We start from the raw sequence: 50,917 nt of genomic DNA on the forward strand, positions 1-50,917 counted from the left end.
CCCAGCGGAACGAATGCCCACAACGGGCGGGGCGAAGGCCCACAACGCGGGGGCGGGGCCGCAACGGGCGGGGCGCAGGCGCGGGGGTGGGTACCGCCCTGCGGGTCGAGGCCCCCGTGGGTGGGGGGCGCGGTCCGCAGGGGGTGGGCCGGGTCAGGGGTGGGTGCGGCGGCGGCGATGGGCGGCGGCGGCCACGAGGGCGAGGGCCGCGATCACGCCGGCCGCCGCTGCCGCCGTGGCGGGCGCGGGACGGGACGCGGCGGGAGCCTGGGGCGCGTAGCCGCCGGCCGCGCCGCGGTGGGCGTACGAGGAGCCGGGGAGCTTGTCGGCGTAGGCGCGGGCGACCCGGTCCCGGTAGGCGACGAGTGTCGTGCCGTTGCGGCCGACGGCCCGTATCGCGTCCTCGTCGAGGGGCAGGACCTTCGTGCCCTTCTGGACGTACCACGCGTCGATCTGGGGCTCGCGGAAGACGAGGCCGCCGGGGAGGAGGCGTCCGCCCTGTTCCGCGTAGCGGATCTCGTCGTCGCCGGTGGCGATGTTGACCACCTGCCAGCCGGCCGGTTGGCGGACCGTCCAGAGGGAGGCTTTCCGACCGTCGGACGCCACGGCCCGGCTGGCGTGGAACTCGACGCGGGCGACGGGCGCTCCCGGCTTTCCGGCGACGAAGTCCGGGGAGAGGATCCGTACCGGCACGGACGCGCCGTCGACGTGCGGGGCGGCGGCGGTGCGGGCGAGGGCGCCGTCGCGGGCGAAGAACCGGGACAGGGTGTCCAGGGTCCGCGGCGCGGAGGCGGCCTGCTCGGGTGTCGGCGCGGGCGGCAGGGTGTCGGTGGCGGACTGGGCGGGCGGCAGGGTGTCGGCGGTGGCCGGGAGGGTTCCGAGGGTGATGAGGGCGGCGGTGAGGAGGCCGGTGGCCGTGGCGCGTGCGGTCATCGTGGTCACGCCCCGATCCGGTAGAGCGAGTGGGTCCAGGAGAACGAGTTGTTGTTCACGTACCAGGCGTGTGAGGCCCAGTTGTAGCGGTCGCTGGAGGGCCAGGGGTCGCCCCAGTAGACCCAGCTGTTCGCGTCGTCGTAGCCGTAGATCACGTGCATGTGGCCACCGCCGCTGGACCACTGGATGCGGGTCTCGACGGGCCGGTTGGCGTTGATCTCGGTCTGGACGGTCGAGTAGCGCAGCCAGCCGTCGACGTACGAGCCGGGGTTGATGCCGGCCCAGCTGAGACCGGTCTGGACGTTGCCGAGCGTGGCCTGCGAGTTGGGGCAGTCGTAGCCCTGCTGGCGGTTGAAGGCGGCGTTGCAGAACTGGTTCTGGCTGTAGTTCCGGCCGAACCAGGTGGCGATGGTGTTGCCGCCGGCGGCCCAGCACCAGTTGGTCTTCTGCTGGGCCTGCATGGTGATGTTCAGCCTCTTGGAGGCGAGGGCGGCGTCCTCGCCGGCGGGTGCGGCGGCGGCCGGGGTGGTGGGGACGAGGAAGAGGGCGGCTGCGGCGAGTGCCGCGAGGGACAGTTTTCTGCTGCGCATCGCGTTCCTCCCAAGCGGGGGGTGTGGGGATGTGGGGGGTGGAGGAGCGCGTCCGGACGCTGGTCAGGAGCATCTTCCGTTGTCCGGAACGGGTCAACACGCTTCAATGCGGGGTGACATCGGACTGTGAACGGTGTGACCCGGGTGTGAACGGACGCCCTCGGCCCACCTGCCCGCCCACCCCACGCGGCGCGACGGTCCGCACCCCCACCGTGAATGTTCACCGAGGAGTCCTCGTGAGCCACACCGAGGCCGATCTGGCGCAGCTGCTGCACACCGGCCCCTTCCATCTGGCGCTGCGCACCGCGTTCGCGGTGCGCGGCCTGCCGCTCCAGCGGGTCCAGCACCATCTCGCGCACCGGGGCGTCAAGGTCGGGGTGACGAGTCTGAGCTACTGGCAGCAGGGTGCCCGCCGCCCGCAGCGGCCGGAGTCCCTGAAGGCCGTCCGCGCCCTGGAGGAGGTGCTCCAGTTGCCGGGGAACTCGCTGCTGCGGCTCCTGACGGAGGACGCGGCCGCCCGGTCCGAGGGGGAGCGTCCGGCGACCCGCTCGTACCGCTCACTGGTGGAGGCGTCCGGCTCGGTGGAGGAGCTGCTCGCGGAGCTGGACGTGCCGACGGACGGTGGGCTGCACACGGTGGGGCACCACGAGCGGGTACGGATCGGGGCGGGGCGGGAGCTGGTCGGCCGGGAGTCGCAGCACGTGGTGCGGGCGCACCGGAACGGCGTCGACCGCTACCTCGCCATCCACCACGGGGATCCGGGCTGCGACCCGTCCCGGGTGGCGGTGCGGGCGGTGGAGAACTGCCGCGCCGGGCGGGTGCGGTGGCATGCCGGGTCGGGCGTGCTGGTCGCGGAGCTGCTCTTCGACGCGCGGCTGCGGGCCGGGGACACGTACCTCTTCTCGTACGGCTTCGAGGACGGTACGGCGGGTCCGAGCGGGGAGTACGTGCGCGGCTTCAGCTTCGCGGGCGGGCAGTACGCGCTCCAGGTCCGCTTCGACGAGGCCGCGCTTCCGGTGCGCTGCCGGAGGTTCGCGCAGGCTTCGGCGGGTGCGCCGCGCGGGGGCCGGGCGGAGCTGACGCTGAGCGGCCGGCACCGCACGGTGCACCTCGTGGAGCAGGGCGTGCGCCCGGGGATCCTGGGGATCGACTGGGACTGGGCGTGAGCCTCCGGCTCAGGCCTCGGGGCCGGCGACCAGCGTGCCGTTCTCGACGCGGATGGGGACCTCGGGGAGGGGGACGGTGGCCGGGCCGCGGAGTGCCTTGCCGGTCGTCACGTCGAAGCGGCTGCCGTGGCACGGGCAGTTGCCCTCGTTCTCCTCGACCTTGTCGAGGACGCAGCCCGCGTGGGTGCACTGGGCGCTGAACGCCTTGTACTGGCCCTTGGCCGGGCAGCTCACCACCAGCCGCTGCTCGCGGTAGAGCTTGGCCCCGCCGACCGGGACCTCGTCCGGGGCGCCGAGCGGGACCGGCGCGGTCGGCGTCGGGACCTCGGCGTGGCCGAGCTTGGACTCGGTGGAGCAGGCGGCGACTCCCAGCCCGGCGGCACCGGCGAGAGCCGCGCCCTTCAGTACGGTGCGGCGGCTGGACTGGCCGGACATGAGCGCTCCACGGTGAGATCGGGGACAAGACACCCCAGGGGTGACCGAACCGACGATACCGGCGCCCTCCCCCACCCCGACGGCCGCCCCTGACCTGGCCGCGGATCCCGCTCGTCACGGTGCGGCGTACGGCAGGGCCCCCGGGCGGGGGCCCTGCCGGGACGTCACGCCTTGCGGGCCCGGGGCGTCGCCTTCTTGGCGGTGGCCTTGGTGGCCGTCGCCTTGGTGGCCGCGGCCTTGGTGGCGGTCTTCTTCGCCGGGGCGGCCTTCTTGGCGGGGGCCTTCTTGGCCGCCGCCTTCTTGGTGCCGCGGGCCGCCGGGATGGTGACGCCGGCGTCGCTGATCCGGTCGGCGCCGAGGATCTCGCGGAGGAACTTGCCGGTGTGGCTCTCCGGGACGGAGGCGACCTCCTCCGGCGTGCCCTCGGCGATGACCAGACCACCGCCGCTGCCGCCCTCGGGGCCCATGTCGACGACCCAGTCCGCGGTCTTGATGACATCGAGGTTGTGCTCGATGACGATCACCGAGTTGCCCTTGTCGACCAGGCCGGACAGGACCTTGATCAGCTTCGAGATGTCCTCGAAGTGCAGACCGGTGGTCGGCTCGTCCAGGACGTAGACCGTGCGGCCCGTCGAGCGCTTCTGGAGCTCGGAGGCGAGCTTGACGCGCTGCGCCTCGCCGCCGGAGAGCGTCGGCGCCGACTGTCCGAGGCGGACGTACCCGAGGCCGACCTCGGTGAGCGTGCGCAGGTGCCGGGCGATGGTGGGGACGGCCTCGAAGAAGCCGAGGGCCTCCTCGATCGGCATGTCCAGGACCTCGGCGATGGACTTGCCCTTGTAGTGGACCTCCAGGGTCTCCCGGTTGTACCGGTCGCCGTGGCAGACCTCGCACGGGACGTAGACGTCCGGGAGGAAGTTCATCTCGATCTTGATCGTGCCGTCGCCGGAGCAGTTCTCGCAGCGGCCGCCCTTGACGTTGAAGGAGAACCGGCCGGGCAGGTAGCCCCTGACCTTGGCCTCCATCGTCTCGGCGAAGAGCTTGCGGACGTGGTCGAAGACGCCGGTGTAGGTCGCGGGGTTCGACCGCGGGGTGCGGCCGATCGGCGACTGGTCGACGTGCACGACCTTGTCGACGAGGTCGTCGCCGTCCACGCGCGTGTGCCGTCCGGGCACCGACTTGGCGCCGTTGAGCTCGCGCGCCAGGTGGGTGTACAGGATGTCGTTGACCAGGGTCGACTTGCCGGAGCCGGAGACTCCGGTGACGGCCGTGAGGACGCCCAGCGGGAAGGAGACGTCGATGTCCCGCAGGTTGTTCTCGCGGGCCCCGTGCACGGTCAGCCGGCGTCCGGGGTCCACGGGGCGGCGGATCTCCGGGGTGGCGATCGCCCTGCGGCCGGACAGGTACTGCCCGGTCATCGACTCCTCGTTGGCGAGGAGCTCCTTCAGGGAGCCGGAGTGGACGACCTTGCCGCCGTGCTCGCCGGCGCCGGGGCCGATGTCGACGACCCAGTCCGCGACCTTGATGGTGTCCTCGTCGTGCTCGACGACGATGAGCGTGTTGCCCATGTCGCGGAGCCGGACCAGGGTCTCGATGAGCCGGTGGTTGTCGCGCTGGTGGAGACCGATGGACGGCTCGTCGAGCACGTACAGCACGCCGACCAGGCCGGAGCCGATCTGGGTGGCGAGCCGGATGCGCTGGGCCTCGCCGCCGGAGAGGGTGCCCGCGGCCCGGTTGAGCGAGAGGTAGTCGAGGCCGACGTCGACGAGGAAGCGCAGCCGCTCGTTGACCTCCTTGAGGACCCGCTCGGCGATCTTCTTGTCGCGGTCGTTGAGCGTCAGCCGGGCCAGGAACTCGGCGCAGTCGCTGATGGACATCGCGGAGACCTCGGCGATGGACCGGTCCATGACCGTGACCGCGAGGACGATCGGCTTGAGGCGGCTGCCCTCACAGGTGGGGCAGGGCACCTCGCGCATGTAGCCCTCGAAGCGCTCGCGGCTCGAGTCGCTCTCGGCCTCGGTGTGGCGCCGCTTGACGAAGGAGACGGCGCCCTCGAAGGCGGGCGTGGTGTAGGCCCGCTCGCGGCCGTACCGGTTGCGGTAGCGGACCTCGACCTGGGTCTTGTGGCCGTGCATCAGGGCCTTCTTGGCGCGCTGCGGCAGTCCCGCGTACGGGATGTCCGTGCGGAAGCCGAGGGCCTGCGAGAGGCCGCCGATGAGCCGGCCGAAGTACTCCTTGGTGTGGCCGTGCGACCAGGGGTGGATGGCGCCCTCGTCGAGGGACTTGTCCTCGTCGGGGACGACCAGCTCGGGGTCGACCTCCATGCGGGTGCCGATGCCGGTGCAGTCGGGGCAGGCGCCGAAGGGCGAGTTGAAGGAGAAGGAGCGGGGCTCCAGCTCCTCGAAGGACAGGTCGTCGTACGGGCAGTACAGGTGCTCCGAGTACATCCGCTCGCGCTCGGGGTCGTCCTCGGGGAGGTCGACGAAGTCGAGCACGACCATGCCGCCGGAGAGTCCGAGCGCGGTCTCCACGGAGTCGGTGAGCCGGCGCTTGGCGCTGTCCTTCACGGTGAGGCGGTCGACGACCACCTCGATCGTGTGCTTCTCCTGCTTCTTCAGCGTCGGCGGCTCGCTGAGCTGGATCGTCCGCCCGTCGACCCGGGCACGGCTGTAGCCCTTGGTCTGGAGGTCGGCGAAGAGGTCGACGAACTCGCCCTTCCGCTCGCGCACGAGCGGCGAGAGGACCTGGAAGCGGCTGCCCTCGGGCAGTTCCAGGACCTTGTCGACGATGGCCTGCGGCGACTGGCGCGAGATCGGGCGGCGGCACTCGGGACAGTGCGGCTTGCCGATACGGGCGAAGAGCAGCCGGAGGTAGTCGTAGACCTCGGTGATGGTGCCGACCGTCGAGCGCGGGTTGCGCGAGGTCGACTTCTGGTCGATGGAGACGGCGGGCGACAGACCTTCGATGAAGTCGACGTCCGGCTTGTCCATCTGGCCGAGGAACTGCCGGGCGTACGAGGAGAGCGACTCGACGTACCGGCGCTGCCCCTCGGCGAAGATCGTGTCGAACGCGAGGGAGGACTTGCCCGATCCCGAGAGCCCGGTGAAGACGATGAGGGAGTCACGCGGGAGGTCGAGCGAGACGTTCTTGAGGTTGTGCTCGCGAGCGCCACGGACGATGAGACGGTCGGCCACGCCGGTCCGCACCTTTCTTGAGAGAGCGGATGTGCCTGACACACCCAACAACCAAGGATGCCGGATGCTTCCGTCGAGCCTATAGCACGCACATTCGATTTCCGGCCGCTCGGAGACCGCTTCACCCGAACGAGTGGCGGCTCCGGGCCGCGGAGCCCCCGCCGACCTGGCCGGACCGGTACGGCACCCCCTAGGGTCGGCGCCATGATCGACCACGAACTCGACCTTGCCTCCGTCCGCGAAGCGACCGACCGGCTGATCGCCGACGTCGCCTCATGGGACAACGCCGCGGCGGCCGAGCCGTCACGGCTTCCCGGCTGGACCCGCGGCCACGTCCTCGCCCACCTCGCCCGTAACGCCGACGCTCTGGTCAACGTCCTCCAGGGCCTGCCCATGTACACGGACGCCGCGACCCGCGACGCCGACATCGAGCGCGACTCCGCCCGCCCCCTCGACGTCCACCTCGCCGACCTGCGCGAGTCCGCCGACCGCTTCCAGGCCGTGGGCGCCGAGCCCGCCGACTGGACCCGCACGGTCGAGCTCCGCAACGGCGTCACCGACAGCGCCTCCCGGATCCCCTTCCGCCGCTGGGTGGAGGTCGCCCTGCACCACGTCGACCTGGGCGTCGGCTACGAGCTGGAGGACCTGCCGGAGGAGTTCGTGCTGCGGGAGATCGACTTCCTGGCGGACCGGTTCGCGGGCCACGAGGACGTGCCGTCGACCGCCGTCCGCGCCGACGAGGGCCGCATCTGGACTCAGGGCGGAGGACTGCGGGAAGGCGGCATCTGGACGACCGGCGGGGGCGCCGAGGGAGCTCCCGTGGCCGTCTCCGGCCCCGCGCCCGAGCTCCTCGGCTGGCTCGCCGGCCGCCGTGACGGCTCCGCCCTGAAGGTCGAGGGAGGCTCTCTGCCCGCGCTTCCGGCGCTGTAGCCGCCACCGTCATCCCCCGGAGCTAGTCTGAGGCCATGACGTACAGCGGAGTGGTGAAGGTCGGCGGTCCTGCGGACGTGCACGAGCTGACGGACCTGATGATCTCGAAGGTCTCGGTCGGCCCGATGGACAACAACGCGTATCTGCTGCGCTGCCGGGCGACCGGCGAGCAGCTGCTGATCGACGCGGCGAACGACGCGGACACGCTCCTCACGCTGATCGGTGACGACGGCATCACCGCCGTCGTCACCACCCACCGGCACGGCGACCACTGGCAGGCGCTCGCCCGGGTGGTCGCGGCGACCGGAGCCCGGACCTACGCGGGCGCGTACGACGCGGAGGGCATCCCGGTCGCGACCGACGTGCCCGTCGAGGACGGCGACACGATCCGGGTGGGCCGGGTCGAGCTGACCGCCCGTCGGCTGGTCGGGCACACGCCGGGCTCCATCGCCCTCGTGTACGACGACCCGCACGGCCACCCCCACGTCTTCACCGGCGACTGCCTCTTCCCCGGCGGCGTGGGCAACACCTGGAAGGACCCGGAGGCCTTCACGAGCCTGATCCACGACGTGGAGACCAAGCTCTTCGCGGTCCTGCCGGACGAGTCCTGGATCTACCCGGGCCACGGCAAGGACACCACGCTCGGTGACGAGCGTCCGCACCTCGCGGAGTGGCGCGAGCGCGGCTGGTGACGACCGGCGCGCGGCCGCCGAGCTGCGCGCCTCCGCACGCCCCCGTAACCCGGACGGCGGCGGGGTAGTTGGCGCGACATGCGCCACAGTCACCCTCCGTCGCCGCCCGCCTCCCCCGCCGTACCGGATCCCCCGGCACCCCCGGCGCCCTCGATGGGGCGGCTCGCCGCGGCCTCGCTCGTCGGCACCGCCATCGAGTTCTTCGACTTCTTCGTCTACGGGACCGCGGCGGCCCTCGTCCTGGGACCGCTCTTCTTCCCGACCTTCTCCCCGCTCGCCGGGACCCTGGCGGCCTTCGGCACCTTCGCCGCCGGCTTCCTGGCCAGGCCACTGGGTTCGGTCCTCTTCGGCCACGTCGGCGACCGGTACGGCCGCCGGCCGGTCCTCTTCGCCTCGCTGCTCCTCACGGGCTGCGCCACGGTCGCGGTCGGCTGCGTCCCCACGTACGCGACGCTCGGCATCGCCGCACCCGTACTGCTGCTGGTCCTCCGCTTCCTCCAGGGCCTGGGACTGGGCGGCGAGTGGGGCGGGGCGGTCCTGCTGACCGCCGAGCACGCCCCGGCGCACCGGCGGGCGCTGTGGTCGAGCTTCCCGCAGGTCGGTCCTGCGATCGGCTTCCTCCTCGCCAACGGGGTGATGCTGGCGCTCACGGCCGGACTGAGCGAGGCGGATTTCCGCGCCTGGGGCTGGCGGGTGCCGTTCTGGGCCGCCGGCGTGCTCGCGGCGGCCGGGCTGCTGCTGCGCTCCTCGCTGGCGGAGACGCCGCAGTTCGAGGAGATGTCCGCGTCCGGGCGGCGCGCGAGCGCCCCGCTGGCCGAGGTCGCGCGCGACCACTGGCGGCTCGTACTGCTGACCGCCGGGGCGCTCGCGGTCGGGTACGCGGTCTTCTACGCGGTCTCCACCTGGGCGCTGGCCTACGGCACCGAGCGGCTCGGGGTGAGCAGCACGGTGATGCTGACCTGTGTGATGGCGGCGGTGGCGATCAAGGGAGCGGCCACCCCGTTCGTGGCGCTGCTCGCCGACCGCTGGGGCCGCCGCCCGCTGTGCCTGGCGGGGTGCGCGGGCTCGGCGCTCTGGATGTTCCCGATGGTGGCGCTGCTGCACACCGCGCAGCCGCTCCTGATGTTCCTCGGCTTCCTGGGCTCGCTGCTCGCCTTCATCACGATGTTCGCGGTGGTCGCCGCGTACCTGCCGGAGCTGTACGAGCCCCGGGTCCGCTGTACGGGCGCCGCCGTCGGCTACAACCTCGCCGGCGTCCTCGGCGGGGCACTCACGCCCATCGTCGCCACGGCGCTCTCCGACGGCGGCTCCGGCCCGCCCTGGGGCGTGGCGGCCTATCTGACGCTGGTGGCCCTGGTCAGCCTGGCCTGCTTCGCCCTGCTGCCGGAGACCCTGCCGGGGCGGGCGGGGACGCGGGCGGCGGAGGAGGCCGCGGCCGTCTGACGGGCGCGCTCGTCCGGAACACGGCGACGGCCGGCCGCGGGACGCTGTCCCGGGGCCGGCCGTCGCCGTGTGTGCCGCGTCAGGCGCCGACGCTGTCCTTCTCGGCGCCGTCGGCGTCGGCCACGCTCTCGGCGGCCTCGCGCTCAGCCTGCTTCTTGGAGGCGATCAGGCTGGTGATCGTGGTGACGACCAGGACGCCGCCGATGACCGCGAGCGAGACCGGGATGGAGATCTCGGGGACGTGGACCCCGGACTCGTGCAGGGCGTGCAGCACCAGCTTGACGCCGATGAAGCCGAGGATCACCGACAGGCCGTAGCTGAGGTGGACCAGCTTCTTGAGCAGGCCGCCGATCAGGAAGTACAGCTGCCGCAGACCCATGAGGGCGAAGGCGTTGGCGGTGAAGACGATGTACGGGTCCTGGGTGAGGCCGAAGATCGCCGGGATGGAGTCGAGGGCGAAGAGGATGTCGGTGGTGCCGATGGCGAGCATGACGACCATCAGCGGGGTCAGCACCCGCTTGCCGTTGTTGACGATGAAGAGCTTGGTGCCGTGGTAGCGGTCGGCGACGCCGAACTTCTTCTCGACCGTCTTGAGGAGACGGTTCTCCTCCCACTCCTCCTCGTCCTCGTCGGCACGCGCCTCCTGGATGAGCTTCCAGGCGGTGTAGATCAGGAACGCGCCGAAGATGTAGAAGACCCAGGAGAAGCTCGCGATGATCGCGGCGCCCGCGGCGATGAAGATCGTGCGGAGCACCAGGGCGATCACCACACCGACGAGCAGCACGCGCTGCTGGAGGTGGGAGGGGACCGCGAACTTCGCCATGATCAGGACGAAGACGAAGAGGTTGTCGACGCTGAGCGACTTCTCGGTGATGTAGCCGGCGAAGAACTCGCCGGCCGCCTGGCTGTTGCCGAAGAACAGCAGGCCGAGGCCGAAGAGTCCGGCCAGCACGATCCAGACGATCGTCCAGATTCCGGCTTCCTTGACCGACACGTCATGGGGCTTGCGCCCGATGAAGAAGTCGGCACCGATCAGGGCAGCAAGACCAAGAATGGTCACTACCCACAGGGTCATTGAAACGTCCACTGCGCCTCCGGCGTCGTACGGCTACTGATCAGCGTCGTCGCTGCCGGAGGTCTCTTCCACCCGGGGACTCACGATCGCCGCCGGGCCGACGCCCCGGGATCGGATCATCGAGATCCGTCCGTATTGACGGGTACGCCGCGCATGGGGAGTACTCCCCTCCGCACGGAAAAGACTACCCGAAAGACCAAGAGAAGGTAAAGGGGAGGGTAAAGAGCCACCAAAAGTGCAGGTCAGGGCCGCTTTCCATAGCGCGCCGCCGTCACCTGCGCGAGGACCTCCCGCAGGATCCGACTGCCCGGCGGAAGGATCGGCGGCTCGTACGACCAGGCGTGCCCGACCCACGGGTCGGCGAGGTGGTCGTCGGCGACCGGGGTCAGCCGCAGCAGCGATTTCCACAGCGGGTCGAGCAGCGGGCCGTACGCGGCGGCGTCCGCGCGGTCCGCGACCATCAGCAGGTGGACGCCGACCGACGGGCCCTCGTCGGCGAGGTACCGGAGCCGGGTGACCGCACGGTCGTCGAACCCGTGCGGGAAGTCGTGCACGATCAGCAGCTGCCGGGCCGTGTCCAGGCCGGGCGGCAGCGCGTCGGCGGCTCCGCCCCGCAGCGCCATCTGCAGCAGGTCGACCCGCTCGGTGAGCTGTTCCAGGACCGCCGACACCCCGGCCGCGCCCCGGGCCGGCGGGGCGGCCAGCACGCCCGAGTCCACGAGCGGCGCGAGCGCGGCCGTGCCCGCGCCCGCGGCGTCGAGGACATGGACGGCGAACTCCCCCGCCGGGTGCGCGGCGAGCAGCCGGGCGGCGTGCGCCACCGCGCAGTCCAGGGCGAGTCGCCGCAGCTCGACCTCGTCGAGCAGACCCGCCGCCTCGGAGTGCCCGCGCCCGCTGTCGACCCACAGCCCGCGCTCCAGCGGCAGCCGGACGAGCATCGGGATCCGCAGGTCGGTGCGCTCGGGGAGGTGGAGGTCGCCGAGGCGGATCGCCATCGGCTCCTCGGCCGGGACGCGGTAGGCGTGCCAGACGGGGCTGTCCCAGCGGGCGTACGCCGGCGGCAGCGCCGGTTCGACGACCTCGGCCTCGGCCGCGAGCTGGGCGAGGTCCCGGTCCAGGACCTCCTGGGCCCGTTCCACCAGCTCGTCGTGCCGGGCGCGGGCGGTTGCCCGCGCGGCGTCGTTCGCGCCGCCGACCCGGGAGCGGTAGTCGGAGAGCGACTGGTCCAGCTCCCGGTCGAGCCGGGACTCCGCGAAGTCGCAGGCGCTGCGGTAGGCGGCGGCGGTACGGGCCAGGTCCTCGAACATCCCCCAGACCTGGTTGTACAGACGCTCGTCCATCGACCAGCCCGAGGCGTCCCCGGCGACCGGCGTCGGCGGCGCCTGCCGCGGCTCCGGGGCGGCGGCCGCCTGGCGCCGCGGATGGGCGTAGCTGATGGGGCCCGCGGTGCCCATGGCGGGGGTGGGCGTGCCCGTGGTGGGGACGGCCGGGGGCGTCGGAGGCAGGGGCGGGGCCGCTGCCGTGTCCGGCGCGGTCGGCGGAGTGGCCCCGCCCACGCGCTCCACCTCGGGGAGACGCGCCGCCGGGTCGGCGACCGGAGGCGCCGGCTCGGCGGCGGGCGGCTCGGGTGCGACCGCCGCCAGGATCGAGGCGGCCAGCTCCGCGGGCCGCTCCAGGCCCTGGTCGCCGAGCAGGGCGGCGAGACCGCCCTCGTACCCCTGGCCCATGGCGCGGACCTTCCAGGCGCCCTGGCGGCGGTACAGCTCCAGGGCCACGACGGCGGACTCGCTGTCGAGTCCGGTGATCGTGTAGCTGGCGAGGTCCGTGCCGTCGCGGCCGGCGACGGCGACGAAGGGGGCGGCGAGGGCCCCGAAGCGGCCGGCACCGGTGCCCGCCGGGAGGGCCAGGAGGACGGAGAGGCGGTGGACGGCGTCGGAGACGGCGCCCAGGTCGACGGTGAGACGTAGGTCGGCGGCGCACCGCCCCGGGACGTCGACGCCGGGGAGCGAGGGCGAGCCGGGGTGCGCGACCCACTCCGCTCCCGGGACCCTGCCGTGCTCGTCGCCGAGGGTGGCTCCGGCGACGACGGGGTGACCGGCCGACACGCGGATCTCCAGTCGGGTGTCGGGCAGGGGGTGGTTCTGTCCCCGGACCAGCTCGGCCGTCATCGACTCTGTCCCCTCGGTGTTTCCTGGTACCAGTACAAGTTCATGCGGGACAGCTCCCGGCGGCCTGGTGCCTCCGGGAGCTGTGGGTGCGTCCGCGCCTCGGTTACAGGTGCGGCAGGATCGCCGGCATCAGGTCCTGGAAGGTGCGGCCGTTGGCCGGGTTGCCCAGGGCGGTCATCTGCCAGCCGGAGCCGACCCGGTGCACCTTCGCCATGATCTGCGCGGTGTAGTTGCCGCCGCCGTCGAGGGTGTAGCGCGCGAGCTCCTGACCGTTCGTCTCGTCGACGATCCGGCAGAACGCGTTCTGCACCTCCTGGAACGTCTGGCCGGTGAAGGAGTTCACCGTGAAGACGATCTGGTCGATGTGGACCGGGACCCGCTCCAGGTCGACGAGGATCGCCTCGTCGTCGCCGCCCTGGCCCACGCCGCCGACGAGGTTGTCACCGGTGTGCTTGACCGAGCCGTCGTCGCTGACCAGGTGGCGGAAGAAGACCACGTCGACCGGCTGCTTGTCGGCGAAGAGGACCGCCGAGGCGTCCAGGTCGATCTCCCGGGTGCGCGAACCGAAGAGGCCGCGGCGCGGCGCGGCCTGCCAGCCGAGGCCCATCCGCACCTGCGTGAGGCTGCCCCCGCCCCTCTTCTCCAGGCTGATGGCCTGACCCTTGGTCATGTTGACCGACACGCGTCTGCCCCTCTCGTTTGCGTTCCCCGCGTCCGCCGTTCCGGTGCGTGCGGTTGTCGAGCACCCTACGCAGGGCCACTGACACGCGGTGGGTGCGGTCCGGTTTTGTGTCGGTCTTGCAACACACCGGACCGCGTCCGGTCAGGCGAGTCCCGCCTCCTTCATCTGGCGCAACTCCTTCTTCAGCTCTCCCACTTCGTCGCGGAGCCGGGCGGCCACCTCGAACTGCAGCTCGGCGGCGGCGGCCCGCATCCGGTCGGTCATCTCCTCGATGATCGCGGCCAGTTCGGTGGCCGGACGGTCGCCGAGCTCGACCGTCGAGCCCGCCTTTCCCCGACCCTTGTGGCCGTGCGCGGCGAGCGAGGGTACGGGTGCCTTGGCGCCCTTGCCCTCCTTCGCCTGGCGGTAGCCGCTGCCCAGCAGCTCCTCGGTGTCGATCTCCTCGCGCGCGATGGTCGCGACGATGTCGTTGATCTTCTTGCGGAGCGGCTGCGGGTCGATGCCGTGCTCCGTGTTGTACGCGATCTGCTTCTCGCGGCGCCGGTTGGTCTCGTCGATGGCCTGCTCCATCGCCGGCGTGATCCGGTCGGCGTACATGTGGACCTGGCCCGACACGTTTCGGGCGGCGCGGCCGATCGTCTGGATCAGGGAGGTCCCGGAGCGCAGGAAGCCCTGCTTGTCGGCGTCGAGGATGGCGACGAGGGACACCTCGGGAAGGTCGAGGCCCTCCCGGAGGAGGTTGATGCCGACGAGGACGTCGTACTCGCCGGCGCGCAGTTCGCGGAGCAGCTCGATGCGGCGCAGGGTGTCGACGTCGCTGTGCAGGTAGCGCACCTGGATGCCGAGCTCGAGGAAGTAGTCGGTGAGGTCCTCGGCCATCTTCTTGGTGAGGGTGGTGACGAGGACCCGCTCGTCCTTCTCGGTGCGCAGCCGGATCTCGTGGACCAGGTCGTCGATCTGCCCCTCGGTGGGCTTCACGACGACCTCGGGGTCGACGAGGCCGGTGGGGCGGATGATCTGCTCGACGAAGCCGTCGCCGCGGGAGAGTTCGTACGTCCCGGGGGTCGCGGAGAGGTAGACGGTCTGGCCGATCCGCTCCTGGAACTCCTCCCACTTGAGAGGGCGGTTGTCGAGGGCGGACGGCAGGCGGAAGCCGTGGTCGACCAGGGTCCGCTTGCGGGAGGCGTCGCCCTCGTACATGGCGCCGATCTGCGGCACGGTGACGTGCGACTCGTCGATGACGAGGAGGAAGTCCTCGGGGAAGTAGTCGATGAGGGTGTTGGGCGCGGAGCCGGGCTCGCGGCCGTCGAAGTGCATCGAGTAGTTCTCGATGCCGGAGCAGGAGCCGATCTGCCGCATCATCTCGATGTCGTACGTGGTGCGCATCCGCAGGCGCTGGGACTCCAGGTGCTTGCCCTGCTTGTCGAGCTGGGCGAGGCGGACCTCCAGCTCGCGCTCGATGTCGTTGACCGCGCGCTCCATGCGCTCGGGGCCGGCGACGTAGTGGCTGGCGGGGAAGACGTACAGCTCGCGGTCCTCGCTGATGACCTCGCCGGTGAGCGGGTGGAGGGTGGAGAGGGCCTCGATCTCGTCGCCGAACATCTCGATGCGGACGGCGAGCTCCTCGTACACCGGGAAGATCTCGATGGTGTCGCCGCGGACGCGGAAGGTGCCGCGGGTGAACGCCAGGTCGTTGCGGGTGTACTGGATGTCGACGAAGCGGCGGAGCAGCTGGTCCCGGTCGACCTCCTCGCCGACCTTGAGGGGGACCATCCGGTCGACGTACTCCTGGGGCGTGCCGAGGCCGTAGATGCAGGAGACGGAGGCGACCACGATGACGTCCCTGCGGGTGAGCAGGGAGTTCGTCGCGGAGTGGCGCAGCCGCTCCACCTCCTCGTTGATGGAGGAGTCCTTCTCGATGTACGTGTCCGACTGCGGGACGTACGCCTCGGGCTGGTAGTAGTCGTAGTACGAGACGAAGTACTCCACCGCGTTGTTCGGCAGGAGCTCGCGGAACTCGTTCGCCAGCTGGGCGGCCAGCGTCTTGTTCGGCGCCATCACGAGGGTGGGGCGCTGGAGTTTCTCGATCATCCAGGCGGTGGTCGCCGACTTGCCGGTGCCGGTCGCGCCGAGGAGCACGACGTCCTTCTCGCCCGCGCGGATGCGCCGCTCGAGGTCGGCGATGGCCGCGGGCTGGTCGCCGCTGGGCTGGTAGGAGCTGACGACCTCGAAGGGCGCCACCGAACGTTCGATCTTGGAAACGGGCCGCATGGAACCACCGTACGACCCGGCACTGACAGTCGGGCGGTGATCGGCTCACCGCCCGGCCGGCGGGTGTCCCGTCACCAGTCCTGGGAGCGATGGCCGCCCCGGGGGACGCTGCGACGGGCGGCGCGTCCGGAGGGGCGCGCCGTCCAGTTGGCGGGCTCGCCGTAGGACGGCACGTGGCGCGGGGCGGGCACTCCGGGGCGGTGGACGCCGCGGGCGTCGGGGCGCTGCCAGTCCGGGTCGCCCATCACGAGCAGCGGGTCGAACATGACGACGACGGCGGCGAGGATCAGGAAGACCGCGGGGCCGATCAGCATGGGCAGGAGGAGCGAGGTGGCGGTGTCGCCGGTGCCGGTGTGGGCCTCGGTGCCGTGCAGGTGGACGCTGACGGCGGACATGGCGGTGTAGTGCATACCACTCACGGCGACGCCCATCACCAGGCTCGCACCGAGGCTGGCCAGAAACCCATGTACGGAGACGGCCGCCCAGAGGGCCGCGGTGGCGGCCACGACGGCGATGACCACGGAGAGGGCGACGGTGAGGGTGTCGTACTCGACGCGGCCCTGGAGGCGCATGCCGGCCATGCCGAGGTAGTGCATGGTGGCGACGCCGAGGCCGGTGATGGTGCCGCCGGTGACCAGGGTCAGGGCGGTCGCCCCGCGGTAGCCGACGATGAAGATGCCGACGCCGACCATGACGACGGCGACGCCCAGGCTGGCGAAGGTGATGGGACGGTCGTAGCTGACGGGTGCCTGCTGGACCGAGAAGCCCATCATGGCGATGAAGTGCATCGTCCAGATGCCGGTGCCGATCGAGGTGGCGCCGAGGGCGAGCCAGCCCGCCTTGAAGCTGTCGCGGTGGCGGAGCGATCTGGTGGTGCACCTCAGCCCGAGGGCGCCGCCGAGGCACGCCATGAGAAAGGCGGCCACCGGCGTGACGAGCCCGTAGCTGAATCCGTCGACCGTGCCCTGCATGAGCGTGTGTCCTCCACCCCTGGTGCCACGTCGTCCGAAAACAGTCGGTACCGCTGGGTAGTACTACCGGGGCGAGATTATGGCGCGCCGGGACTCCGGCGACCACGTGACCGGGGAATTGCCGGTGGTGAGACCGGAGCGAGACCGGTCCGTGATCTTGGATACGCGGGCTGTCGATGCCGGGCCCTGATCTTGAAGGCGGCGGCTGTCGGTGCCGGGCCGTACGGTGGGCGGCATGGACATCGAAGCGGGGCCGGCGGGCAGGACCTCCCCCGGGGCGCCCGTCCCGGTGGAGTGGACGGTCGTGGAGAGCGACATCGGGCCGCTGTTCCTCGCCGCGACCGGGCGGGGTCTGGTGCGGGTCGAGTTCCACGCCGACGCGGCGCGGCGGGAGCGGATGCTCGACCGGCTGGCCGGGCAGCTCGGCGCGCAGCCGGTGGAGTGCGCCTCGGGCCTGCTCGCCGAGCCGATACGCCGGCTCGACCGCTACTTCGCGGGCGAGCGCGGCGACATCGTCCTGCCCCTCGACTGGAGCCTGACGACCGGGTTCAACCGGCAGGTGCTGCGCGAGCTGGCGACCGGCGTTCCGTACGGGACGGTCGTCGGTTACGGGGAGCTGGCGAGGCGCGTGGGGCAGCCCCGTGCCGCGCAGGCGGTCGGGGTGGCGATGGGCTCCAACCCGCTGCCCCTGGTGGTGCCGTGCCACCGCGTGGTGGAGAGCGACGGAGGGCTCGGCGGCTTCGGCGGCGGCCTGGAGACCAAGCGGCGGCTGCTGGCCCTGGAAGGCGTCCTGCCCGCGCCGCTCTTCTGAGCGGGGGCATCTCCCGGACGTCCGGCGGGCGTTCCCATCAGATGAGATGGCTGGCACACTCACGTCAGTGACCCAGACCTCCGGTGCCCCTGACGCCACCCTGCCCGAGCACATATCCGTCACCGACGCCGAGCTGCCGGCCCTGCGCCGGCGCATCCAGGCGGTGCTGATCGGCACCCAGATCCTCGGCGGCCTCGGCATCGCCACCGGCATCGCGCTCGCCGCCGTCCTCGCCAGGGACGTCAGCGGCTCCGAGGCACTGTCCGGCCTGGCGTCGACGGCGAGCGTGGCCGGACCCGCCCTGCTCGCCATGCCGCTGGCCTCCCTGATGGCCGCGCGCGGGCGCCGGGCCGGGCTCGTCCTCGCGTACCTCATCGGAGCCGTCGGTGCCGGGGTCGCGGTGCTCGGAGCCGTCGCCGACAGCTTCCCCCTGCTGCTCGTCGGTTTCGTCGGCTTCGGCGCCGGGTCCTCGGCGAACCTCGCGGCCCGCTTCGCCGCCGCCGACCTGGCCGAACCGGACCGCAGGGCGCGGGCCATCTCCACGGTGGTGTGGGCGACGACGATCGGGGCGGTGCTCGGCCCGAACATCGCCGCGCCGGCCGGGCGGAGCGTCACCGGCCTGGGCATCCCGGCCACGGCGGGCCCCTTCGTCTGGGCCGCCGGAGTCTTCGTCGTCGCGGCGGTCCTGGTGGCCCTGCTGCTGCGCCCCGACCCGCTCCTCACCGCCCGCGCCCTGACCGGCTCCGACGCCGGCAAGGCCGCGGAGGGACGCTCGCTGCGCGCCGGCATGCGGGCGGTACGGGAGTCGCCGATGGCCCGGCTCGCCCTGGTCACCGTCGCCGCCTCGCACACCGCGATGGTGTCGATCATGTCGATGACACCGGTGGCGCTCACCCACCACGGCGCGGACATCCAGCTGATCGGCATGGTCATCAGCGGGCACATCGCCGGCATGTACGCCTTCTCGCCCGTGATGGGCTGGCTGTCCGACCGGCTCGGCCGGCTGTCGGTCATCGGACTCGCCGTCGGGCTCCTCGGCACCGCGGCGCTCGTCGCGGGCACCTCGGGAGCGAGTCACGCCCAGACCGCCGTGGGCCTCTTCATCCTCGGCCTCGGCTGGTCGGCGGGGCTCGTGTCCGGCTCGGCGCTGCTCACGGACTCGGTGCCGCAGGAGGCGCGGGCAGCGGTCCAGGGGCTCTCCGACACCGTCATGAACACCGCCGCCGGCCTCGGCGGTCTCGCGGCGGGCCTGATCGTCTCGCAGGCGGGCTACGGCCCGCTGAACGCGATCGCCGCCTGCCTGCTCCTCCCGATGGCCGCGCTCGCCGCGCGGAGTGTGCTCCGGAAGGCCTGAGACCGGCTCCGTACGGCCCGGGCGACGGAACCGGGCCGCGTACGGCACGGCCCGGCCGACGAATCGGGCCGCGTACGGCACGGCCCGGCCGGTCAGCGCGGGGCCGCTGGCGACGAGGCGCCGCTCACCAGCCGGCGCGGGGCGCCCGAGCCGTCGGCCGGAACCGACCAGACCGCTCCCCCGTAGCCGTACGCGAGGGTCCGCCCGTCCGTCCACAGGGCCTGGTCGTCGATGCCGCGCCGCTCGGCGACGGGGTGCTCGCGGCCGGAGCGCAGGTCGTACACGTACAGCCGCCACGGCTCGCGCGGGCCGTCCGAGACCCGTTTCTTGAAGGCGATCCGGGTGCCGTCCGGGGACAGCGACGGGCACTCGGTGTTCTCCCGCAGGGCCCGCGCCGACCAGGACCGCATGTCCCCCTCGACGAGGTGCGTGCGGCCGCCGGTGGACACGGTGGCGTAGAAGCGGTTGTCGTCGGCGGCGAACGTGACGCCCCAGTAGTTGACGTCCGGGGCGTGGTGGCGGCGTCCGCCGAGGGTGAGCGGGATCTGCTCGATGTTCTTCACCAGGTAGCCGGTGCGCAGGTCGAGGATCGAGGTGCGGGTGGAGAACGACGAGCGCGCGTAGGAGTCGCCGGTCGCGAACATCGTCCAGGAGAGCATCTGTCCCGACGCGGACACCCTGGCCCGGCTGGGGATGCCCGGCAGCGCGATGCGGCGCAGCTCGCGCAGGTTCCGGTCGAGTACGAGGGCGTACGAGCGGGCCGGTACGCCCGGCCGTCGCTGGAGGCAGAGGGCGGTGGGCCCCGCCGCGTGGAAGCGGTCGCAGGAGGGGCCGCCGACGACCCGCCCGCCGGGCGCGGACGGGTCCACGCGCGCGACGCGCCCGCTCGCGGTGTCCCGGACGTAGAGCGCCGTGCCGCCGTCGAGGGTGAAGCCGGCGTCGGCGGTGCCGGCGGCGGCCTGCTGCCCGGAGGCCGCCCGGAGGGTGTAGGCCGTGGCGCCTCCGCCGAGCAGCAGGAGGGCGAGGACGAGGATGCCCACGCGCGCGCGTGCGGAGAGGCGGGCACCGGTCGGGGCGTTCATGGGGTCAGTCCTCTCGGAGGGCCGTGGAGTCCGTGGGAGCCTGCGGGGCCTTGGGCAGGAGGCGGGCGGCGCAGCACAGGGCGGCCGCGAGGGCGACGAGCGCGGCCACGAGGGCGGTCTCGGGGCCGCTCGCCGTCCAGACGGCCCCGAAGGCGACGGCGGCCCCGAGCCGGGCGAGCGCCTGGGCGGTCTGGACGAGCGCCAGGCCGCCGGCCTGCCGCCCCTCGGCGAGGAACGGTCCGGCCAGGGCCATCAGGACGCCGTCGGTGGCGGCGTAGAAGACCCCGAGCAGCCCGAGGACGCCGACGAGGACCGCGCCGCCGGGCAGCGGGGCCAGGAGCAGGCCGTACGCCAGGAGCAGCGCGCCGTGACCGTACAGGAGTGGTCGGCGGCGCCCCGTGCGGTCGGCGAGACGTCCGGCCGGGACGGCGAGCAGCAGGTAGACGGCGGCCGCGCCGAGCGGCAGGAACGGGAACCAGGTCGCGTCCAGGTCGAGCCGGCGCTGGAGCAGCAGGTAGAGGAAGGAGTCGCCGACGGTGGCGGACCCGAGGAGGGCGGCGCAGAGCACGATCCGCCGGTACGCGGGCGAGCGTGGCGCGGCGAGGAGTCCGCCGCGCGCGGGGGGCGGGGCGGGAGCGGTGGGCGCGCCCGCCGTGTCGAGCGGCTCGTGCCGGGGCGGTGCGCTCCGCCGGCCGGGGACGAGGAGCAGCCACAGCAGGACGCCGAACGCGCCGACGCAGAAGCTGACGGCGAAGACGGCCTCGTACGCCTCGGCCGTCGCCGACAGGAGGGCGAACGCGGCGAGGGGGCCGAGGAGCGCGCCCGTGGTGTCCATGGCCCTGTGGGTGCCGAAGGCACGGCCCAGGTCATCCGGCGGGCTGTGCAGGGTGATCAGCGCGTCGCGCGGGGCGGTGCGCACCCCCTTGCCGAGCCGGTCGGCGGCGAGCGCGGTGGCGATCCATCCGGTCGCGCCGCCCGCGAGGAGGAGGCCGAGCCGGGAGCAGGCGGAGAGGGCGTAGCCGAGCCCGGCGACCTGCTTGTGGCGGCCGCCGCGGTCGGCGGTGGCCCCGCCGAGGAGCCGTACGAGCGCGGTGGCGCCGGTGGACAGGCCGTCGAGCAGGCCGAACTGGAGGGGGGAGAGGCCGAGTCCGAGGACCAGGTACAGCGGCAGGACGGCGGTCACCATCTCCGAGGAGACGTCGGTGACCAGGCTGACCGCGCCGAGGGCGAGGACGGTGCCGGGGACGCGCCGCCGGACCCCCGAGGGGGTGGGCGGCGCGTCGCGGCGACCGGTGGTCGCGAGGTACATCAGTGGCAGGTGTAGGTCGGGCCGGAGTCCTTGACCTGGTCGTCGGTGCCGACGTACTGCCAGGTGTAGGTGGTGTCGGTGAGGTCCAGCTTCAGGACGCCGTACGGACCGCTGATCCGCTTCTGGCTGTTGGGCTGGACCGTCTCGATGTCGTAGGGCTCGGCGCCGCCCATGCCGCCGACGATCTCGACGATGCCGTCGGCGGTGGCTCGCCCGCTCGGGTCCTGCGGGGCGAAGCGCTCGTAGTGGTGGTCGTGTCCGTTGAGGACGAGGTCGGCCTTGGCGCCGTACAGGATCTGCCAGACGGGCTTGGAGACCGGGTCGTTGCCGTGACCGCCGGAGGAGTACAGCGGGTGGTGGAAGTAGGCGGCGACGCAGCCCTTGGTGTTCCGCGCGAGGTCGTCCTTGAGCCACTGGATCTGCGCGGCGTCGTCGAAGGAGTTGGAGTCGAGGGCGACGAAGTGCCAGTTGCCCTGGTCGTAGCTGTAGTAGGGCTTGCCCTGCGGGTAGGCGATCGCGCCGAAGTAGGACTTGTAGCCGGCGAGCGGGCCGGCCGGGTCGTAGGTCTCGTGGTTGCCGGGGACGGGCCGGGTCTTCGCCTTGAAGGCGCCCCAGGTCTTGTCGTAGTAGGCGCGGAAGTCGGAGAGCAGGGCGTCGTCGTACTGGTTGTCGCCCATCGTCAGGTAGAAGGAGGGCGCGATCCGCTGGGCCAGTGCGGCGGTCTTGGGGTGGGCGCAGGAGCTGCTGGAGGCCGTGCACTGGGCGGCGATGTCGCCGGCCGCGACGACGGTGAAGGCGCCGCCGGGCGGGGGTGTGGTGGAGGTGGTGCCGTAGACCTCCACCGTGTAGAGCGAGTAGCCGTACGAGGTGCCGCGGGCGGTCCCGTAGACGCGGAGGTAGCGGCCGGTTCCGGTGAGGCCGGTCCAGTCGTCGGTGCCGCCGTTCCCTGCGGTCTCGGTGGCGAGACGGGTCCAGGTGGTGCCGTCGGCGGAGATCTCGACGCGGTAGGTCTTGGCGTAGGCGACCTCCCAGACGAGCTTGACGCGGGAGACGGTGGACGAGGGGCCGAGGTCGACCTTGATCCACTGCGGATCGACGCCTTCGGTGCTGGCCCAGCGGGTGGTGGCGATCCCGTCGAAGGCCTTCTCGGGGCCGAAGGTGGAGTCCTCGACGGAGGAGGAGGTGGCGGGCCGTCCCTGGGATATCAGGGAGTCGGCGGCCGCTCCGGCCCGGTCCGGGAGGGCGAGCACGAGCCCGCCGACGAGCAGCAGGACGGCCGCGAGGACGAGCGGGAGGCGGGTGGTGGAGCGATGGGGTGGGGCGGAGGCGTACAGGCGCATACCTGGGCTCCCTGGCCTGAGGGGGTGGCGAGAGCTGGACACCGGTGCGGCGCACCACGATCCGGCCGCGCGGGCCGGGCGCCCGCGCCGCGGGGAAGCGGACGCGGGCGACCGGCCGGTGGCGATTCGGGCGCCACGCGGTGGGGTGGTGCTCGGCGGCCGGGTCAGAGCTCTCGCTGAGCGCGTCACGCCGCTGGATCGGGCGCCGCGCCAAGCCGCCGCCGGGGATGCTAGCGGATAGGAAGGTTTCCTACCAGACCCTCGACCGCCCGGCGGCCCCGGGCGTTCAGAGGCTGATGTGGTACGCCTTGCGGAGGGTCTCGTGCACGGTCCAGGTCGTCCGGTCGCCCTCGCGCAGCACACAGGCGTCGCCGGGTCCGATCTCCAGCGTCTCGCCGCCCTCGACGGCGACGGTCGCCCGCCCGGAGACCACCACGAACAGCTCGTTGGCCTCCGTGTCGGTGACGACGCCGGGGGTGATCTGCCAGATGCCTCGCAGCTGCTTCCCGTCGGCGGACTCCCACAGCACCTTGCCGGTCACCTCGGGCGTGCCGGAGACGATCTGGCCGGGGTCGAGCGGCTCCGCTTCGAGCTCGGCGTCGGGGATGTGCACGGCGAAGGAAGGCAGGTCATGAGTGGTCATGGGCGGTGACTGTAGCGGGGATCCACGGTCACCCCACGGCCGGGACCGGATGGAATAACCCACTCCGTTTCGCCCCCCACCAGGAGCGATACCCGGATCCCGGGACGGCGACGAAATCCGCACACACCCTCCGGCGCAGCGTCCGGCGGGTGCGGCGGCCTCCCCCGCCGGTCGCCCCGGGCGGCCCGTGACGGATTCCGCAGGCCCCGGCCGGGCCGTGGCGGGAGGTCGCCGCCGAGGTTTGCGGGGCCCGTGGGCGCGCCAAGGAATGGGACATGTCCACACAGGTGTCCGAAGAGGTACGGGAGGCGCTCCACGAGGGCCGCCCCGTCGTCGCGCTCGAATCGACGATCATCGCCCACGGCCTGCCCCGCCCGCGCAACCTCGCCGTGGCGCTGGAACTGGAGGAGCTCGTACGGGCCGGGGGCGCCGTCCCCGCCACCATCGCGGTGGTCGACGGCACGGCCAGAGTGGGCCTGGACCGGACGGCCCTGACCCGCATCGCCGAGGACCCGGCGGTACGGAAGCTGGGGCACCGCGACCTGGCCCCGGCCCTGGCGACCGGCGCCACGGGCGCCACGACGGTATCGGCGACGGCCTGGCTCGCGGCCGCCGCCGGGATACGGGTGTTCGCGACCGGCGGCCTCGGCGGGGTGCACCGGGAGTGGAGCGAGACGCAGGACGAGTCCGCCGACCTCCGGCTGCTCGCCCGGGTCGGGATCACCGTCGTCTGCGCCGGGGTCAAGTCGATCCTCGACGTGCCCGCGACGCTCCAGCGACTGGAGACGCTGGGCGTGACGGTCGTCGGATACGGCACGGACCGCTTCCCCGGCTTCTACCTCTCCTCATCGGGCGAACCCGTCGACTGGACCCTGCGCACCCCGGAGGAGGTGGCGGCGGTCATACGGTCCCAGGACGCGCTCGGCGGGCCCCCGGCTGCGCTCGTCGTCGCCAACCCGGTCCCGGAGGCCGAGCAGTTGGACCCCGCCCTGCACGAGCGGGTGCTGGCGCAGGCCCTCGCGGCGGCGAAGGAGAAGGGGATCACCGGCCAGGCGGTGACCCCCTTCCTCCTCGAACACCTGACGGTGCACACGGAAGGGGCGTCGCTGGAGGCGAACCTCGCGGCGGTACGGGGCAACGTGCGGCTCGCGGCGAGCATCGCGGGCGCGTACGGCACGGGAGCGACCGGGACGCGATCGGCCGGGGCAGGAGCGAACAGGGCGGGATCGGCCGAGGCAGGAGCGAACAGGGCAGGATCGACCGGGGCAGGAGCGAACAGGGCGGGATCGGCCGGGGCAGGAGCGAACAGGGCAGGATCGGCCGGGGCGGACACGCGCGGCCCGGACGGCCGGTGAGCACGTCGGGAGGCGCGCTGCTCGTCGTCGGGGACGTGGTCACGGACGTCGTCGCCCGGCACCGGTCACCCCTCGCGCCCGCGACGGACACGGCGGCGGAGATCCGGACCCTCCCGGGCGGCGCCGGAGCCAACGCCGCCTGCTGGGCGGTCCGTTCAGGCCACGAACAGGTGCGGCTGCTCGGCCGGGTGGGGGCCGACGCGGCCGGCTGGCACGAGCGGGCGCTGCGGCGGGCCGGGGTGCGGCCCCTCCTGGTACCGGACGAGGAGACCGCCACGGCCACGGTGATCGCACTCGTGGACGCCACCTCGGAGCGCACCTTCCTGACCGACAGCGGCGCCGCGCTCCGCCTCTCCCCCGCCGACTGGTCCGCCCGGCTGCTCGACGGCGTGGCCCGGCTGCACCTCTCCGGCTATCTGTTCTTCGCCGCCCCGAGTCGCGAGACGGCCCGCCGCGCCCTGCGGGACGCCCGGGCGGCGGGCGTCCCGGTGAGCGTCGACCCGGCCTCGGCGGGGTTCCTCGAGCGGCTGGGCGCGGAACGGTTCCTGGCCGCCGCGAAGGGCGCCGAGGTCCTGCTGCCCAACGCCGACGAGGCCCGGTCGCTCACCGGCATCGCCGAACCGGATTCGGCGGCCGCCGAGTTGAGCCGTCGCTTCCCCCTCGTCGTGGTCACCCTCGGTGCCGCCGGCGCCGTCGTCGCCGAGGACGGCGGGGTCACGGCACGGGTGGCGGCACCCCCGGTGCCCCCGGCCCGACGCGTCGACTCGACGGGCGCGGGCGACGCGTTCACCGGGGCCTTCCTCGCGGCCCTGCTCGCCGGCGCGGACCCCGTGCGCGCCGCCGAGGCGGGCTGCCACGCGGGCGCGGAGGCGGTCACGGTCGTGGGCGGCAGACCGCCGGACAGGACCTGGCCGGAAGGACCCTAGCCGCCGAGACCGGTCCAGGCCGGGTGGCGCGGGTCGTCGGCGCGTACGACGGCGTCGGCGGTACCGGCGGGGTCGACCTCCGACTCGTACCGGACGAAGGCGGGGAGGGTCCACTGCTCTTCGGTGCGCCGGGCGAGGGCGGCGGCTGACAGCCGCAGGTGCACGGTGAGGTCGAAGGGGAACCAGTGGCCGAGGAGGAAGGGCCCGTGCACCACGAGCACGCCGCCGGGCGGCAGCGTGACGTACGGGCTGCGGGTCGCCCGGTCCTTGACCGGGTCCCACAGGTCGGGCAGCACACGACCGGTGCCGCCGGGCTCCAGCGGGCCGAAGACCTCCCGCCACAGGGCCCCGGTGTCGACCCATCCGTCGTAGTACGCGTCGGGGTCCCGCTTCCCGTACTCGAACCGGAGGGACGCGGGGCGGAGGAACCCCCCGGTGCCGACCACGTGGACGGAGCGCCCGCGTGCCCGCAGCGCCTCGGCGAGCAGGCCGGCCAGCTCGCCGCCGGGCGCGGCGGGCGGCCCGTCGATGCCGACCTTGAGCCACTCGCCGCCGTCGCCGGGGGTGGCGGCGTCGACGTGCCCGGCCAGGGTCTCGGCCAGTCGGTCCCAGGTGATCGCCTCGTATCGCATCCCGCTCATCCTGCCCGCCGTTCGCGCGTCCCGCTTGACCTTGTCACTGGCGTCACCGTTCGACCATCGCACGCATGGACACCACCACATCCACCAGGGTCGTCGTCGTCACCGGCGCGGGCACCGGCATCGGCCGGGCCACCGCGCGGGCCTTCGCCGGGCAGGGGGCGACGGTCGTCGCCGTCGGCCGCCGCGAGGGGCCGCTGCGGGAGGCCGCCGAGGGACACGCCGGAATCCACCCGTTCGTCGCCGACATCACCGCGGAGGGCGCGGCCGAGGAGATCGTGCGGACCGCCGTCGGCGCCCACGGCCGCCTCGACGTCCTCGTCAACAACGCCGGGATCTCCGTCGGCGGACCGCTCGGCACGCTCGACCGCTCCGTCATCACCCCGCTCCTGGAGACGAACCTCGTCGCCCCCGTGCTGCTCACCCAGGCCGCCCTCCCCGCGCTCCGGGCGTCCCGGGGCGTGGTGGTGAACGTGTCGACGACCATCGGGCAGCGGGGCTGGCCGGCCAACTCCTTCTATCCGGCGACCAAGAGCGCCCTGGAGACGCTGACCCGATGCTGGGCGGTGGAACTCGCGCCGGACGGGGTGCGGGTGGTGGCGGTGGCCCCCGGCGCGATCGAGACACCGATCGCCGACCACATGGGACTCTCGCCCGAGCGGCGGGAGGCGCTGCGGGCCTGGCAGCTCGCGCACACGCCGCTGGGCCGGATCGGCAGGCCCGACGAGGTCGCCTGGGCGATCACCGCGCTCGCCGCGCCCGACGCCGCTTTCGTGACGGGCACCGTGCTGCCCGTCGACGGGGGCGCGCTGGTCTCGTGATACGACTGCGCGAGGAGGTGGCGCCCTTGCGCATCGGTGAACTGGCCCGGCGGACGGGGGCGTCGGCGCGTGCCCTGCGTCACTACGAGACGGCGGGGCTGATCGCGTCGGCGCGTGCGGCCAACGGCTACCGGGTGTACGAGGAGGGCGCCGTCGCGCGGGTGGCGAACATCCGGTACTTCCTCGCGGCCGGCCTGACGCTGGACGACGTGTCCGCGTTCCGCTCGTGCCTCGACGGGGACGTCTCCTCGGTTCCGCCGTCCGCGCGCGCCCTGGAGATCGCCCGCGAGCGACTGGCCGTGCTCGACGCCCGCATCGCGGCGCAGACGGCCGCGCGCGACCGCCTTGCGGCGGCCCTGGCGACGGCTCCGGCGGTCACCCGGCCCTGAACGCGTGCCCGCTCGGGTCTCAGCGCGAGGCCGTCCCCGCGGTCGTCGCGGTCCGTTCCAGGGTGGCGCGCCCCGACGCGAGCGCCTCGGCGAGGGTCGTCTCGCCGCCGGCCAGGGCCCTGCAGGTCGCCGTGTCGGTCCTCAGCCGGGCGTCGGGACGTTCGGCGACCCCGTCGCCGTACACGCCGTCGCCGTGGGCCGTACTGCCGTCGGCCGCGATCCGTACGTGGAACTCGCCCTCGTCCAGCGTCACTTGGACGACACCTTCGCCGAGCTCGGCGAGTGCCCCGAGCAGCGGGACGGCGTACCAGTGCGCGCGGACGGCGTCGGTCGGGCGCGGCTCTCCGAGGTCCGGCGCCCCCCAGGCCGCGAGGGCGCGCAGGACGGGCAGCAGGTCCCGTCCGCGGGGGGTGAGTTCGTACACGTACGCCGAGGCGGGCGGGGGCAGCCGGCGCCGGGTGACGAGCTCGGCGGCCTCCATGTCCTTGAGGCGGCCGGCGAGCATGTCGGTGCTGACGCCGGGCAGGTCGGCGTGGAGGTCGGTGTAGCGGCGCGGCCCGGCGAGGAGTTCGCGGACGACGAGCAGGGTCCAGCGGTCGCCGACGAGGTCGAGGGCGCGCGCGGCGGCGCAGTGCTGGTCGTAGCTGCGGCGGCGTGGCTGACGTGGCATGCGACGCAGTCTAGACATGTTGTTGGACTTTCCAAGCTCGAACTTGGTAAAACCAAGCAACACTGATTCCGGGGACCTGGGGAGGTCGGACATGGAGTTCCGGCAGTCGAGCAAGCTGAGCGAGGTCTGCTACGAGATCCGCGGCCCGGTGATCGAGCACGCCAACGCGCTGGAGGAGGCGGGCCACAGCGTCCTGCGCCTCAACACCGGCAACCCGGCGCTCTTCGGCTTCGAGGCGCCCGAGGAGATCGTCCAGGACATGATCCGGATGCTCCCCAAGGCCCACGGCTACACCGACTCCCGCGGCATCCTCTCCGCCCGCCGCGCGGTCGCCCAGCGCTACCAGTCCATGGGCCTGCCGGACGTGGACGTCGACGACATCTTCCTCGGCAACGGCGTGTCCGAGCTGATCTCGATGGCCGTCCAGGCCCTCCTGGAGGACGGCGACGAGGTCCTCGTACCCGCCCCGGACTACCCGCTGTGGACGGCGGTCGTCACCCTCGCGGGCGGCAAGCCCGTGCACTACCTGTGCGACGAGGCCGCCGACTGGTACCCGGACCTCGACGACATGGCGTCGAAGATCACCGACCGCACCAAGGCCATCGTCGTCATCAACCCCAACAACCCCACGGGCGCCGTCTACCCGAAGGAGGTCCTGGAGGGCATCTTCGAACTCGCCCGGCGCCACGGCCTGATGGTCTTCGCCGACGAGATCTACGACCAGATCGTCTACGACGACGCCGTCCACCACCCCGCCGCCTCCCTCGCCCCCGACCTGGTCGTCCTCACCTTCGGCGGGCTCTCCAAGACCTACCGGGTGGCGGGCTTCCGCTCCGGCTGGCTGGTCGTCAGCGGACCGAGGCAGCACGCCAGGAACTACCTGGAGGGCCTCACCATGCTGGCCTCCATGCGGCTCTGCCCCAACGCCCCCGCCCAGTACGCCATCCAGGCCGCGCTCGGCGGCCGGCAGTCGATCCACGAGCTCACCGCGCCCGGTGGCCGGCTGCGCGAACAGCGCGACCGGGCCTGGGAGAAGCTCAACGAGATCCCGGGCGTCTCCTGCGTGAAGCCGAAGGGCGCGCTGTACGCCTTCCCGCGCCTCGACCCCGCCGTGCACAAGATCCACGACGACGAGAAGTTCGTCCTCGACCTGCTCCTGCGGGAGAAGATCCAGGTCGTGCAGGGCACCGGCTTCAACTGGCCGCGCCCGGACCACTTCCGCATCCTGACCCTGCCGTACGCCGACGACCTGGACGCCGCGATCAGCCGCATCGGCCGCTTCCTGAGCAGCTACCGCCAGTGACGCCCCGCCCTCCCGGCTGTCATGATCTACGGGTCGGAAGGCCGAACGAATCGGGAGGGCGGCCGGTCATGGATGCGGCGCTGATAGCCGTGGCGGGAACCCTGTTGGGTGTCGTCTTCACACACTGGTTCCAGGGGCGGGCCACCGAGCGCACGGCCGCGCTCGCCCGCACCGAACAGCTCAGGCAGGAACGGATCTCGACGTACAGCGCCTTCGCGGGCGCGGTCGTCGACTACCGGCACAGCCAGAACGACCGCTGGTTCCGGGCGCTCCACCGACCCGGATCCGAAGAGGCGGAGGAGTCCCGGCACGCCTCCTACCGGCAGCGCACCGCCGCCCGACAGGCCCTCTTCCGCGTCCAGTTGGTGTGCGACGACCCGGAGGTCCGCCGACTGGCCGAGGCGGCCTTCGTCGATTCCCACTGCATGCACGAGGCGGTGGACGAGGCGGACCGCGCCCACCGCTCGGAGCAGGCGAAGAAAGCCCTCGCCACGTTCATCGCCGCCGCCGCGCCCGGCGTCCGCTGAGGGAGGACCGGCCATGGACCTCGTCGCACCCGTCGTCGTCGAACCGCTCCGACGCCGCCGCTGCTCGGAGTGCCGGCAGGGGCCTCTGGAGCGGATGATCGTCGAGTTCAACGCACCGGTGTGCCTGGACTGCGCCGACCTCGGGCACCTGGTCTTCCTCCGCCGGGGCGACACCGCGCTCACCCGGCGCGCCCGCGAGAACAGCGGCCTCTGGGCCGTGGTGGTACGGCACAACCGGCGCCGGACGCGGTACGAGCGCCAGGGCCTGCTCGTCGAGGAGGAGGCGCTCGCCCGGGCGGAGCGCGCCTGCCTGGCGGACGCCGAGGCGCGGGCCAGGCGGCGGGCCCGGGACGCGGTGCGGCGCGCGGCACTCGACGCCGAGATCACCGCGCTCCTCCGGGCCGAGATCCAGCGGCTCTTCCCGTCCTGCCCCGAGGACCGGGTCACGGAGATCGCCGTCCACGCGTCGGCGAAGGGAAGCGGCCGGGTGGGGCGGACGGCCGCGGGCCGCTCGCTCGACCGCGGCGCCGTCACCGCCGCGGTGCGCGCTTCCGTACGGCACGTCGACACGCCGTACGACACCCTGCTGATGCAGGGGGTTCCTCGGCACCAGGCCCGGACGAGGATCGCTCCCGCCATCGAGGCGGTGCTCCGGGCCTGGCGTCACGGCGGCGGGGACGCGAGCGGCCGGGGACGCGGCTGACGGCTCGGGCGTCAGCACGCGGCTGCCGGTCCGCGAGGAGCGGACCCTCAGGCCCGGTCTCCGGCGCGGCGCGCGCGACGGTACATCAGGGCGCCGCCGAGCAGCAGCGCGGCGCTGGCGGAGCCGGCGTACCCGATGGAGTCCGAACCGGTGGCGGCCAGCGCGACCGAACTCGTCTCACCCTGCGGCGCCGGGGCCGGGGTCTCGGTCTCGGCCTGCGGGACCGGCACGTTCCGGACGGGGGTCTGCGGGCGCGGCGTGGGGATCTCGATCGGCTGCTCGGGCTTGCCGGGGCCGTTGACCGAGGTGTTGCCGAAGACCGGGTTGCCGATGCCGACCACGTTGACCGAGTTCCCGCTGAGGTTCACGGGCAGGTCGACGGGCAGCTGGAGGCCGTTCCCGGAGAGCACGCCGGGGGAGCCCGCGGCGCTGCTGTCGGCGGTGGCCCCGCCGCCGTTGGAGGAACCGCCCCCGCCGCTGTGGGAGCCGCCGGCCTGCTCTCCACCGCGGGGGGTGGCGGGCTCGTCCTTGTGGGAACGGCCGCCGCCGTTCTCGTCGGCGCCGTAGCCGTCGGGCTCGGCGGAGCGGTTGGCACAGCGGTTGCCGAAGGCCGGGTTGAGCAGTCCGACGACGTTGACCGTGTTCCCGCAGGCGTTGACCGGCACGTGCACCGGCAGCTGAAGCGTGTTGCCGGAGCCGACGCCCGGCGAACCGACCGCGGCGCCCTGGGCGCCGGAGTCGGCGTGCGCGGCGCCCGCCGAGAGCGCGAGCGCCCCACCCGTGACCAACAGTGTGGCCAGACCACTTCGGCGAATCTGCCTCATGGCTTCCTGCCTTCCGGAGGTGTACACGGGCGAGTGCCCGTACCGGAATCAACGCGACAAACGGGTGGGCCGGATCCGGCCGTTGACGGGTTTCACTCCATCGAGTGGGACTCCGTTCGCGTGTCCGGTCATCGCCCCAGGAGGTCGGTGAGGGCGCCGACCGGGTCCGGGTCGGGGGCGCCGCGCGGCCACCAGTCCTCGCGCCCGGCGTCCGACTCGTAGCCGTACCAGAGGCCGTCCCTGCCGAGGCGGAGTTGGAGGGATTCGGTGGAGAGCCGGTTGCGCCAGGGGCGGAAGGCGGGGAAGTCGGCGGCGATCAGCGCGGGTCTGGCACGGTCGAACGGGCCCGCCGGCGGGTCCCACGGCTCCTCCAGGACGACGAGGCCCGCGGCGCCGCCCTGCCGCCAGGCGGCGACGGCACGCGCCAGCTCCGTGGGGGTGCGGTCGAGGGCGCACGCCAGGTCGCGGTAGAGCGCGCGGGTCGAGGCGGTGAGCCCCGAACCGGGGTGCGCGGCGGCCAGCCGGACCGCGTCCTGCCAGGGGGTGAGCGCGGCGACCGGGTCGTGGCCGGTGGCGAGGAAGCCGTGGGCGCGGACGGCGGCCTCGGTGGCGAGCAGGTCGAGGGCGAGCGGGTCGGGGGCGTGCGGGTCCGGCGGGAAGACGGCCGGGCGGCCGGGCCGGTCCGGGACCGGCAGTTCGGGAGGCAGCGGCGGGCTCCAGGAGCCGGCGGCCGTGACCAGCACGGTCCGGGCGAGGACCGTGGGCATCGGCGGCGCGGCCGCGGTGGTCTCGGCGGCGGAGCGGGCCGCGTTGCGCCGGGTGAGTTCGGCGAGCAGCTCCTGCTCACCGCGGCCGCGCATCAGGAAGAGGACGAACGGGTCCTCGTCGAGGAGGCGGGCCGCCTGGTAGCAGAGGGCCGCGGCGTGCTTGCAGGGGTAGCCGTCGTCGGGGCAGGAGCAGTCGGGGACGAGGTCCCCCGCCGCGGGCAGCAGTCCGGTGACCGCCTCAAGGGCGTGCGGCACGTCCTTGTCGAGCAGGGCGGCGATGTGGTCGGGCCGGGCGGTGGCCTCGTCGAGGAACCGCTCCCAGCCGTCGTCGCCGAGGGCCCGCATCCTGATCTCGGTGCGGTACGGGCGGGCCCGACTGCCGTGGACGTAGGCGACGACCCGGCCGGGGGTGACCGTGATCGCGTCGACGTGCCCGCGCCCGGCGTACGCCTTGCCGCGGGCGAGGCGGGCCGGGTCGAGCGCGGTGTCCTCCAGGGCCTCGACCCAGGCGTTCCCCCACCAGGTCGCGGCGAACCGGCCGTCGGGCACGTCGCGGGGTGCGACCTGCGGGAAGCTGCGGCGGCGGTCGTCGTGGCGGGGGGCGGCTCCGCGCGCGCCCCGTGCGTGGTTCACGCGGGCCTCCTCAGGGACACCAGGTCGGCCAGCTCCCGGTCGGTGAGTTCGGTGAGGGCGGCCTCGCCGGAGCCGAGGACGGCGTCCGCCAGCGCCCGCTTGGCCCGGAGCATCTCGGCGATGCGGTCCTCGACCGTGCCCTCGGCGACGAGCCGGTGCACCTGCACCGGCTGGGTCTGCCCGATGCGGTAGGCACGGTCGGTCGCCTGCTCCTCGACGGCCGGGTTCCACCAGCGGTCGTAGTGGACGACATGGCCGGCCCGCGTGAGGTTGAGGCCGGTGCCCGCGGCCTTGAGGGACAGCAGGAAGACGGGGACCTCACCGTCCTGGAAGCGGTCGACCATGCGCTCCCGCTCGGCCACCGGGGTGCCGCCGTGCAGCAGTTGGGCCGGGATGCCGCGGGCGGCGAGGTGATCGGCGAGGAGCCGCGCCATCGACACGTACTGGGTGAAGACGAGCACGGAGCCGTCCTCGGCGAGGATCGTGTCGAGGAGTTCGTCGAGCAGGGCGAGCTTCCCCGAGCGGCCGGCGAGCCGGGTCGTGCCGCTGCCGCGCGGGACCTGTTCCTTGAGGTACTGGGCGGGGTGGTTGCAGATCTGCTTGAGGGAGGTCAACAGCTTCATGACGAGGCCCCGGCGGGCCATGCCCTCGGCCGCCTCGATCCGCTCCATGGTCTCTCGGACCACCGCCTCGTACAGCGAGGCCTGTTCCCGGGTGAGGGCGACGGGGTGGTCGGACTCCGTCTTGGGCGGCAGCTCGGGGACGATGCCGGGGTCGGACTTGCGGCGGCGCAGCAGGAAGGGCCGCACGAGCCGGGCGAGCCGCTCGACGGCCTCCTCGTGCTCGATCTCCTCGTGGTTCTCGACGGCCCTGGCGTGGCGGGCCCGGAACGCCTTGAGCGGTCCGAGGAGTCCGGGGGTGGTCCAGTCGAGGAGCGCCCAGAGTTCGGAGAGGTTGTTCTCCACGGGGGTGCCGGTCAGTGCGACGCGCGCCGGGGCGGGGATCTCGCGCAGCGCCTTGGCCGTCGCGGAGAACGGGTTCTTGACGTGCTGTGCCTCGTCGGCGACGACCATCCCCCATTCCCGGGCGGCCAGTTCGGCGGCGCTGGTGCGCAGGGTGCCGTAGGTCGTGAGGACGAAGCCGCCCTCGGTGCCGGTCAGGTCGCGGTCGGCGCCGTGGAACCGGCGGACGGGCACGTCGGGGGCGAACTTCCGCACTTCCCGCTGCCAGTTGCCGAGCAGCGACGCCGGGCAGACGACGAGGGTGGGGGCGCGGCGGGCACGGCGCAGGTGGAGGGCGATGAGGGTGACGGTCTTGCCGAGGCCCATGTCGTCGGCCAGGCACCCGCCGAGGCCGAGCGAGGTCATGAGGTCGAGCCAGGCGAGGCCGCGGAGCTGGTAGTCGCGCAGGGTGGCGGTGAGCCCGGGCGGGGCCTGCACGTCCTCGGGGCCGGCCAGCAGGCGGTCGCGGAGCGCGGCGAGCGCCCCGACCGGGACGGCGGGCACGGTCTCGCCGTCGACCTCGGCGGCTCCGGTGAGGGCGACGGACAGGGCGTCGACCGGTTCGAGCAGGCCCAGTTCCCGCTTGCGCGCCTTGCGGACGAGCGCGGGGTCGACGACGACCCACTGGTCGCGCAGGCGCACGATGGGCCGGTGGGACTCGGCCAGCAGGTCCATCTCCCGCTCGGTGAGCGGGTCGCCGTCGAGGGCGAGCTGCCAGTTGAACCGCAGGAGCTCCTCGCTGTCGAAGAAGCCGGTGCCGTCGGTCGCGGAGCCGGGCGCCGCGTGGGCCGGCCGGACGACGGCGGAGGCGCTCAGCGAGCGGGCGAGCTCGCGCGGCCAGTGGAGGGCGACCCCGGCGTCGGCGAGCCGGGCGGCGGCCGGGCCGAGGAGTTCGTACAGCTCGTTCTCGGTGACCGCGAGGACGTCGGGCACGTCCCGGTCCAGGAGCCGGGAGAGCGGGGGCCAGACACGGGCGGCCCGACGGAGTGCCAGGACGGCGTCGATGCGGGCGCGGGGCCCGAAGTGCTCGCCGTCGCCCGCCCACAGGTCCGCGGCGTCGATGACGAGGGTGGGGTCGGCGAGGCTGTGGATCTGGAGGAGCGCGGCGGCCGCGTGACGCTCGTCGCCGTCCTCGGCGGCCGCGACGTCGAAGAGTTCATACCCCGAGAGGTCGAGGCGGAGCGAGACGCGCACGCCCGCGTCCATTCCGGCCGCGGCCTCGGCCGCCCAGGCACGCGCGCGAGGCAGGTGCTGGGGCGCGCGGGCCGCGAACGGCGCACCGACCGCGTGGGCAGCGGCCGGGGTCCGGGGCAGGGTGTCGGCGACCGCGTCCAGGAAGGCGCGCACGAGGGCCTCGGGTTCGGGCAGCCGCAGCGCGCCGCGCCCGGGGACGGGCACGGCGTGCCCCTCGTACGGGAGGGCCGCGGCGACGGCCCGCAGATGGGCGATGTCCTCGGCGTCCAGGGGTCCGGCCCGCCAGGCGTCCAGGTCGTCCGCGGTGAGGCCGGGCAGCAGTCGGCCGCGCGCCGCCAGGTGCAGGGCGTGCAGGGCGGCGGCTCCCCAGCCGGCGGTCGCGGGGTGGGCCGCCGGGTGGTGGCGGGCCACGACGAGATGGGGCAGGGCGGCCTCGATCGGCAGGGTGACCGCGGGCACCGTGCGCCCCGTGGCACCGCTGCCGTGCCGCCGGGCCACGGTGAGCTCGACGCGCTCGGCACCGCTCTCCACGGGCTCGGGCAGCACGCCGCCGTCGGGCGCCCAGAACGCGATCCGGCCCTGCCGGGGAAGGGCCGCCGGCAGGAACACGGCGGCGCTGGTCATCCAGGTGTGTGTCACGCCTCCGCCCTCCTCCCGCTGTACGTCGCGATCCCCCATCGGACCTCCGACCATACGGGTGGGGTCTGACAACGGCCGCGAGGCGGGTTCCCCCGGGCGGCCCAACAACGCATGACACCGTGCCTCGCGGGCGGCATGGTGGCCTGAGACGACACGACAGAAGAGGATCCGCCATGTCCGTTCGCCGGCGTCTCACGACCGCCACCGGGGCCGTGCTGCTCACTCTCGCCGTCGCCGGCTGCTCGGGCCTCGGCCGCAGCGCGGTGGGCACGCTCGAGTACGAGACGGAACGCGAGCTGCTGGTGAAAGTGACGAGCCCCTCGGTGAACGGCTGCCACAGAATGGCGCCGTCCGGCGTGACCAGGGTGGAGAACAACACCCTGGTCGACATCATGCTGTACCCCACCCGTGACTGCCGGGGGCCGTCCACCTACCTGGCCACCAACACCGCCGACTCGATCCCGCCGGACACCCTGCCCTGGCGCAGCTACAGCGTCGTGCACTGAGCGGACGAAGGCGGCCCCGCGGATGCCGGGGCGTCCGTTCACATTCCCCCGCCACGGGTACATGCTGGTGGTACCCCTCGGGGACCCGGACGGGGGATGTGACCGTCATGCGGAGCGGCAACGAGCCGGCCACCGCGCGCAGCGCGCTGCGGCTGCGGTTCTGGCTGAGCGTGTGGGGGCTGCTGTGGGCCGCCTTCGGCACGACCGTGTTCTCCCTGCTCGGCCGACCCGGCTGGGCGGCGGCCTGTGGGGTGCTGTTCCTGGTGGTGGTCGTCGACCTGACGATGGTGCTGCACCACATCCACCAGGGCCCGCACTGGCAGCCGGGCCGGAACATACCGCCGTACGAGCCCGATCACGGCGGCCCTCGGCGCTGACCCCGCGCCCCTCAGTTCCCGGTGTCGAAGCCCGCGGCCTGGAGGTACTCCGGCTTCGGGTCGAGGGCGGCGGCGAGGCGGAAGTGCCGGGTTGCCTGGGTGGCCTGGCCGGACCGCTCGTAGGTGCGGGCCAGCGCGAAGTGGGCGAACGCGTTGTCCGGCTCGCGCTCCAGGACCAGCTCGAACTCCAGCTGCGCCGGACGCAGCTGGGCGGCCGCGAAGAACGCCCTCGCGCGCAGCAGCCGCGCGGCCGTGTTCTCGGGATGGGCGGCGATCACCGAGTCGAGGAGTTTGACGGCACCACGGGGATCCCGGGCGGCCAGCAGGTGCTCGGCGGCGCGGAAGTCGATGACGTGCGTTTCCGGGTTCCTGTCGGCCACGATGGCATCCTTCCCCTCGATCCGGTGGTTGAACACCGGACCCGGTGACCGCATTCCGCCGACGACCCCGGGGCCCGTGGGCGGTTTGGCGCCGGAGGAGCCCTATCGGTCCGCGGCCCGGCGCTCCAGTTCGTCCCAGACCTTCCGGACCTGCGGTGCAAGTGCGTCGAGCGGTCCGTCGTTGTCGATCACCAGGTCGGCGACGGCCAGCCGCTGCTCCCGCGTGGCCTGGGCCGACATCCGGGCACGGGCCTCGGTCTCGACCATGCCCCGGAGGCGTACCAGCCGGTCGAGCTGGGTCTCCGGCGACGCGTCGACGACGACCACCAGGTCGTACAGCGGCGCGAGTCCGTTCTCGGTGAGCAGGGGCACGTCGTGGACGACGACGTCGCCTGCGCCCGCCCGGCTCTCCAGCTCCGCCGACCGGGCCCCGACCAGGGGGTGGACGATGGCGTTGAGGGTGGCGAGCTTGTCGGGGTCGGCGAACACGATGGAGCCGAGCCTGGGCCGGTCGAGCGTCCCCTCCTCGGTGAGGACGTCCTCCCCGAAGGCCTCCACGACGGCCGCGAGCCCCGGGGTGCCGGGCTCGACGACCTCGCGGGCGATCCGGTCCGCGTCGATCAGCACGGCCCCGTACGAGACGAACAGCCGTGACACCTCACTCTTGCCGGCGCCGATCCCGCCGGTCAGGCCCACCTTCAGCATGAGCGGCAGCTTAGGGCCTGCCCCGGGAGGGGCTCACCGCGGCCCCGCCCGATCGGCGCCGAGGCGCCGCGGGGCCGGCCCGGTCGGCAGGACACCCTAGGAGTCGCCCTCCCGCTCGGCGAGGAAGCGCTCGAACTCGCGGCCCAGCTCGTCCGCCGACGGCAGGTCGACCGGCTCGGCGACCAGGCTGCCGCGCGTCTCGGCGCCGGCCGCCGCGTCGTACTGGTGCTCAAGGCCCTGCACGAGCGCGACCAGCTCCTCGTCACCCTCGCCGATCTGGCGGTCGATCTCGGTCTGGGTGCGGCGGGCCTCCGTGCGGAGGGAGTGGGCGACGCCCGGGAGGACGAGGCCGGTGGCGGCGGTGACGGCTTCGAGGGCGGTCAGGGCCGCGTCCGGGTACGGGGAGCGGGCGACGTAGTGCGGGACGTGCGCGGCGACACCGAGGGTGTCGTGGCCGGACTCGGTGAGCCGGTACTCGACGAGGGACTCGGCGCTGCCGGGGACCTGGGCCTCGTCGAACGGGCTGCGGTGGCCCGGCATGAGGTCGGTGCGGCTGCCGTGCGGGGTGAGTCCGACGGGGCGGGTGTGCGGGACGCCCATGGGGATGCCGTGGAAGTTCACGGAGAGGCGCACGCCGAGGCGCTCGATGATCTGCCGGACGGCGGCCGCGAACCGCTCCCACTCCACGTCGGGCTCGGGACCCGAGAGGACGAGGAAGGGTGCGCCGGTGGCGTCCTGGACGAGGCGGACCTCGATGGACGGCGTCTCGTACGCGGTCCAGCGGTCGCGCCGGAAGGTGAGCAGCGGTCGGCGCGCGCGGTAGTCCACGAGCCGGTCGTGGTCGAAACGGGCCACCAGCTGGTGCGGAAGGGTTTCGAGCAGACGGTCGATGATCTGCTCGCCGGTCTCGCCCGCGTCGATGTAGCCGTCGAAGTGGTACAGCATGACCAGCCCGGCCGACTCCTGCGCCAGGGCGAGGTCGACGACGGCCAGGCCCTTCGCGTCCCATTCGTACAAATCCTGGGGATCAAGCACGATTACCGCTCCTCCTCGTGTTCTCTCTGGAAACGCCGGGTGCGGCACGGCCATTCCCGTGCGGGGCGATCTTCCGGCGGAGTTCCGGCCCGGGAGCGACCCGGACCGGCCACTGGTCCAGACCTTGACATGTTCACGGCCTCTCCCTACCGTCTCGGGACAGCGTCGCGTTCAACATCACGACCACCGTGCACATACAGGAACTCCCCTCGTTCCCGTCCGGAAGGCACCCCATGCGCACCCGAACGCTGCTCGTCCCCCTGCTCCCGGCGCTCCTCGCCGTTCCCCTCGTCGGCACGCCCGCCTCTGCGGCCACCATCGAGGTCTCGACCGCCGCCCAGCTCAAGGCGGCGCTCACGGGCGCCGGCCCCGGCGACACGATCCACCTCGCGGACGGCACGTACGCCGGCAACTTCAAGGCCACCGTCCCGGGCACCGCCACGGCCCGGATCACCCTGACCGGCTCGTCGCGCGCGGTGCTGACGGCCGGCGGCGGCTACGGACTGCACCTCAACGGCGCCTCGTACTGGACGGTCACGGGGATCACCGTGACCGGCGGACAGAAGGGGATCATGGCGGACTCCGCGAACGGCGTGGTGATCGACGGGGTCACCGTGCACGACCTGGACATGGAGGGCGTGCACTTCCGCAATTCCAGCAGGAACGGCGTCCTGAAGAACTCGCGGATCTACGACACCGGGAACGACGGCCGGGGCATGGGCGAGGGGGTGTACGTCGGCACCGCCAACACCCTCACGGACCGGAGCGACAACGCGCAGATCCTGAACAACGTCATCGGCCCTGACGTCGGCGGGGAGAGCGTCGACATCAAGGAGGGCACCACCGGGGCGCGGATCGTCGGCAACACCTTCGACGGGCGCGGGCTGACCGGCGCCAACTACGACGACTCCTGGGTCGACGTGAAGGGCAACAACGTCCTCGTGGAGGGCAACTCCGGCGTGAACACGACGAACAACGGCTTCGAGACCCACAGCCAGCAGAGCGGCTGGGGCTGCGGGACGGTCTTCCGGGACAACCGCGCGAACCTGACGGGCGCGACCGGGTCCCAGCGGCTCGCGATCAACGTCGCCGACCAGAGCGGCACCTGCAGGACCACGGTGTACGCCTCGAACACGGTGACCGGCGGGAACGGCCTGACGAACATCGCCGTCACCCCCTGAAGGGCCGCGCGGCCCCGGAAATGACCGAGGCCCGCTCCCCCGAAGGGGAGCGGGCCTCGATTCGCTAGCGGCTAGCGCTCAGCGGAGAGCCTGTTCAGCTCTGGCCGCCGGCCAGCTTCTCGCGCAGGGCGGCGAGCGCCTCGTCCGACGCCAGGGCGCCGGAGTTGTCGTCCGACTCCGAGGAGTACGAACCACCCGAGATGCCCGCACCGGCGTTGCCGGCGGCCGGGGCGGCAGCACCCTCGGCAGCGGCGGCCTCGTCGGCCTCGCGGGACTTGATGACCTGAGCCTGGTGCTGCTCGAAGCGAGCCTGCGCCTCGGCGTACTGGGTCTCCCAGGCCTCGCGCTGGGTCTCGAAGCCCTCGAGCCAGTCGTTGGTCTCGGGGTCGAAGCCCTCGGGGTAGATGTAGTTGCCCTGGTCGTCGTAGGACGCGGCCATGCCGTACAGGGTCGGGTCGAACTCGACCGAGGCCGGGTCGGCACCGAAGGACTCGTTGGCCTGCTTCAGCGAGAGGCTGATGCGACGACGCTCGAGGTCGATGTCGATGACCTTGACGAAGATCTCGTCGTTGACCTGGACGACCTGCTCCGGGATCTCCACGTGGCGCTCGGCCAGCTCGGAGATGTGGACCAGACCCTCGATGCCCTCGTCCACGCGGACGAACGCACCGAACGGAACCAGCTTGGTGACCTTACCCGGGACGACCTGACCGATCTGGTGCGTACGGGCGAACTGCTGCCACGGGTCCTCCTGCGTCGCCTTCAGCGACAGGGAGACACGCTCGCGGTCCATGTCGACGTCGAGAACCTCGACGGTGACCTCCTGGCCGACCTCGACAACCTCGGACGGGTGGTCGATGTGCTTCCAGGACAGCTCGGAGACGTGCACGAGACCGTCGACGCCACCCAGGTCCACGAAGGCACCGAAGTTGACGATCGAGGAAACGACGCCGGAGCGGACCTGACCCTTCTGCAGGGTGGTGAGGAACGTCTGGCGAACCTCGGACTGGGTCTGCTCGAGCCAGGCACGGCGGGACAGGACCACGTTGTTGCGGTTCTTGTCCAGCTCGATGATCTTCGCCTCGAGCTCCTTGCCCACGTAGGGCTGGAGGTCGCGGACACGACGCATCTCGACGAGGGAGGCCGGCAGGAAGCCACGGAGGCCGATGTCGAGGATGAGACCACCCTTGACGACCTCGATGACGGTACCGGTGACGATGCCGTCCTCTTCCTTGATCTTCTCGATGGTGCCCCAGGCGCGCTCGTACTGGGCACGCTTCTTCGAGAGGATCAGGCGGCCTTCCTTGTCCTCCTTCTGGAGAACCAGGGCCTCGATCTCGTCGCCGACCTTGACGACCTCGTTCGGGTCGACGTCGTGCTTGATCGAGAGCTCGCGGCTCGGGATGACGCCTTCGGTCTTGTAACCGATGTCGAGCAGGACCTCGTCCCGGTCGACCTTCACGATGACGCCGTCGACGATGTCGCCGTCGTTGAAGTACTTGATCGTCTCGTCGATCGCGGCGAGGAAGGCTTCCTCGTTACCGATGTCGTTGACCGCAACCTGCGGGGTGGTGCTGGTGGCGGTGGTCTCGGTGCTGCTCGTCATGTGGGAAAGGGCTCCGGTTACGGACAGAAAGTCGTAGGTACTGCTACGCCGAGAGCCCGTATCGCACCAAGAAGCCGGACAGCCAATGAGGAACCCTTCCCGCGGACGGGGGGAACCTCGAAAACCGAGGGGACATACAACAGGTACGAGCGCGGCCTGCTCCGTCTGAGGCGCGCAGGCCCGCAGCGCAACCTTTAGCATACGGGGGCGGCCGGACAGGGTCAATGCGCGAAGCGCGCACCCTGGGCAGATCGCCGCAATTCCGGCACTACTCATGCCTCCCACGCCGCATCGGCGGGGTCCGCCGCACCGCGGCACTGAGCGCAAACTACATCGGCGGGCGAGATGAACCAAGAGTACGAACACGAAGACGCGGTCGAGGACGAGGCGGAGGCGACCCGGCGTGACGCGGGGGACGCGGAGAGCAGCCGCGCGAGTCGCGGCTGGTGGGACCGGAACGCCGACGAGTACCAGAGCGAGCACGGCTCCTTCCTCGGCGACGACCGGTTCGTGTGGGGCCCGGAGGGGCTCGACGAGGCCGAGGCCGGCCTGCTCGGGCCGGCCGCCTCACTGAAGGGCCTCGACGTCCTGGAGATCGGCGCGGGCGCGGCGCAGTGCTCGCGGTGGCTGGCGGCGCAGGGGGCGCGGCCGGTCGCTCTCGACCTCTCGCACCGGCAGCTCCAGCACGCGCTGCGGATCGGCGGTGACGTGCCGCTGGTGGAGGCCGACGCCGGGGTGCTGCCCTTCCGGGACGGCTCGTTCGACCTGGCGTGCTCGGCGTACGGCGCGGTGCCGTTCGTGGCCGAACCGGTGCGGGTCTTCCGCGAGGTGCGCCGGGTGCTGCGGCCGGGCGGTCGCTGGGTGTTCTCGGTGACGCACCCGATCCGCTGGGCGTTCCCGGACGAGCCGGGGCCGGAGGGCCTCTCCGTGGCGGCCTCCTACTTCGACCGCACGCCGTACGTCGAGCAGGACGAACAGGGCCGGGCCGTGTACGTGGAGCACCACCGCACGATCGGGGACCGGGTGCGGGACGTGGTGGCCGGCGGGTTCCGGCTGGTGGACCTGGTCGAGCCGGAGTGGCCGGCGTGGAACGGCCAGGAGTGGGGCGGCTGGTCCCCGCTGCGGGGGAACCTGATCCCCGGGACCGCGATCTTCGTGTGCGAGCGCGCGGAGTAGCCGTGGCCTGCGGGTCGCGGTCCGTGGGGCGCGGTCCGGTCACGGTCCGTGGGGCCGCTCCCGCACTCCGAATAGTCGTATCAGTCGTATGACCAGGTGGGCCCTGTGGACAACAGGGCCCACCTCTTCTTCTCCACGTACGAGACTGAACGCGTGATCCGACACGACGCACTCGACCGTCTCCCCGTCCGCCATGCCGTCCCCGAGCTCCTCAGCGCGCTCGCGGAGCGCGGCACGGCGGTGCTGTCCGCTCCTCCCGGCACCGGCAAGACGACGCTGGTGCCGCTGGCGCTGGCCGGGCTCATAGGGGACGGACCGGGACGCCGGGTGCTGGTGGCCGAGCCGCGCCGGATGGCGGTGCGGGCGGCGGCCCGGCGGATGGCGTGGCTGCTCGGCGAGGAGGTCGGCGGCGCGGTCGGCTTCTCCGTGCGCGGCGAGCGACGGTCCGGGCCCGCGACCCGGGTCGAGGTGGTGACCACGGGCGTCCTGCTCCAGCGGCTCCAGCGCGACCCGGAGCTGGCGGGCGTGGACGTGGTCCTGCTGGACGAGTGCCACGAGCGGCATCTCGACGCCGACACCGCCATCGCCTTCCTCGTGGACGTACGGGCAACGCTCCGGCCGGAGCTGAGGCTGATCGCGGCCTCGGCGACGAGCGACGCGGAGGCGTGGGCGGAGCTGCTCACGGCGGTGGACGGCAACGGGCCCGCCCCGGTCGTGTGGAGCGAGGGCGAGGGGCACGGGTACGCGGTCCGGTTCGCCGCGCCGCCCACCGGGATCAAGCCCTCGCACGGCACCTGGGTGGATCCGGCGCTGCTGCGCCACGTGGCGGCCACCGTCCGGCGGGCCATGGAGCAGCACGAGGGCGACGTCCTCTGCTTCCTGCCGGGCACGGGGGAGATCGCGCGGACCGCGGGGCTGCTGTCCGGCCTGGACGCCGAGGTGCTCCAGCTGCACGGACGGGCGCCGGCGGAGGTGCAGGACGCGGTGCTGCGGGGCGCCGGGCCGGGCGGGCGGCGGCGGGTCGTGCTCTCGACGTCGGTGGCGGAGTCGAGCCTGACGGTTCCGGGGGTGCGGATCGTGGTGGATTCGGGGCTGGCACGGGAGCCGCGCATGGACCACGCGCGGGGCCTCGGCTCGCTGGCGACGGTCCCGGTGTCGACCGCCGCGGCGACCCAGCGGGCCGGGCGGTCGGGGCGCGAGGCGCAGGGCGTGGTCTACCGGTGCTGGTCCGAGGCGGAGGACGGGAGCCGCGCCCGGTACCCGTCGCCCGAGATCAGAATCGCCGACCTCGCGGACTTCGCCCTGCGGGCCGCCTGCTGGGGCGACCCGACGGCCGCGGGGCTCGCGCTGCTCGACGCGCCTCCCGCGGGGGCGATGGCGGCGGCCCGCGCGGTCCTGGAGTCGATCGGAGCGGTGGACGGGGGCGGCCGGGCCACCGAGCGTGGCGTACGGATGTCCCGGCTCGGGCTGCACCCCCGACTGGGCCGTGCCCTGCTCGACGGCGCGCCTGAGGTCGGGGCGCGCCGGGCGGCCGAGGTGGTGGCGCTGCTCAGCGAGGAGCCGCCTCGTGAGTACGGGGACGACCTGGCGGCGGCCTGGCGCGCGGCCCGCCGTGGGGCCGACGGCTACGGAGCACGGTGGAAGGCGGAGGCGCGCCGCCTGGAGCGGTCGGCCGGCGAGGCGGCGGGCGTGTCCGGGTCTGAGTCCGGGTCCCAGTCGCAGTCCCGGTCCGGGTCCGGGTCCGGGTCCGGGTCCGGGTCCGGGTCCGGGTCCGGCGGTGGGGGCGCCGGGGAGGTGGGGGGCTCCGTGGGGTTCGGCGGCGGGGGCGGTGGGGGCGCCGGGGAGGGCGAGGACGCGGTGGCTGGTCTGGTGACGGCGCTGGCATTTCCGGAGCGGGTGGCCAGGGCCAGGGAGCAGGGCGGCTATCTGATGGTGTCGGGGAGCGGTGCGCGGCTCGCCGAGGGCTCGGCGCTGCGCGCCACGCCGTGGCTGGCCGTGGCGGTGGCGGACCGCACGGCGCGGGACACGACGGCACGGGTGCGGCTCGCCGCCGTGGTCGACGAGTCCGTGGCGCGACGGGCCGCCGGCCATCTGCGGTCGACGGGCGAGGAGGTGCACTGGGAGGACGGCGACGTGGTGGCGCGCTCGGTGGACCGGCTGGGGGCGGTCGAGCTGACCGTGCGGCCGCTGGGGGCAGGGGCCGCGCCCGCTCTCGTACGGGAGGCGCTGCTGGACGGGCTGCGGCGCGAGGGCCCGGGGCTGTTGCGGTGGGGCCGGGAGGCGGGCGAGCTGCGGGAGCGACTCGCTTTCCTCCACCGGGAGTTGGGGGAGCCCTGGCCCGATGTGGCGGACGGGCCACTGGTCGAGCGGGCCGGGGAGTGGCTGGAGCCGGAGCTGTCCCGGGCGGTGCGCCGCGCCGACCTGGGGCGGATCGACGCGGGTGAGGCGTTGCGGCGGCTGCTGCCGTGGGCCTCGGGTGAGGCGGGCCGGCTGGACGAGCTGGCGCCGGAGCGGATCGAGGTGCCGAGCGGTTCGCGGATCCGGGTCGACTACGGGGGCGAGCGGCCGGTGCTGGCGGTGAAGCTCCAGGAGATGTTCGGTCTCGCCGAGACCCCCCGGGTGGCGGGTGTCCCGGTGCTCGTCCACCTCCTCTCCCCCGCCGGGCGGCCGGCGGCCGTGACCGCGGACCTGGCGTCGTTCTGGCGGGACGGCTACCGCGCGGTGCGGGCGGAGCTGCGGGGGCGGTACCCGAAGCACCCGTGGCCGGAGGATCCGTCGCGGGCGGAGCCGACCCGGCACACGAGCGCCCGGCTCAGACGGGAGGGGTGACCGGGGCGGCCGGGGCGGCCGGCGCCGCGCGGCGGGACCGGGCCTCCAGCCAGAGGGAGAGGGCGAGGAGGACGAGGGCCAGGAAGGTGAGGCTCCAGGGGCCGTAGGAGACGAGCATCAGCACCGAGAGGCGGTTGGCGGAGACCAGTTCGCCGACGCTCTGGAGGTAGTCCTCGCGCATCTTCACGTGGCCCTCGAAGACGGTGAGGGTGTCCCGGCCCATCAGCGCCTTGGCGTTGCGGAGCTCCTCCTTGTGGATCTCCTCGCCGTTGACGGGGGCTCCGGTGACCGGCTCGATCCAGAACATGCGCTTGGTCGTGTACCAGCGGGTGAGACCGGAGTCGGCGAGGACCTTCGGGGTGATGCCCTTGACCGGCATGGCCTTGGGCATGGCCACCTTGGTCCAGGGGATGGTCTGCTCGAAGTAGTAGACCTCCATGCCGCGGAAGGTGCGGGTGCCCTTGTAGTGGATGGGGGCCGCGGTGCGGGTCTGGGCGTCGAAGTACTGGTAGTCCCGCTTCTCGGTGAGGAAGGGGAACTTGAACTCGATGCCCTCGCGCCGGACCGGGTCGCCGTCGACCGTCTCGCCGGTGGCGTGGACGGGGGCCTGGGTGTGGGCGTCGAAGATGTACCGCTCGGGGACCTGGGAGACCATCTTGCCGTCGGGGCCCGTGACGTAGGCGAGGGCGTCCCAGACGACGACGTCGCGTCCGGCGTCGCGCTCGATCCGCCGGGACTCCTCCACGTTGCCCTTGAGGGTCTGGATGATCGTGATCTTCTCGACCTTCTCGGCCTGGAGCGTGGAGTAGTTGAGGAGGGTCGCGGGCCGGGCCTCCAGGACGGTCTCCTGGTACTGGTTCGGCGGGATCTTCGCCAGGCGGGGGAAGGCGTACCAGCGCAGGAAGGGGGCCATCGCGGCGCAGAAGACGGCGAGGGCGAGCAGGACGAGGCTGGCCGGGCGGCGCACGGTCGCCCCCTCTACTTCTTGGGGCCGGGGTCGGCGGTGAGCAGGGGCTTGGGCGAGGTGGGGCCGTCGGGCGGCAGTTCGACCAGGGACACGAGGAGGACGAACAGCAGGACTGGGGCGAGTCCGATGGCGGCGGCGACGAGGGCACGCATGGTCGGCCTCCCGGGTTGCGATCTGATGCGTCGTCAGGGCGGGGGCACCGTAGCAACGCGACCGCGAGATGAGAACACGTTGCACCCGGGTAACGCGGAGCGCCGCCCCGCCGTCCGGTGGGGACGACGGAGCGGCGCGGAAGCGGGTCGCCGACGGGTCAGGCCGTGGGAGAGGAGCTGGGAGACGGAGTGGCCTCGGGCGATCCGGTGCCGGAGGGCGTCGGCTCCGGCGTCGGCGGCGCCTGGACCGTGAGCTCGACGAAGACCTTGCCGCCACCGGGCGTGGTCAGCTGGAGGAAGAAGGTTCCCGCCTTGTCGCCCGCGAACAGGGTGTCGGGGGCGAGGGTGAGCAGTCCGTCGACACCGGTCGTGAGGGTGACGGTGCGGACGGTCTGGTCCCCCTGCTTGAAGTACGGGCCCTCGGTGCTCTCCTGGGGGTCCGTGTCCGAGGTGACGACCGTGGCGGTGACGGCCACGCCGGGGGCGAGGACGCCGTCGTGGGTGGCCTTCACCTGGATCTGCTGGCTGAAGGCGGTGCCGGTGGTGGCCGTCGGGATGCCTTCGCCGACCCGGGTGAGGGTGTCCGCCTGGCGCTCGGTGACGGTCGCGGCGAAGTCGGCCGCGGCCAGGGTCCGGCCCACGACGGTGGCGCGCACGGTGAAGGTCCCCGTCCGAGCACCGGCCCGGAGGAGGGGAGAGGAGGCGAGGCCGGCCGAGCCGGTGGTGACGGTGACGGCCGTCGTGCCGCCGGCGAAGCGGGCGTCGGTGGTCCCGGCGATCTCGAACCGGACGCCGACCCCGGCGACCGGCTTGCCGGTGGCGTCGAGCGCCACGACCCGGGGCGCTCCCGTGAAGTCGCTGCCGGTGGTCGCGGTCAGCCGGCCGTTGGCCACGATCGTCAGCCGGACGACCTTGGCGGCGGGCGTGACGGTGGGCGGGGTGACCGGGGGCTTGGTCGGAGTGGTCGGCGGCTTGACCGGCGCGGGGCTCGTCACCGACGGCTTCGGCTTCGGCGTGACCGGCGCCGGGGTCGTCGGGGCGGGCGAGGGCGGCACGGTGGGGCGGTTGCCGCGCACCGGGTCGTCGCTGCGGTCGACCGGGAGCGTTCCCGTGCCGTCCGGGATCTGGTGGGTGCCGCGCTGGTAGTACGAGACCCAGGACATGACCAGGTTCAGGTACTCCGTCGAGCGGTTGTAGCTGAGGATCGCCCGGTCGAGGTCTGCCTTGAGCGCGAGGTTCCGGTCGTTCGCGCAGAGGTAGGCGCCTGCGGCCTGCGCGGCGTCGTAGATGTTGTTGGGGTCCTTCTTGCCGTCGCTGTTGGCGTCCTGACCCCAGGTCGCCCAGGTCGACGGGATGAACTGCATCGGGCCGACGGCGCGGTCGTGGACCTTGTCGCCGTCGTAGGCGCCGTCGTCGGTGTCGGAGATGTTCGCGAAGCCCACGCCGTTGAGGACGGGACCGAGGATCGGGGAGAGGGTCGTCCCGTTGGCGTCGACGCGACCGCCGCGCGCCTGGCCGGACTCGACCTTGCCGATGCCGGCGAGCAACTGCCAGGGCAGGTTGCAGCCCGGGGTGGTCGAGCGTATCGACTGCTCGGCGCGCTTGTACGCGGCGAGGACGGATGCGGGTATGCCGGCCTCGGCCGGGCCGGTGATCACCGGCAGGTTGGTGATCGCGCCGGGCTTGTTCGGCGTGTTCAGCGGGGGCAGTTCGGTGTAATAGGGGGAATCGCCGGTCGCGGAGCCGTCGCCCGACGGCGGCACGGTCTCACCGGCCCCGATCGCGCGGTCCCCACCGGTGTTGTCCGCGGGCGGCTGTACGGCCTCCGGCGCCTGCGAAGCCGCGAGCGCGGCGACAGCCGCGGCCATCACCACACCGCTGGTGGCCCCCTTGCGCAGTCGATGGCCGATGTGCGCTGCCATACCCGTGGTCCCCTCCCCGTCGACTCCGTCCCGCGCTCCCCGCGCGTGACCTCTGGCGACCCTATGCCAACTCCCGACCGCCGGACACCGGCGCCTGACCGTGTTTCACGGTTTCGTCACCTCTCGGCCCCCTTCCGAACAGCCGCCTTTCGATCCGGTACGGCGGCGGACGGGAACCGACCGGCGCTCCGGGGCCCTCTTGCACTGCGGCCGCTCCCGCTCCATGGCCGTCACCACCGGAACCGAGGGGACCTCCCGTTGCCGTTCACGCTGAGTCATGCCGCTGCCGTGCTGCCCGGACTGCGCCGGAACGGGACCGCGCGCGGACCCCTGGTCGCGTCCGCGCTCGTCGCGGGGTCCTTCGCCCCCGACATGACCTACTTCGCCGCCACCGCGGTCCCGGGGGCGATGGACCTCGGCGACGTCACCCACTCCCCCGTCGGGATCGTCACGGCCGACGTGCTCATCACCGCCGTGCTCGTGGGTCTCTGGCTGACCGTCCGGGAACCGCTCGTGGCGCTGCTGCCCGCCCGGTGGCGCGGGCCGGTGTACGGACTGGTCCGGGGCCGCCCCTGGCGGGACCGGCACGCGGCGGCCCTCACCGGCTGGTTCTTCCTCTCCGCGGTGATCGGCTCGACCACCCACGTGGTGTGGGACTCCTTCACCCATCTCGACCGCTGGGGCACCCGCGCGATCCCCTTCCTCGGCGAGATCGTGGCCGGGTTCCCCGTCTACCTCTACGCGCAGTACGGGGGTTCGGCGCTGGCCCTCGGCCTGCTCGGCTGGTTCACCGCGCGGGCGCTGCGCTCCGCCGGTCCCGGTGCGGAGCTGCCGCCCCGCGTGCCGGTCCCGAACCGGAACGGGCGGCTCGTGGCGATCGGTCTGATCGGTGGCTGCGTCCTCGCGGGCGTCGTCCACCGGGTGGCGCGCTGGGCCGCGTACTGGGGCTGGGACCGGATCGAGACGCCCCTGGACATCATTCCGACGGCTTGTTTCGGGGCCGGCGCGGGGCTCGCCGTCGGGCTCGTGCTGTACGGGACGGGGGCGCGGCTGCGGGGAGGGCCGCCTGCTCCGTCGACGGAGGACCGGGCGAGGTCCGCGACGGTCCCGGCGCCGGAAGGGGCCCTTGGGGAAGAGGCGCCTGGGGAAGTGGCTCCTGCAGAAGGGGGCCCTGTGGAGCAGGCCCCGGGGGGAGGGCGCCCGGCTCCTCGTGCGGAACGCTCCCGTCAGGGATCTCGCTGATCTCCTCGGGCGGGGTGAAGCCGCGGGCGGCCGTGCCGGCGGCGAGCCTGCGGTGCACGGCGAGGGCGACCCCCTCCAGGGTGCGGACGCCGTACCGCTTGGTGGGGTTGTCGTGGCTCAGGAGGGCGATCCGGTAGTCGATCGCGGGGGCGTCCGTGCCCGTGGTGCCGGCGGCCGGGCGGACGATGCCGACGCTGTGGACCCGCCAGCCGTGGGTGGCGCGGGGCAGCCAGCCGTTCTTGAGGTGGACCTTGACCGTGCGGGGCGCTCCCGCGGTCACCCCCCAGGCCTGGTCGCGGATGACCTGGCCCATCAGGGTCAGGGCCTCGGTACGGCGGGAGACCGCGGCGAGCAGGGCCAGTTGGTCCCGGGCGGTGGTCCGGGTGAGGCCCCAGTAACGGTCGCGGCCGAGGACCGTGTCCTGTGCCCCGGCCTCGCGCAGCACCCGGTTCAGCCGGGCGCGGGACAGGCCCTGCCAGAGGTCGCTGGCCGCGGTGTTGTCGGAGCGCGTGATCATCGCCTTCATCCGCCGGGCCTCCATGCGGGTCGGCGCCCGGCCGAGCTCCTCGGCGCGGCCGAGGACGGCCTGCATGATCAGGACCTTGGCGATGCTGGCGGAGTCGTACGCCCGGGTGTCGCCCAGCCGGCAGCGCAGTCCGCGCCGGACGTCGTGGACGGCGACGGAGACGGTGCCGTCGCGGCCCTTGAGCGCCGACTCGATGTCCTGGGAGAGCCGGGCGGCGAGAGTGGGCTCACGGGACGAGGAGCAGAGTGCGGGGGCGCGGTGCGGTCGGGGTGCCTCGGCGGACCAGGCGGTTTCGGAGGCCCCGGTGGCACCGGAGGCGCCGAGGAGGGTGCCGAGCAGGGCCCAGGCGCGGAGGCGGGGGCGGCGCGTGATCATGCTCCCCAGTGTCGGGAGCGGGGGCGTTTCGGGCGCGCCCTGGATGGTCCACCTGGCCGCACGGGTCCGGCCCGGGGGTGGGGCGCGGGTCCGCCGGTGCGGGTCCCTGGTGCGGGTCCCTGGTGCGGGTCCCGGCGTGGGTCCCCGTGCGCTGGCGCGGTGCGGGTCCTAGTTGTGCCGCCGCGCCCTCCCGTGCGGGTTCGGGTGCCTTTCCGGGTCTCCTGGTGCGGGTTCAGGCGCGGAAGCCTAGGCCCGGCAGGGGGCGCCGTCCCGTGTGCCCACCCGTCCCGCCCCAGCGGGACGATTGCCCACACGGCGGGTGGCGCGGGGGTCCGGGCGCAGCCCGCACGGCGCGTGGGCAGGGGGGCGGGCGCAGCCCACACGGCGGGTGGCGCGGGGGTCCGGGCGCAGCCCGCACGGCGCGTGGGCAGGGGGGCGGGCGCAGCCCACACGGAGGGGGCC

The 50,917-nt window shown here is 73.3% G+C and carries 43 protein-coding genes and 2 pseudogenes; 19 read left to right on the forward strand and 26 right to left on the reverse strand.

Going from position 1 to position 50,917, the window contains the following annotated elements; genetic code table 11:
• Positions 1-153: 153 nt before the first annotated feature.
• Both OO54_RS31665 and OO54_RS31670 read right to left on the reverse strand, forming a co-directional pair.
• Positions 154-933 carry a hypothetical protein gene (locus OO54_RS31665; RefSeq protein WP_033209267.1) on the reverse strand — a complete coding sequence of 260 codons (780 nt, stop codon included), beginning with the start codon at positions 931-933 and terminating at the stop codon, positions 154-156.
• 5 nt (positions 934-938) lie between these two features.
• Positions 939-1,523, reverse strand: a complete 585-nt coding sequence (locus tag OO54_RS31670; RefSeq protein WP_033209211.1) for a papain-like cysteine protease family protein — start codon at positions 1,521-1,523, stop codon at positions 939-941.
• Between the two features lie 236 nt (positions 1,524-1,759).
• Between OO54_RS31670 and OO54_RS31675 the strand changes: the two genes are divergently transcribed.
• Entirely contained in the window at positions 1,760-2,689 is a 930-nt protein-coding gene (locus OO54_RS31675) for a hypothetical protein (RefSeq protein WP_033209212.1), read from the forward strand.
• A gap of 9 nt (positions 2,690-2,698) precedes the next feature.
• On the opposite strand, the gene OO54_RS31680 is transcribed toward OO54_RS31675, so the two are convergent.
• Positions 2,699-3,124, reverse strand: coding sequence for a Rieske (2Fe-2S) protein (locus OO54_RS31680; protein ID WP_033209213.1), 426 nt, complete (start codon positions 3,122-3,124; stop codon positions 2,699-2,701).
• A gap of 164 nt (positions 3,125-3,288) precedes the next feature.
• Entirely contained in the window at positions 3,289-6,315 is a 3,027-nt protein-coding gene (uvrA, locus tag OO54_RS31685; RefSeq protein WP_033209214.1) for an excinuclease ABC subunit UvrA, read from the reverse strand.
• Positions 6,316-6,519: 204 nt separating this feature from the next.
• Here uvrA and OO54_RS31690 point away from each other — a divergent pair, with 204 nt between their 5' ends.
• From OO54_RS31690 to OO54_RS31700, 3 genes are all read left to right on the forward strand, one after another.
• The gene (locus OO54_RS31690; protein ID WP_033209216.1) at positions 6,520-7,245 is read left to right on the forward strand and encodes a maleylpyruvate isomerase family mycothiol-dependent enzyme; all 726 of its coding nucleotides are present in this window, start codon (positions 6,520-6,522) and stop codon (positions 7,243-7,245) included.
• A 35-nt stretch (positions 7,246-7,280) separates the two neighbouring features.
• Positions 7,281-7,937 carry an MBL fold metallo-hydrolase gene (locus tag OO54_RS31695; protein WP_017238663.1) on the forward strand — a complete coding sequence of 219 codons (657 nt, stop codon included), beginning with the start codon at positions 7,281-7,283 and terminating at the stop codon, positions 7,935-7,937.
• 153 nt (positions 7,938-8,090) lie between these two features.
• Positions 8,091-9,380: an MFS transporter gene (locus tag OO54_RS31700; RefSeq protein WP_033209217.1), complete on the forward strand. Its 1,290-nt coding sequence runs from the start codon at positions 8,091-8,093 to the stop codon at positions 9,378-9,380.
• 79 nt (positions 9,381-9,459) lie between these two features.
• On the opposite strand, the gene OO54_RS31705 is transcribed toward OO54_RS31700, so the two are convergent.
• The 5 genes from OO54_RS31705 to OO54_RS31725 form a co-directional block, all read right to left on the reverse strand.
• Positions 9,460-10,467 carry a TerC/Alx family metal homeostasis membrane protein gene (locus OO54_RS31705; protein WP_078905443.1) on the reverse strand — a complete coding sequence of 336 codons (1,008 nt, stop codon included), beginning with the start codon at positions 10,465-10,467 and terminating at the stop codon, positions 9,460-9,462.
• A gap of 230 nt (positions 10,468-10,697) precedes the next feature.
• Positions 10,698-12,623, reverse strand: coding sequence for a TerD family protein (locus tag OO54_RS31710; protein ID WP_033209220.1), 1,926 nt, complete (start codon positions 12,621-12,623; stop codon positions 10,698-10,700).
• A gap of 103 nt (positions 12,624-12,726) precedes the next feature.
• On the reverse strand, positions 12,727-13,305 hold the full coding sequence (locus OO54_RS31715; protein ID WP_017238666.1) for a TerD family protein: 579 nt from the start codon (positions 13,303-13,305) through the stop codon (positions 12,727-12,729).
• A 141-nt stretch (positions 13,306-13,446) separates the two neighbouring features.
• Complete coding sequence (gene uvrB, locus OO54_RS31720) at positions 13,447-15,576, reverse strand: excinuclease ABC subunit UvrB (RefSeq protein ID WP_033209223.1); 2,130 nt, start codon at positions 15,574-15,576, stop codon at positions 13,447-13,449.
• A gap of 71 nt (positions 15,577-15,647) precedes the next feature.
• Complete coding sequence (locus OO54_RS31725; protein WP_033209225.1) at positions 15,648-16,547, reverse strand: MHYT domain-containing protein; 900 nt, start codon at positions 16,545-16,547, stop codon at positions 15,648-15,650.
• Between the two features lie 235 nt (positions 16,548-16,782).
• On the opposite strand from OO54_RS31725, the gene OO54_RS31730 reads away from it, so the two are divergent.
• The gene (locus OO54_RS31730) at positions 16,783-17,358 is read left to right on the forward strand and encodes a methylated-DNA--[protein]-cysteine S-methyltransferase (protein WP_051787349.1); all 576 of its coding nucleotides are present in this window, start codon (positions 16,783-16,785) and stop codon (positions 17,356-17,358) included.
• Between the two features lie 67 nt (positions 17,359-17,425).
• Positions 17,426-18,712 (forward strand): MFS transporter, encoded by a 1,287-nt coding sequence (locus OO54_RS31735; protein WP_200146762.1) that lies wholly within the window; start codon positions 17,426-17,428, stop codon positions 18,710-18,712.
• A 92-nt stretch (positions 18,713-18,804) separates the two neighbouring features.
• Here OO54_RS31735 and OO54_RS31740 read toward each other — a convergent pair whose 3' ends face one another.
• The 4 genes from OO54_RS31740 to OO54_RS31755 form a co-directional block, all read right to left on the reverse strand.
• Positions 18,805-19,794 (reverse strand): TolB family protein, encoded by a 990-nt coding sequence (locus tag OO54_RS31740; RefSeq protein ID WP_033209229.1) that lies wholly within the window; start codon positions 19,792-19,794, stop codon positions 18,805-18,807.
• A gap of 4 nt (positions 19,795-19,798) precedes the next feature.
• On the reverse strand, positions 19,799-21,103 hold the full coding sequence (locus tag OO54_RS31745; protein WP_033209230.1) for an MFS transporter: 1,305 nt from the start codon (positions 21,101-21,103) through the stop codon (positions 19,799-19,801).
• Positions 21,103-22,443 (reverse strand): discoidin domain-containing protein, encoded by a 1,341-nt coding sequence (locus tag OO54_RS31750; RefSeq protein WP_033209231.1) that lies wholly within the window; start codon positions 22,441-22,443, stop codon positions 21,103-21,105. The genes OO54_RS31745 and OO54_RS31750 overlap by 1 nt, the downstream gene beginning before the upstream one ends.
• A 286-nt stretch (positions 22,444-22,729) precedes the next feature.
• Positions 22,730-23,086: a cupin domain-containing protein gene (locus OO54_RS31755; RefSeq protein ID WP_017238672.1), complete on the reverse strand. Its 357-nt coding sequence runs from the start codon at positions 23,084-23,086 to the stop codon at positions 22,730-22,732.
• Between the two features lie 275 nt (positions 23,087-23,361).
• Between OO54_RS31755 and OO54_RS31760 the strand changes: the two are divergent.
• Together OO54_RS31760 and OO54_RS31765 are read left to right on the forward strand one after the other, a co-directional pair.
• Positions 23,362-24,258 (forward strand): annotated as a pseudogene (locus OO54_RS31760) (pseudouridine-5'-phosphate glycosidase); the annotation flags it as partial.
• A gap of 179 nt (positions 24,259-24,437) precedes the next feature.
• Positions 24,438-25,367, forward strand: coding sequence for a carbohydrate kinase family protein (locus tag OO54_RS31765; protein WP_033209234.1), 930 nt, complete (start codon positions 24,438-24,440; stop codon positions 25,365-25,367).
• Here OO54_RS31765 and OO54_RS31770 read toward each other — a convergent pair.
• Entirely contained in the window at positions 25,364-25,999 is a 636-nt protein-coding gene (locus OO54_RS31770; RefSeq protein WP_033209236.1) for a nucleoside/nucleotide kinase family protein, read from the reverse strand. The two genes, OO54_RS31765 and OO54_RS31770, sit on opposite strands and share 4 nt — an antisense overlap.
• A 74-nt stretch (positions 26,000-26,073) precedes the next feature.
• Here OO54_RS31770 and OO54_RS31775 point away from each other — a divergent pair, with 74 nt between their 5' ends.
• Together OO54_RS31775 and OO54_RS31780 are read left to right on the forward strand one after the other, a co-directional pair.
• Positions 26,074-26,826 (forward strand): SDR family NAD(P)-dependent oxidoreductase, encoded by a 753-nt coding sequence (locus tag OO54_RS31775; RefSeq protein WP_033209238.1) that lies wholly within the window; start codon positions 26,074-26,076, stop codon positions 26,824-26,826.
• A 26-nt stretch (positions 26,827-26,852) separates the two neighbouring features.
• Positions 26,853-27,215 carry a MerR family transcriptional regulator gene (locus tag OO54_RS31780; RefSeq protein WP_033209240.1) on the forward strand — a complete coding sequence of 121 codons (363 nt, stop codon included), beginning with the start codon at positions 26,853-26,855 and terminating at the stop codon, positions 27,213-27,215.
• Positions 27,216-27,234: 19 nt separating this feature from the next.
• Here OO54_RS31780 and OO54_RS31785 read toward each other — a convergent pair whose 3' ends face one another.
• Positions 27,235-27,885, reverse strand: a complete 651-nt coding sequence (locus OO54_RS31785) for a winged helix-turn-helix transcriptional regulator (RefSeq protein ID WP_017238677.1) — start codon at positions 27,883-27,885, stop codon at positions 27,235-27,237.
• A gap of 91 nt (positions 27,886-27,976) precedes the next feature.
• On the opposite strand from OO54_RS31785, the gene OO54_RS31790 reads away from it, so the two are divergent.
• From OO54_RS31790 to OO54_RS31800, 3 genes are all read left to right on the forward strand, one after another.
• Positions 27,977-29,188, forward strand: a complete 1,212-nt coding sequence (locus tag OO54_RS31790) for a pyridoxal phosphate-dependent aminotransferase (protein WP_033209242.1) — start codon at positions 27,977-27,979, stop codon at positions 29,186-29,188.
• A 68-nt stretch (positions 29,189-29,256) separates the two neighbouring features.
• Positions 29,257-29,715 carry a hypothetical protein gene (locus tag OO54_RS31795; protein ID WP_033209244.1) on the forward strand — a complete coding sequence of 153 codons (459 nt, stop codon included), beginning with the start codon at positions 29,257-29,259 and terminating at the stop codon, positions 29,713-29,715.
• A 13-nt stretch (positions 29,716-29,728) separates the two neighbouring features.
• Complete coding sequence (locus tag OO54_RS31800; protein ID WP_033209246.1) at positions 29,729-30,418, forward strand: DUF2293 domain-containing protein; 690 nt, start codon at positions 29,729-29,731, stop codon at positions 30,416-30,418.
• A gap of 47 nt (positions 30,419-30,465) precedes the next feature.
• On the opposite strand, the gene OO54_RS31805 is transcribed toward OO54_RS31800, so the two are convergent.
• From OO54_RS31805 to OO54_RS31815, 3 genes are all read right to left on the reverse strand, one after another.
• Positions 30,466-31,242 carry a chaplin gene (locus OO54_RS31805; RefSeq protein WP_033209248.1) on the reverse strand — a complete coding sequence of 259 codons (777 nt, stop codon included), beginning with the start codon at positions 31,240-31,242 and terminating at the stop codon, positions 30,466-30,468.
• A 128-nt stretch (positions 31,243-31,370) separates the two neighbouring features.
• Positions 31,371-32,642, reverse strand: a complete 1,272-nt coding sequence (locus OO54_RS31810; RefSeq protein WP_033209251.1) for an SWIM zinc finger family protein — start codon at positions 32,640-32,642, stop codon at positions 31,371-31,373.
• Positions 32,639-35,461, reverse strand: coding sequence for a DEAD/DEAH box helicase (locus tag OO54_RS31815; RefSeq protein ID WP_033209274.1), 2,823 nt, complete (start codon positions 35,459-35,461; stop codon positions 32,639-32,641). Before OO54_RS31815 ends, OO54_RS31810 begins: the two co-directional genes overlap by 4 nt.
• 188 nt (positions 35,462-35,649) lie before the next feature.
• Between OO54_RS31815 and OO54_RS31820 the strand changes: the two genes are divergently transcribed.
• Complete coding sequence (locus tag OO54_RS31820; protein ID WP_017238684.1) at positions 35,650-35,982, forward strand: hypothetical protein; 333 nt, start codon at positions 35,650-35,652, stop codon at positions 35,980-35,982.
• A 107-nt stretch (positions 35,983-36,089) separates the two neighbouring features.
• Positions 36,090-36,359, forward strand: coding sequence for a DUF6343 family protein (locus tag OO54_RS31825; RefSeq protein WP_033209275.1), 270 nt, complete (start codon positions 36,090-36,092; stop codon positions 36,357-36,359).
• 11 nt (positions 36,360-36,370) lie between these two features.
• Here the strand turns inward: OO54_RS31825 and OO54_RS31830 are convergent, their stop codons facing one another.
• The 3 genes from OO54_RS31830 to OO54_RS31840 all read right to left on the reverse strand — a co-directional run bounded on the left by OO54_RS31830 (position 36,371) and on the right by OO54_RS31840 (position 38,479).
• On the reverse strand, positions 36,371-36,739 hold the full coding sequence (locus tag OO54_RS31830) for a tetratricopeptide repeat protein (RefSeq protein WP_033209277.1): 369 nt from the start codon (positions 36,737-36,739) through the stop codon (positions 36,371-36,373).
• A gap of 102 nt (positions 36,740-36,841) precedes the next feature.
• Positions 36,842-37,444, reverse strand: coding sequence for a dephospho-CoA kinase (coaE, locus tag OO54_RS31835; protein WP_033209253.1), 603 nt, complete (start codon positions 37,442-37,444; stop codon positions 36,842-36,844).
• A gap of 96 nt (positions 37,445-37,540) precedes the next feature.
• Positions 37,541-38,479, reverse strand: coding sequence for a PAC2 family protein (locus tag OO54_RS31840; protein WP_033209256.1), 939 nt, complete (start codon positions 38,477-38,479; stop codon positions 37,541-37,543).
• Positions 38,480-38,712: 233 nt separating this feature from the next.
• Between OO54_RS31840 and OO54_RS31845 the strand changes: the two genes are divergently transcribed.
• Positions 38,713-39,660: a right-handed parallel beta-helix repeat-containing protein gene (locus tag OO54_RS31845; protein WP_033209259.1), complete on the forward strand. Its 948-nt coding sequence runs from the start codon at positions 38,713-38,715 to the stop codon at positions 39,658-39,660.
• 94 nt (positions 39,661-39,754) lie between these two features.
• On the opposite strand, the gene rpsA is transcribed toward OO54_RS31845, so the two are convergent.
• Positions 39,755-41,266: a 30S ribosomal protein S1 gene (gene rpsA / locus OO54_RS31850; RefSeq protein ID WP_015032828.1), complete on the reverse strand. Its 1,512-nt coding sequence runs from the start codon at positions 41,264-41,266 to the stop codon at positions 39,755-39,757.
• Between the two features lie 345 nt (positions 41,267-41,611).
• On the opposite strand from rpsA, the gene OO54_RS31855 reads away from it, so the two are divergent.
• Positions 41,612-42,442, forward strand: a complete 831-nt coding sequence (locus tag OO54_RS31855) for a class I SAM-dependent methyltransferase (protein WP_017238690.1) — start codon at positions 41,612-41,614, stop codon at positions 42,440-42,442.
• A 153-nt stretch (positions 42,443-42,595) separates the two neighbouring features.
• A complete protein-coding gene (locus OO54_RS31860) occupies positions 42,596-45,271 on the forward strand; it encodes an ATP-dependent RNA helicase (protein WP_033209279.1) in 2,676 nt (891 codons plus the stop codon).
• On the opposite strand, the gene pgfA is transcribed toward OO54_RS31860, so the two are convergent.
• The 3 genes from pgfA to OO54_RS31870 all read right to left on the reverse strand — a co-directional run bounded on the left by pgfA (position 45,255) and on the right by OO54_RS31870 (position 48,312).
• Positions 45,255-46,238, reverse strand: a complete 984-nt coding sequence (gene pgfA / locus OO54_RS31865; protein WP_033209264.1) for a cell envelope lipid trafficking protein PgfA — start codon at positions 46,236-46,238, stop codon at positions 45,255-45,257. The two genes, OO54_RS31860 and pgfA, sit on opposite strands and share 17 nt — an antisense overlap.
• An 11-nt stretch (positions 46,239-46,249) precedes the next feature.
• The gene (locus OO54_RS45305; protein ID WP_017238693.1) at positions 46,250-46,390 is read right to left on the reverse strand and encodes an SPW_0924 family protein; all 141 of its coding nucleotides are present in this window, start codon (positions 46,388-46,390) and stop codon (positions 46,250-46,252) included.
• Between the two features lie 158 nt (positions 46,391-46,548).
• A complete protein-coding gene (locus tag OO54_RS31870) occupies positions 46,549-48,312 on the reverse strand; it encodes a lytic transglycosylase domain-containing protein (RefSeq protein ID WP_033209265.1) in 1,764 nt (587 codons plus the stop codon).
• Between the two features lie 258 nt (positions 48,313-48,570).
• On the opposite strand from OO54_RS31870, the gene OO54_RS44140 reads away from it, so the two are divergent.
• Positions 48,571-49,554, forward strand: a complete 984-nt coding sequence (locus tag OO54_RS44140; protein ID WP_078905445.1) for a DUF4184 family protein — start codon at positions 48,571-48,573, stop codon at positions 49,552-49,554.
• A gap of 178 nt (positions 49,555-49,732) precedes the next feature.
• On the opposite strand, the pseudogene OO54_RS48610 reads toward OO54_RS44140, so the two are convergent.
• Positions 49,733-50,455, reverse strand: a pseudogene (locus tag OO54_RS48610) (serine hydrolase); the annotation flags it as partial.
• Positions 50,456-50,917: the final 462 nt, after the last annotated feature.

The sequence above is a fragment of the Streptomyces wedmorensis genome, assembly GCF_000716445.1.
In the GTDB taxonomy this organism is placed as follows: domain Bacteria; phylum Actinomycetota; class Actinomycetes; order Streptomycetales; family Streptomycetaceae; genus Streptomyces; species Streptomyces wedmorensis.

Excerpts from the sequence above, each read along its gene's own strand:
- OO54_RS31665 (WP_033209267.1), bottom strand. The coding sequence starts at position 933 with ATGACCGCACGCGCCACGGCCACCGGCCTCCTCACCGCCGCCCTCATC.
- OO54_RS31670 (WP_033209211.1), bottom strand. The coding sequence starts at position 1,523 with ATGCGCAGCAGAAAACTGTCCCTCGCGGCACTCGCCGCAGCCGCCCTC.
- OO54_RS31680 (WP_033209213.1), bottom strand. The coding sequence starts at position 3,124 with ATGTCCGGCCAGTCCAGCCGCCGCACCGTACTGAAGGGCGCGGCTCTC.
- OO54_RS31690 (WP_033209216.1), top strand. The coding sequence starts at position 6,520 with ATGATCGACCACGAACTCGACCTTGCCTCCGTCCGCGAAGCGACCGAC.
- OO54_RS31695 (WP_017238663.1), top strand. The coding sequence starts at position 7,281 with ATGACGTACAGCGGAGTGGTGAAGGTCGGCGGTCCTGCGGACGTGCAC.
- OO54_RS31700 (WP_033209217.1), top strand. The coding sequence starts at position 8,091 with ATGGGGCGGCTCGCCGCGGCCTCGCTCGTCGGCACCGCCATCGAGTTC.
- OO54_RS31710 (WP_033209220.1), bottom strand. The coding sequence starts at position 12,623 with ATGACGGCCGAGCTGGTCCGGGGACAGAACCACCCCCTGCCCGACACC.
- uvrB (WP_033209223.1), bottom strand. The coding sequence starts at position 15,576 with ATGCGGCCCGTTTCCAAGATCGAACGTTCGGTGGCGCCCTTCGAGGTC.
- OO54_RS31725 (WP_033209225.1), bottom strand. The coding sequence starts at position 16,547 with ATGCAGGGCACGGTCGACGGATTCAGCTACGGGCTCGTCACGCCGGTG.
- OO54_RS31730 (WP_051787349.1), top strand. The coding sequence starts at position 16,783 with ATGGACATCGAAGCGGGGCCGGCGGGCAGGACCTCCCCCGGGGCGCCC.
- OO54_RS31740 (WP_033209229.1), bottom strand. The coding sequence starts at position 19,794 with ATGAACGCCCCGACCGGTGCCCGCCTCTCCGCACGCGCGCGCGTGGGC.
- OO54_RS31745 (WP_033209230.1), bottom strand. The coding sequence starts at position 21,103 with ATGTACCTCGCGACCACCGGTCGCCGCGACGCGCCGCCCACCCCCTCG.
- OO54_RS31750 (WP_033209231.1), bottom strand. The coding sequence starts at position 22,443 with ATGCGCCTGTACGCCTCCGCCCCACCCCATCGCTCCACCACCCGCCTC.
- OO54_RS31755 (WP_017238672.1), bottom strand. The coding sequence starts at position 23,086 with ATGACCACTCATGACCTGCCTTCCTTCGCCGTGCACATCCCCGACGCC.
- OO54_RS31770 (WP_033209236.1), bottom strand. The coding sequence starts at position 25,999 with ATGCGATACGAGGCGATCACCTGGGACCGACTGGCCGAGACCCTGGCC.
- OO54_RS31775 (WP_033209238.1), top strand. The coding sequence starts at position 26,074 with ATGGACACCACCACATCCACCAGGGTCGTCGTCGTCACCGGCGCGGGC.
- OO54_RS31785 (WP_017238677.1), bottom strand. The coding sequence starts at position 27,885 with ATGCCACGTCAGCCACGCCGCCGCAGCTACGACCAGCACTGCGCCGCC.
- OO54_RS31790 (WP_033209242.1), top strand. The coding sequence starts at position 27,977 with ATGGAGTTCCGGCAGTCGAGCAAGCTGAGCGAGGTCTGCTACGAGATC.
- OO54_RS31795 (WP_033209244.1), top strand. The coding sequence starts at position 29,257 with ATGGATGCGGCGCTGATAGCCGTGGCGGGAACCCTGTTGGGTGTCGTC.
- OO54_RS31800 (WP_033209246.1), top strand. The coding sequence starts at position 29,729 with ATGGACCTCGTCGCACCCGTCGTCGTCGAACCGCTCCGACGCCGCCGC.
- OO54_RS31805 (WP_033209248.1), bottom strand. The coding sequence starts at position 31,242 with ATGAGGCAGATTCGCCGAAGTGGTCTGGCCACACTGTTGGTCACGGGT.
- OO54_RS31815 (WP_033209274.1), bottom strand. The coding sequence starts at position 35,461 with ATGACCAGCGCCGCCGTGTTCCTGCCGGCGGCCCTTCCCCGGCAGGGC.
- OO54_RS31820 (WP_017238684.1), top strand. The coding sequence starts at position 35,650 with ATGTCCGTTCGCCGGCGTCTCACGACCGCCACCGGGGCCGTGCTGCTC.
- OO54_RS31825 (WP_033209275.1), top strand. The coding sequence starts at position 36,090 with ATGCGGAGCGGCAACGAGCCGGCCACCGCGCGCAGCGCGCTGCGGCTG.
- coaE (WP_033209253.1), bottom strand. The coding sequence starts at position 37,444 with ATGCTGAAGGTGGGCCTGACCGGCGGGATCGGCGCCGGCAAGAGTGAG.
- OO54_RS31845 (WP_033209259.1), top strand. The coding sequence starts at position 38,713 with ATGCGCACCCGAACGCTGCTCGTCCCCCTGCTCCCGGCGCTCCTCGCC.
- rpsA (WP_015032828.1), bottom strand. The coding sequence starts at position 41,266 with ATGACGAGCAGCACCGAGACCACCGCCACCAGCACCACCCCGCAGGTT.
- OO54_RS31855 (WP_017238690.1), top strand. The coding sequence starts at position 41,612 with ATGAACCAAGAGTACGAACACGAAGACGCGGTCGAGGACGAGGCGGAG.
- OO54_RS45305 (WP_017238693.1), bottom strand. The coding sequence starts at position 46,390 with ATGCGTGCCCTCGTCGCCGCCGCCATCGGACTCGCCCCAGTCCTGCTG.
- OO54_RS31870 (WP_033209265.1), bottom strand. The coding sequence starts at position 48,312 with ATGGCAGCGCACATCGGCCATCGACTGCGCAAGGGGGCCACCAGCGGT.